This is a genomic window from Leifsonia shinshuensis, assembly GCF_022606355.1.
GTDB classification, from domain to species: Bacteria; Actinomycetota; Actinomycetes; order Actinomycetales; family Microbacteriaceae; genus Leifsonia; species Leifsonia shinshuensis_B.
The window spans coordinates 460,377-518,047 of sequence record NZ_JAHHZQ010000003.1 but is presented as its reverse complement, the minus strand read 5'-3'; the positions used below and the strand labels follow the sequence as shown (position 1 = coordinate 518,047).

Below are 57,671 nucleotides of genomic sequence, written 5' to 3'. Positions count from 1 at the left end.
TGGACTCGCGACTCTGGTCGACGGAGTCGCCGAGTTCACCCTCCCTGTCGGTCTCGCGGCCGGAGACCACACGATGACGGCGACGTTCCGGGGGAGCGAGACCGTGGAGGGCGCCAGCGCCAGCATGACCGTCGCCGTCGCGCTCCCGGCCGCGTGGAGCAAGACGACGAGCTACAAGACCGGCGACATCGTCAGCTACAACGGATCGGTGTACAAGGCCGGATGGTCCACCAAGGGAGAACAGCCCGGCTCGAGCAACACCGGAGCCTGGCAGGAACTCGCGATGACCGAGTCCGGCGCGGCCGTCTGGACGCGGTCCCGCGTCTTCAACGCCGGTGACACCGTCGTCTATCAGGGCAAGACGTTCCGCGCCGACTGGTACACCCGCAACGAGGTCCCCGGGTCCGTGACAGGACCGTGGGAGGAGATCGCCACGGCGCCCGACGGCACGGCGCTGTGGACGCCATCCCGCGTCTTCAACGCCGGCGACAGGGCGAGCTACAACGGCGTCGTCTACGTGGCCAAGTGGTACTCCCGCAACCAGGCTCCGGGGGCCGCCAACGGTCCCTGGGCGGTGGCGGGCTGACAGGCATGATGCCCCGCCTCGTCGCCTTCGACCTCGACGACACCCTCGCACCGTCGAAGTCGCCCGTCGATCCCACGATGGCGGAACTGCTCCGCCGCCTCCTCGAGCAGACGGACGTGTGCGTGATCTCGGGAGGACGATTCGAGCAGTTCCGCGACCAGCTGCTTTCACGCCTGCCGACATCCACCACGCTCGAACGTCTGCACCTCATGCCGACCTGCGGGACGCGCTACCTCCGCTGGGACCACACCCGGTGGAGGCTCCAATACGCCGAGAACCTCAGCGATGACGAGCGTGCGGAGGCGCTCGCCGCGGTCGAGGAGGAGGCCTCGAGACTGGGCCTGTGGGAGGAGAGGACCTGGGGACCCGTGATCGAAGACCGCGGATCCCAGATCACCTTCTCCGCGCTCGGCCAGTCGGCGCCGATCGAGGACAAATCCGGCTGGGACCCCGGCGGGTCGCGACGCAGCGCCCTGCGCGCGGCGGTGCAGTCCCGGCTCCCCGGTCTGGAAGTGCGGGCGGGAGGCTCGACGAGCATCGACATCACCCGGCGCGGAGTGGACAAGGCGTACGGGATGGCGAAGCTCGCAGCCCTGAGCGGCATCCCGCTCGCCGACATGCTGTTCGTCGGAGACCGGCTCGATCCTGAGGGCAACGACTATCCCGTCATCGCGCTCGGGCTTCGGACCAGGGCGGTGGCGGATTGGACGGAGACGGCGTTGCTCGTCGAACAGCTGATCACGGCTGCGTGATCGTGAAGAGACCGCGGATCCCAGGGGACTCTAGCGCCGGGCTCGGACGGTGGAGCGGTGTCGCAGGCGCTCGAGGAGCTCGGCGTCCCGGGTGCCCGGCTCGGCCGAATAGAGCACGATGCGCAGGTCGCTCCCGTCGAGGGTCAGCACGTCGCAGTCGAGGGTGATCGGGCCGAGGTCGGGGTGGACGACCGTCTTGCGCGAGGGGCTGTTCGGAGCGGCTTCGTATCGCCGCCAGAGGTCGGCGAAGCGGGGATTCGCCTCGCGCAGCGCGGCGGTGAGCTCGCGGACGGCACGGTCGTCGGGGTATCGGTCCGCGGCGCGCCGCAGATCGGCGACCATCTCGCGTTCGAAGGCGTCCGCATGCAGGGCGTCGCGCTCGACGCGCGAGCCGGTCGCCTGCTCTGCGGTGAAGTAGCGCCAGATCAGATTGCGGGCGCGCGCGTCCAGCGCCGCCGGGTCGCCGAGCAGCGCGGCCCAGAGCGGATTCCACTGCACGGTGTCCCAGGCGGCCGTGAACACGGCGAGCGGGGTGTCCGACATCCGGTCGATCATCAGCTGCACACCGCGTGGAACCGCGCGGGGGACTGAGCCGGAAGGCGGGGGCACCGCGCCCGCCAGGCGGTACAGCAACTCGCGCTCGCCCGGTGGCAGCCGCAGCGCCCGTGCGAGGGCTCCGAGAACCTGCGGCGACGGGTTCGTGGCGCGACCCTGTTCGAGCCTGACCAGGTAGTCGACCGAGATTCCGACCAGCAGGGCGAGTTCTTCGCGACGGAGACCGGGCACGCGACGGTCTCCACCGGCGGGCAGACCCGCCTCGGCCGGGGTGATGCGCTCACGCCACGCGCGCACCGCCGCGCCGAGCTCGATTCCGGTTGCCACCTCCCCAGTATCCGCCGCGTCGCAGCGGGCCGCCTGGTACTGGGAGTCCTACGGCGCGCGGGAGCCTGGGCCGTCGGCGCCCCGCCAGCCACCCTGAGGACATGACAACAACCCTCATCACCGGGGCCAACAAGGGCCTCGGCTACGAAACCGCCCGCCGTCTGCTGGCGGCCGGCCATGACGTCTGGATCGGTGCCCGTGACGTCGAGCGTGGGCGAGCTGCCGCGGCTGCACTCGGTGCGCGCGTCGTCCAGCTCGATGTCACCGAGGACGCGACCGTGGCGGCGGCCGCCGAGACGCTGCGCGCCGAGGCCGGCCGCGTCGACGTCCTGATCAACAATGCGGGCATCAGCGGCGGCCGCGTCCCGGTCGCCGAGCTCACGGCCGATCACGTCCGCACGGTCTACGAGACGAACGTGTTCGGCGTCGTCCGGGTAACCCAGGCCTTCCTGCCTCTCCTCCAGGCGGCGGAGGCTCCCGCGGTCATCGTCGTGACGAGCGGGCTCGGGTCGTTCCACCAGGTCACGGAGACCGAATGGGGCCGCTACGGCTCCATCACCTACAGCTCGTCGAAGTCCGCGGCGACGATGCTCGCCGTGCAGTACGCGCGGGCTCTCCCGGACATCCGCTTCAACGCTGTGGATCCCGGCTACACCGCGACCGACTTCAACCGGCGTCAGGGTACCCAGACCGTGGAGGAGGGCACGGACGCCGTCGTGCGGCTTGCGCTCCTCGGCGGCGCCGGACCGACCGGAACCCTCACCGATCGCGACGGCACGGTCCCCTGGTAGGCCGGAAGCGGGCGGGATCCCGGTCGAGCCGGCTGAGGGCCGGGGCGGTGAGCCCCGGCCCTGCGCGGTGGGTCAGATCGTCTCCGGATGCGTGTGCATCATCGATCGTGTCGCGATCCGGCGATGCCAGGAAGCACCCGGGTGCCTTCCTTCTGAACGGCGGTCAGAGACGACGGGTCGAGGCCGAGGGTCGCCAGGATGGTCGGCGCGACCTGGGTGGTCTCCACGGGCGTCGAGGTCACCTGCGCCGGGACGCCGGGGCCGTCGACGACCATCAGTACGTGACGGTCGCCGGTGTTCATGCCGCCGTGCTCAGCGAGCTTGGTCGGGCCCGAGTAGACGACGCCCTCCTGCACCTCACCGAAGACGTCGGGGTAGTGACCGTTGTCGACCGCGACGCCGAAGAAGCTCGCGGCGTCCTTTCCGGCCCAGACCTGGCTCAGCCCCGAGTGCTCCACGGTGACGGTGGCACCGGCGGCGTTGATGCCCTGAGCCGTGTGGCTCCAGAGGTGAGCCTTGACGAAGTCGTCGGCGGTCTGCGAGTTGTCCGACAGGTAGGACTGCCAGAGGTCGTCGTCGGTGCCGGCCACGATCAGCTTCGTGTTGCTCGGATGGGTCTGCGCCCATGCGGCATTGATCGCGTCGATGATGGGGCCGTCCTTCACCGTCACCAGCTTGGCCGGGTCCTGGGGCGACTGACCGTGCTTCGCGGTGAGCACGATCGTCGTCTTGCCGGTCAGGCCCTCCTTGTGGATGGTCGAGACCACACGGTCCAGTTGGGTGTCGACGTAGTCCAGTGCGCTGGAGAGAACCGGCCCGGGGACGAGCTTGCCGTTCACCCGCTGGTATCCGCCGGCCTGCGGTGCGCTGGTGGTGTAGGAACCGTCGGCGTTCTTGATCAGCGTGGTCGGCGTCGACTTGATCTTCTGGGCGACCGAGACGGTCTGGAAGTTCATCCCCAGGATGGCGGGAACGCCGACCTTGGTCTTACCCGAGTGGTCGAGCCCGTCGAGCTCGTTCACCACGGCTTGCACCTTGTACCCGTCGTACTGTTTGGTGGCGGCATCGATGTGCGCCCAGTCGTCGTCTTGTGGATAGGGCACGCCGTTCGGCATGACGGCTTGCGAGTCGATCTCCGGGGAGAACAGGTCGTCGATGCTCTGCCCGTTCGATCCCGGACCATTGAACGATGCGTACACCTCGTGCTTGTCCGACCACGCGGTTCGCAGACCGGCCTTGTGGATGACCTGGAAGATCGTGTTGTCCCCGAGGTAGTCCCACGGCGTGATCGGCTTGCACGTCGCCGGGTCGACCGGGAACGTCGCGGGATTCAGGGAGGACTTCGGATCGAATTTCAGGTTCATGATCGCGGCGGGGTTCTTGTCCACGCCTGCAGGGTAGAGGGAGCCGTTCTCGTCGAACGACGGGAATGCTCCGTTCGCCGCGTTGAGGAAGTCGGGAACCGCGGGGAGCGCGTCGTCGGGAGAGTCATAGATGACGTCGCCGCCGGTCGCCGCCTTGCCCGGGGTGCACGCGGATCCGGCCTCATCCACGGTGTGGCTGTATTCGACGTCGTAGAAGACGCCGGTCGTCTTGGGGTTGCCGCCGGTCATCAGCGCGGTGCCGCCCGGGTCGGAGTCGGACGGATTGGACGTCACCGCGTTGACGTACTCGCTGCCATGGTGCGTCAGTTCGGCGAGCGTCGAACCCGGGTGCTGGGAGATGTACCAGTCGAGGTCGCTCTGGTGCATGCCGTCGATGGAGATGAGCAGGACGTGCCGTGAATGCTCCCCGGCGTGGAGGGACTCCGCCGATGCGCTCGCCGCCCCGCCCCACCCTGCGAAACTCGCGGCGGCAAGGCCCGCAAGGCTCATGGCGGCGACCGCCGTACGTGCCCGTGTTCTGGATTCCATCGCATTCCTCCGTCATCAGCCCGGCGGCGGCGCATCCCGATGACACCCCGACCTGCTCGCGCATTCTCAGCGTGGGCACGGGAGGTGAATTCCGCGGGAATCGTTGATGACCTCGATGCGAATGAAACCTTCGGGAGCGTACAGGTCAGACGATGACGAGACTCAGGAGCCCGCTAAGACCACTCGATGCGCACGTCGACGCTCTTCCAGCGCTGGTACTGGATGGTCAGCGTGATGATCGAGGTGAGTGTCGACACCAGGAACGCTGAAGAGATCCGTTCGACCCAACCTTTGATCTCTACGAGCGTCGCGTCAGCGCCGCCGAAGAAGGCCAGGGCGACGCTGACCGCGAAGGTGGCGACGAATGCGACGAGCAGGAACCAGAACAGGCGATACTCGGTAACCCGTTCGAAGCGGACGAACTGCCTGAAACCGTACGTGTGAATGTTCGTCATCGTCCCCGACGCTGCCGGACTGGACGAGTTCGCCTCGAGAAGCTCGATCCGGGTGAAGACCGGCTGATTGGCCGGGGTCTTCGACTCGAGCACTGGGATGAGCGTCTTGCAGACCCCTTCGACCAGGTGCTGCATCTCCTCGTGACGAGCGTTGTCCTTGACGACACGGAAGTGGATCGCACCGACGTTCTCCAACGACGCCATTCCGTACTCGTTGTTGCCGACGTCGATCAGCACCCGGTCGGCGAGCTGCAGTCGGGTTCGTGCGTGAGGAGAGAACTTCTCCAGGAGCGACTGCGTGAGTTCCTCGTCGACCGCCTTGTCTGCGGACGGCCTCACCAGCCATCCCGTGGGTTGCAGCAACTCGATCAGCTGCTGTTTCGATTCGACGTCGACTATCGGTGCATTGATGAGCGCTCGCATCGCTTCCCTCCCGCGCCGAATCGGACTGGGATCCGACTATATACGCGAGGAACGCCTGCGCGGGCGCGCCGGGGTAACAGCCGAACCTTGCGCGGCGAGCGGCGTGCTCGCCGCGCGCGATGACAAGCGCGCCGGCAGGTCCGCGACGATCAGCCGGCCGTCCACCCAGCCGACCGGCATCGGGTCGGTGATCGAGCCGATGAACGGGGTGTCGTCGCCGGCGAGCTCGAAGGCGAGCATCGCCCATCGACCGTCCCGCTGCCGGATGAGCCGGCCGCTGTAGAGCCGGTCGTCGGTGAGCGGGTAGGCGGCGTCGATGTCGAACGGGCCGACGAGGCTCTCCGCCGGCGCCGCCCAGATTCCTCCGGTGCGGTCTCGTCGCGCGAGGCTCGCGTGTTCGGCGAGGCAGGAGAACACGAGAACGGCGTGCCCGTCGACGATTTCGGTCTGCATCACCTCGAGCTGTCCGAAACCGCGCGGGGCGGGCGCGGTCAGCGGTTCCTGCAATCGCCAGCGGTCGAGGTCGGGGGAGGTGGCGTGGCCGACGACTCCGCGAGTGAACGGGTCGGCTCCGGTCCGCGCTCGGGCGGTGATCAGCATGTGCCAGCCGTGGCCGGAGGGGTCGGCGAACACCCACGGGTCGCGGAACGCTTCGTCGTGCCACTGTTCCGACAGGGTCTCGTACCATCGCCCGTCGGCGGTCAGCACCGGATTCGCCGGCGATTTCGTCCAGCTGAGCAGGTCGGGCGAGGTGGCGACGCCGATGCTCTGGATGTTCTTCGTGCCGTCCGGGGCACGGGTGGAGCCGGTGTAGAACAGTCGCCAGCGCCCGTCTGCGCCGCGGATCGTCGAGCCTGTCCAGGTGGCCAGGTCATCGAAGGCCGGCGCGTCCGAGCGCACGAGCGCGTCTTCGATCCTTGTCCAGTCGGTCAGGTCGTCAGACACCGCGTGCCCGATCGATGCCCGGTAGTGACGCGCCTCCGGGTCCTTGAGCGCACGCGACGCGTAGAGGAAGAACAGATGGTATCGGTCGCCGTCGTCGGCGAACCAGAAGTCCCAGACCCACGAATCCGGCAAGAAGAACATGGTGACCCTTTCGTGACGACGTCGTCGTGCTTAAACGCTTGACCATCACTCTAGCGTGAGTTATCGTGAGCTGGTCAAACGCTTTAGCGGATTCAGTGATGAGTCCAGAAAGGTCATCGACGCCGATGCCACGCCCCGTCTTCTTCCGCCCTTCCGATGGTTGGGTGGGCGACATCATCCCGTTCGAGAGGGATGGCGAGTTCTACCTCTTCTACCTGCACGAGCTCCGGGAGACGCCGAAACCGGGCACTCCCTGGAACCTCGTGGTCACCGATGATTTCGTCACCTTCGACGATCGCGGTGTCTCGCTTCCCGCGGGCGGGGCGGACGAGGAGGACTTCAACGCGTACACGGGAAGTGTCGTCGACGGACCGGACGGGCTCGTCCACCTCTTCTACACCGCACAGAACCCGAACCGGCTCGGCGCCGACGGCCTCCCGCTCCAGCTGGTCGCCCACGCGACGAGCGCCGACGGAATGCGCTCCTGGGTGAAGCATCCCGAGCTGACGTTCGGGGCTCCGGCCGGGTACGAGACGGCGGACTGGCGGGATCCGTTCGTCTTCCGGGATGAGGACAAGGGCAGCTGGCGGATGCTGGTCGCCGCCCGTCACCGCGACGGGGCGGAGCGGCGCCGTGGTGTGATCGCCGAGCTGCGTTCCACGGATCTGCGGCAGTGGACGCCGGCACAGCCGTTCTGGGACCCCCGACGCTACATCACCCACGAATGCCCGGACGTGTTCCAGTGGGGCGACTGGTGGTACCTGGTCTACTCGGAGTTCTCCGAGTCGTTCACCACCCGCTACCGGATGGCGCGAACACCGGACGGCCCCTGGATCGTCCCCGACCACGACAGCATCGACGGCCGGGCCTACTACGCCGCCAAGACCGCCGAACGCGACGGCCGCCGGTTCTTCTTCGGCTGGATCGCCACCAAAGACGGGCAGACGGACGACGGCGCCTGGCAGTGGGCCGGCACCATGTCGGTGCTCGAGGCGTCGCAGCGCCCGGACGGGTCGCTCGCGTTCGGGTTGCCGCGCGAGCTCGTCGACAGTTTCGACCAGGAGCTCCCGCTGCGATTCGCCGAGCCGCTCCCGATCGGTTTCACCACCCTCGACGGGTACGCCGACACGATCTCGGTCGATGAACTCCCTGACACCTTCTATGCGCGAGCGGAGATCGACATCGCGCCGGACACCTCCGAGACCGGCCTCCTGCTGCGCGCGACCGACGATGGCGACCGTTCCTACGTGCTCCGACTCGAACCGCGTCGCGGCCGTGTCGTGTTCGATCGCTGGCCGCGGGAGAAGACCGGGGACGCCCAGTGGCATGTCTCCGGCGACGTCCCGTTCGAGATCGAGCTGGAGCGGCCCTGCACCCTGGCGCCGGGCCGCCACACCATCGAGATCGTCGCCGACGACGACATCCTCGTCGCGGTCATCGACCGTTCCGTGTCATTGAGCACCCGGATCTACGGGCACCCGGACGGGCGGCTCGGATTCTTCGCCGGAGAGGGCGGCGCGACCCTCCAGGCGCTTCACGTGTACCAGCGCGCCGAAACCCCTGCACCATGACCCGAACCGCCTAGCGATTCCAATCAAAGAAGATGGAGACACCATGAAGAAACTGCTCGGGACAGTCGCTGCCGCTGCGGCGCTCGCCCTCGCACTGGCCGGCTGCAGCTCCGGCGGCGGCGGCAACGCCGACAATGTGAACCCCAGCGGTGCGATCAAGCCTCGGCAGATCTCCTGGCTGCTGTCGCGTCCCGCCGACGGCGGCGTCATCACCACGATGAAGCAGATCGCCGCCGACTACGCGAAGACGCACCCCGGCTTCTCGCTGAACCTGATCACCACCCCCGACCGGCCGTCCTACATCCAGAAGTACGAGACCCTCGCCGCGGCCAACAAGCTGCCGGAGCTGTTCGACACGGACGCGACGCCGTTCGCGGCCAAGCTGGCCAAGCAGGGCAAGATGATCGACGCCGCGAAGCTGCTGAAGAGCCTCGGGCTGTACAACGACTACCGCCCGGCGGCGCTGAACTACCAGCGGTTCGACGACGGGTCCCTCTACACGATCCCGTTCGAGTTCCAGCTCGAGTTCTTCTGGTACAACAAGGCCCTCCTGCAGAAGGCGGGCGTGTCCGTGCCGACCTCGCTGGACGACATCCCCGCCATGTGCACCGCTCTGCGCAAGGCCGGCATCACCCCGCTCGCCCTGGACGGCCAGGACCAGTGGCCGCTGGAACGGTACATGGCGTACCACCCGTTCCGGACGGCCGGCCCGGACTACATCACGAAGCTGAAGAAGGGCGACGCCAAGCTCAGCGACTCCACGGGCACGGCGGCGGCCGACTGGCTCGACAAGCTCGGTCAGGCGAAGTGCTTCGAGGACGGCTTCTCGTCCACGGGGTACTCCGACGCACAGGCGCTGTTCACCTCGGGCAAGGCCGCGATGTACAACATCGGCACCTGGGAGCTCGCCAGCCTGGCGACCGACAAGCTCGACCCGTCGGTGCGCTCCGATGTCGACTACTTCACCCTGCCGACCACCGCCGGCTCGGTGACGACCGCGAACGAGTACGTCTCACCGTCCGGCATCGGAATGGCCGTCAACGCCAAGACCTTCGACCCGCTGGTGCGCGACTTCCTGAAGTACGCGCTCACCCGGTACCCGAAGCTCTACGCGGCGACGGGCGCCCTCTCGCCGACGACCAACGTGCAGACCACGATCCCGGGCAACGCGACGCCGCTGTACAAGAAGGCCGTCGACCAGGCGAACGACCTGGGCGACAAGATCGCGATGCCGTGGGACACCCAGCTGGACCCGACCTCCAACACCCGCCTGCAGCAGGAGTTGACCCTGCTCGTCCAGGGCAACATCAAGCCGGAGGAGTTCATCAGCACGATGGACCAGACCATCGCACAGAATGGCCCGAAGGCCTTCAAGTAACCCAGCTCCGTGAGGGCGGCGCTCCCGAGCGCTGCCCTCACGGGCCCCCTGAAAGGCGTCCCATGCTTCCCAGCCGCTCCCGGCTCTCGGTGCTGGTCTTCCTGATCCCGCCGCTGGCGCTGTACTGCATCGCCGTGCTGTTCCCGATCCTGCAGTCGCTGTTCCTCAGCTTCTTCGAGTGGGACGGCATCAGCGACCTCCAGTTCGTCGGCCTCGCCAACTACATCCACATGTTCACCGGCGACACCGTCTTCTGGCGCGCGTTCTTCAACGCACTCGGCTACCTCGTCATCTGCCTCGTCCTCCAGCTCGGCGGCGGACTCGTCGTCGCGAGCCTGCTGACCTCCCTGCGCCGGGGCCGCGAACTCGTGAAGACCATGTACCTGCTGCCGGCCGTGATCAGCACGGTGGCGATCGCCTTCCTGTTCGCCCGCATCTACTCGGCAGACCCGGTGGGTCTGCTCAACCAGATCCTGCAGTGGGTGGGGCTCGGCGACGTCGCCCGCCCGTGGCTGTCCGACGTCCACACAGTGCTCGCCGCGGTGTCGATCCCCGAGGGGTGGCGGTTCACCGGCCTCTACGTCCTGATCATCTACGCCGCGCTGATCGCCGTTCCTGCAGAGCTGGAGGAGGCCGCCCGCCTGGACGGCGCGAACGCCTGGCGCATCTTCACCAAGATCCGCTTCCCGTACATCCGCCCCGTGTGGATCACCACGGTGATCATGGCCACCACGTATGCGCTGCGCGGCTTCGACATCCCGTACCTGCTCACGAACGGGGGACCGGGGCAGTCCTCCGAGCTGCTGACCACCTACATGTACAAGACCGCGTTCACCAGCACGAACTACGGCTACGCCAGCAGCATCTCCGTCTTCATCGTCGTCGAATGCCTCGTCGCCGTCGGTCTGATCTACCTGCTCCTCCGTCGAAAGGCCGACGCATGACCACCCAGCTCACCCGTCCCGCAGCGACCCGGCCGACCCCGGTCGCACCGCGCCGCCCGGTTCGCCGCCGTCGACGGCCGAACGTCTACCGGTCGCTGAACACGCTGCTGGTCGTCGTCATCGTGATCGTACAGGTCTACCCGCTGCTGTGGCTGTTCCTGACCAGTGTGCGGACCGAGCACGACTTCACCACCGGCAACCCGTTCGCTCTGCCGAGCTCGTTCACCCTGGACAACTACGCCCGGGCGTTCGGCACGGGGAACCTGGGCTTGAACATCCTGAACAGCTTCATCGTGACGATGGGCGCGAACATCCTGATCGTCTTCCTCGGAATGATGGCCGCCTACGCGATCCAGGTCCTCGGATTCCGGCTCGGCAAGCTCGTTCGAGGGCTGTTCCTGATCGGGATCATCGTGCCTGTGCAGATCGCGCTGGTGCCGCTGTTCATCGACTACTCGTCGGTCAACCTCCTCGACACGTACCAGTCGATGATCATCCCTCTCGCCGGGTTCGCCCTGCCGATGTCCGTCTACCTCTTCTCGTCGTTCTTCGAGTACATCCCCCGCGAGACGTACGAGGCGGCCTCCCTCGACGGCGCCGGCCCGTACCGCATCTTCGGGCAGATCACCTTCCCGCTCTCGGTGAACACGATCGTCACCGTCGTGCTGGTCAACAGCATCTTCATCTGGAACGACTTCATCTTCGCCAACACCTTCGTGCTATCCGACGGGTTGAAGACCATCCCGCTGGGGCTGCAGAACTACATCGGAGCAATGGGCAAGGTGGATTGGACGGCGACCTTCGCTGCGGTCTGCGTCACCATCACGCCGTTGCTGCTGGTCTTCCTCGTCTTGAACAAGGCGATGCGCTACGGGCTGGAGAGCGGAGCGACCAAGGGATGACACCGAGCAGTCGGTAAGCTGAAAGCGGAGGGGCAATGACGTCCGAGACGAACCAGAACACCGCGCACCCGGTGACAATGCGCGACGTCGCCGAGGCTGCAGGCGTGTCGATCGCGACGGTGTCGCTGGTGGTCAACGAGAAGAAGAACGCGCGCATCGGCGATGACGCCCGCAAACGCGTCCGCGACGCGATCCGCGACCTCGGATACCGGCCGAACGCCCTCGCGAAAACCCTCGTGAGCGGACATTCCAAGTTCATCGGGCTCGTCGCCGACGCGATCGCCACGACCCCGTTCGCCGGCCAGATCATCCACGGCGCTCAGGACGAGGCGTGGAAGCACGGCTACGTCCTGCTGGTGGCCAACACCGACGGCAACGCCGACGCCGAGCGGGAGGCCGTCGGGATGATGCTCGAGCACAAGGTGCGCGGCATCCTCTACTCCACCTGGTACCACCGCGCGACCGAAGTGCCTGCGGGACTGCGCGAGACCGACTTCGTGCTCGTCGACTGCTACTCCCCGGACGACGATGCGACGGCCGTCGTCCCTGACGAAGTGCAGGGCGGCCGGACGGCGACGCAACTGCTGATCGACAGCGGGCACCGCCGTATCGCGATGATCAACACCACCACGCCCTCGCCGGCGCACGAGGGCCGCCTCCTCGGCTACCAGCAGGCGCTCGCGGCAGCAGGCATCGCGTACGATCCCGCCCTCGTGTTCGACGCGCTCCCGGAGCAAGAGGGTGGCTACGACTCGGTCGAGCAGCTGCTGGCCAGCGGAGCCACCGCGGTCTTCTGCCACAACGACCGGGTCGCGATGGGGCTCTACGACGGCCTCCGCCGCCGAGGTCTGTCCATCCCCGAGGACATGGCCGTCGTCGGCTTCGACAACCAGGAAGTCATCGCGGCCCACCTCCGTCCACCGTTGACCACGGTCGCGCTGCCGCACTACGAACTCGGCGCGAAGGGCATCCGCCTCCTGCTGGGCATCGACGAGCACCGACCGAACCAGCTCGTCACGGTCGATTGTCCTCCGGTCCTCCGCTCGTCCATCGCTGAAGCGGCGCACATCGCGTCGTGACGCGCCGCGCGGGATGATTAAACGCTTGACCAAAAATGCAGTTCTCCGCTAAAATTGGTTAAACGTTTGATCAATTCATTGGAGAACGGATCCCCATGCGTGTCAAAGAAGACCGTCGCCGCTCGGCAGCGCGGCGCCGCATCGTCGCCGCAGTCGGCGCGATCGCTATAGCCGCCGGTTTGGCTGCGATCCCGGCCACCGCGTCCAACGCTCTGAATCCTCCCGGCCAGTCGCTTCGGGCGCAGTACCATCTGACGCCTCCCGACCACTGGCTCAGCGATCCGCAGCGGCCGGTCTGGGCGAACGGGAAGTACAACCTGTACTACCTGTACAGCAATCCCAACAACAGTCCGGGCGGGTGGCGTCACGCGACGACTACCGACAACGTCGTCTTCCAGGACCAGGGCGTCGCCATCCCGCTCGGCGGCGGAGGGAACTTCCCGGTCTGGACGGGCTCGGGAGTCGTCGACACGAACAACACGGCCGGGTTCGGCGCAGGGGCGATCGTGGTCCTGGCAACGCAACCGCCCGGCGGCGACCGGTACCAGCAATCGCAGTACCTCTGGTATTCGACCGACGGCGGGACCACCTTCACCGCGTACGGCGCACCGGTGATCGCCAACCCCGACGGCAACGACTGGTTCCGAGACCCGAAGATCGTCTGGGACTCCGCCCACAACGACTGGGTCGCGGTGATCGGGCGCCAGCAGCAGCTCTGGTTCTACACGTCGCCGGATCTGAAGAACTGGACCTACAGATCCCAGTTCGCGTACACCTCCCCGAACATCGGGGGCTTCGAGTGCCCCGACATCTACCAGATCACCGCCGATGACGGTTCGAGCCACTGGGTACTCGCCGGAAGCATGCAGGGCGACTACTCCGGCCAGCCGGACACCTACGCGTATTGGACCGGGACCTGGGACGGCACCAGTTTCACCACCGACGCCCGCGACCCGCAGTGGCTCGACTACGGCTCGGACTGGTACGCCGCCGTGTCCTGGCCCGACCACGCCAATCCGGACACCAGCCGGTATGCGCTCGGCTGGATGAACAACTGGAACTACGCCCCCAACGCCGTACCGACAGACAGCAGCGACGGCTACAACGGGCAGATGTCCATCGTCCGCAAGCTCACCCTCGCGAAGGAGGGAAGCGCCTACAGCCTGATCTCCCAACCCGTTCCCGCGCTGGACGATCTCGTCACCCGAACCGTCCACCCGGCTGACGTCACCGTGAACGGGACCACGGATCTCGGCTACCACGGCTCAGCCTACGAGCTCGACGCCGACGTGTCCTGGCAGCAGCTGAACAACGTCGGCATCTCCGTGGGCCAGTCCGCCGACAAGAGCCGCCATACCAACATCGGCGTCTACAACGGCAACGTGTATGTCGATCGCTCCGCCTCGAGCCAAGCGTCGTACGACTTTGGAGCCGCTTTCCAACACGCGCAGGCGCCGATCGACCCCGCGGCCACGAACGTCCACCTGCGAATCTTCGTCGACCGGTCCAGCGTGGAAGTGTTCGTGAACAACGGCGAACGCGTGCTCTCCGACAACGTGTTCTTCCTGCCGAGCGACACGGGCATCTCCCTGTACACCGATGGCGGTTCGGCCACGTTCTCGAACCTCGCCATCAAGGAGTTCGCCGACACCGCCACCGCGGCCGCTCCGGCCACTCCGTTCGCCACGTTCGAAAGCAGTGGGTACGGAACGTGGAGCACGACGGGAACCGCCTTCGGCAGCGGCCCGGCCGCCGGCACGTTGCCGAACCAGCAGACCGTGTCCGGGTTCATCGGCAACCGCCTCGTCAACAGCTACAACGGCGGCGACGCCTCGACAGGCAACCTCACCTCGTCGACGTTCACCATCGACAAACCCTTCGTGAACTTCCTCTCCGGCGGCGGCGACCATCCGGCGCCATCCACCGTGTTCGCCGATTTCGAGGGCAGCACGTTCGGATCAGGCTGGACCGCGACGGGAGACTTCGCGGGACAGGGCCCCTCAGCCGACTCGCTCCCCGGGCAGGTCGGCTCCAAGGTCCTCGACACCTACGTCGGCGGGGGAGACGGGGCGATGGGCACGATCACCTCGCCCGCCTTCACCATCACGCGCGGCTACATCGACCTCCTCGTCGCCGGCGGGAACCACCCATGGGGGTCGGCCGGTGCCACGGCGGTGAACCTCCTCGTCGACGGGGCGGTGCACGACACCGCGACCGGGGCGAACAGTTCGACGATGACGCCGGTGAGCTGGGACGTGCACGATCTGATCGGCCACACGGCGCAGATCCAGGTCACGGACCAGACGACGACAGGGTGGGGGCATCTGATGGTCGATCAGATCCTCTTCAGCGACGTGCCGGCGGCGATCGCCGGCGAACCCGACGATCAGACCACCGTCAACCTGATCGTGGGAGGCAACGTCGTCCGCACCACGACGGGGCAGAACAGCGAGCACCTCGCCTGGTCGAGCTGGAATGTGACCGACCTCAGCGGGCAAAGCGCTCAGATCCAGATCATCGACCACAACACCGGAAGCTGGGGGCATATCGACGCCGACCAGTTCTCGCTCGCGGATACCCCGGCGGGGTGAGCGGTAGGGCGGGCGTCTGCCAGGCGTCCGCCCTACTCCTGGCGCGGTTTGCGCGGCAACAGGCGGTGGAGGGCGCCCCGCCGGGTAGCGGGCCCCAGCCAGTCCACTATCGCGTCCACCACCGCGGGATCGACGTGGTTCTCCACCTGATAGTCCGACGGCGCGGAGGGGCCGCTGCCGCGGAAGAACATGTGGTCGTCATCGGGGAAGACCCGGATGCTCACGCCTGGCCTCCCGTCGAGGCCGGCGCGCCAGCCCGCCAGATCGTCGGCCTCCGTGACCTGGTAGTCACGCCCGCCCTGCAGGATGAGGATCGGCCGGTTCAGTGCTGCTGCGGTGGCGACCTGGTCGAACTCGCGCAAGTCGAGCCAGTACGACGCGGGCCATCCGAAGAGCAGCTCGGTGGAGGGCGTCCCGGGTGAGAGCGCGGGGTCCTCTGTGCGGGCGATCGCGTCGGCGGCCCCGTCGACGGTGTCGGAGCCGCCCGCTGCCGGTTCGATGCCGGCTACGTAGTCGATGATGCGTGCTGCGGCGCGCGGCAGGGGCCCGAGGTCGACCCCGCCCGCGTCTTCGTAGCCGGCATCAGCGGAGGGGGCAAGGCCACCGTCCGGGTGGCCGCCGCCGATCCCTCGATCGCCGGGATCGTGATGCTCGCGGCCGACACGGTCCCCCTGCCGTGAAGCCGGGCTCGGTCGCCATCCGGGTGTCGACGTGAGTGATCTTGTCGAAGCGCACCACCGCGACACCGCGGCTGGCCAAGCAAGAGCGGGAAGATGCATTCTTCGACGGTGTCGGTATTGTCGGCGCGATCGCAGGACTTGTGGAGCTCGGTTTTCCCCCGGCCGCCCTGGTCGCCTACGCTGCGGGAGGGCTGGCTACGGCATACGACTGCGCCAATGGGCCGCGGCGAGCCCAGCAATGCACCGTGGACACCATCGGGCTTGCAGTTCCGGCAGGGGGCGCGGTAGGAAAGCTGTTTGTGGCGACGAGAGCAGGGGACATTATCGAGGACGGGACAAAGGCGCTCGGGGTTGCGCTGAACATTGTAGGAATCGGTGAACCGCTCCGAAATTGGGTTCGGGGGTCGAGAGATGGCCGATGATGCCCCGAAGCTTCCGAAGCCGCTGCCAGGACTCTCGGCGTACGAGATAAACGAGATCGGGATTCCCCCAACTTTTCTCGGCATCGGGATCGGGCTGCTCGCACTACCGATTCGGTTTGGCTTTCTCGGTCACGATCTGTCCCTATTCGTGGCCCTCTCCATCACCGCGTGGACGGGAATCGCGTGCGGCCTGGTAATACTCGGCTTCCGGAAGCTCAAGGAGAAGAAGGAGAGAGCCGCGGGCTATGTCACCATCGCAGGCTTCCCTGATCTGATCCGACTTGATCGAAAGACGGGTGCGGTGCTTCGGATGCCAGGTGAGCCCGAGCCGACGGGTTCGCAGATCAAAGCAATTCGGCGCCGTGCGCGTGCGGAAATGCGCGAGCGTGAGCGGTAGTCGGAGTTCGTGGACGCGCGACACGTCGCACACGATCGACTGGACAGTGGTGCTGCCAAAATGACGAAAAAGGCTACTCGCTGGCGGCGTCACGGTCTCGGCTGGGCCATTTGCATCCTGGTTGTGGGTACGGTCATCGTTGGATTGGCGGCGGCATACTTCGTCCGATCGAACCTCCCTGGCGAGCTGACACGCTCCGACGTCGTAGGGAGGTGGGTCGACTCCGATGGCGGGCCTGGCGTCGCTGTTTTCCGTGACGATGGGACTGCCGTTATCCGGGACATCCCTGGTGGCTACCCTCCAACTGGCCAAGGAAAGTGGAGTTTGTCGAATTTCCAAGGCCCGACCGTCGGTGTGGACGTGGGCAGCCGCGGGTTTGATTTCAGCTCGAAGTGGGACAACTTCCGAACTGTACTCGTCATAAACTCCGGCGACCCCGACGGCCCCACAAATGAGCACATTTTCGTCCGTGAATGACTCCTGGGCGAACCGTGCGCCCCGATTTTCCGTACGGACCATCCCAGGGAGAGTTCTGCTGAATTCCGATCCCCTCTCTACGACCTCCCGCTCGGCGAATCATGTTTGGGAGCAATACAAATGACCGACCACGCGTCGTACCTCTCCGACTTCACGCGATTCGTGTCCAGCCGGTCGACGCTACTGAGCCATCGCGATCCGGAGGTTGTGCTGGGCGCCTATTCCGATCTCATCGCCGAGATCGATAAGGGCTATGACGATGAACCGGAGGAGTACGACAACGACATGAGCATTCGCTCCCTGATCCAGGAGCTGCTCGATTGCCAGGAGCTCAGGTCGCATCCTGAATTCGCGCAATTCAGCGCGGCCGTAGCCAAGATGGACACCGAGCTGCAAGCGTTGCTCACTCCGGACGCAAAACGCCCCGCATACGGCGACGATCAGGATCAATGGTGGCGCGTTCGGCTTCCGCTTCGCGCGTCCGGCAATTTCCGGGAGTACATGACCTTGGCGTGGGGATATACCGCAGAAGACTCACATGCTCAGCCGTGACTGACCGGTTGAGTGCTATCCCGCATATGTCGGCGAGCGGCTCTGGTATGGCGATTTCGGTATCATCACCAGACGAGGGCCGTTCACGTGGGTGCTCGACGAGAGTGAGGACCCCCCGGGGATCGGCACCGGCCAGATACAGGAGTGGTTACGTGATGGCCGATGATCCGACCGGGAATCGAACGGTCCCACGTCCGTTGCCTGGGCTTTCGGCGTACGAGATCAACGACATAGCGATTCCTCCGGTTTTTATCGGTTTCGGGGTGGCGTTGCTCTCGATTCCGATCCGCTTCGGGCTCATCCATTACGACCCATCGTATTTCTGGCCGATGTTCATCACCGCGTGGACCGGGGTTGGGTTCGGCCTGGTCATGCTCGGCGTCCGGAAGCTCAAGGAGAAGAAGGAGAGAGCTGCCGGGTATGTCACCATCGAGGGTTTCCCTGATCTGATCCGACTTGATCGGAGGACTGGTGCCGTGCTCCGCCTGCCAGGTGAACCCGAGCCGACGGGTTCGCAGATCAGGGAGATACGGCGTCGTGCGCGTGTGGAGATGCGTGGGGCCAAGCGGTAGCACCCGGGTTGTTGCTGGCGCTCACGCCCGAGCTCCCGGCGGGAGTGCGCTCTCCACGTGGCGGAAGACGCTCGGCCCACTTCCCGCCGGGACTCCACTTCAGTGAGATTCCCGACTGACGTCGGGGCCGGAGGAGCCCCGCAGGAAATCAAGGTCAGCTCCGGCGTCAGCTTGGAGAACGTGGTCGACGTAGAGTCGTTCCCACCCTCGCGTCGGTGCCGCGTAGGAGTCGACCAGGTTCTTGTGCGGATTTCGAAGCGCCAACTCCTCCTCCGGCACGAGCAGGTCGATCCGACGACCTCGAACGTCGAGCCTAATCAGGTCGCCGTCCCTGACGAGGGAAAGGGGGCCACCCGCGGCGGATTCCGGCGTGACGTGGAGGACCACGGTGCCGTAGGCAGTGCCCGACATCCGCCCATCGCAGACGCGGATGATGTCGCGCACGCCCCGCTTGAGAAGCTTCTCGGGCAACGGCATGTTCGAGACTTCCGGCATTCCGGGATAGCCCTTGGGACCACATCCGCGAAGAACCATGATGCTGTCCTCGTCGATGTCGAGATCAGGATCGTCGATTCGCGCATGGAAGTCCTCGATCGAATCGAAAACGACCGCGCGCCCGGTGTGCTTCAGAAGATGAGGCGACGCCGCTGCGGATTTGATGATTGCTCCACCGGGGGCGAGGCTGCCTCGGAGGACACTGATTCCGGCCGCCGGCTGGAGGGGCGAGTCACGCGGAGTGATCACGTTAGGATCCCACACCTGCGCTGTCTCGAGATAGTCGACGTAGGGCTTTCCTGTCACCGTCAGGGCGGTGGGATCGAGCAGGTCGCGCACCTCGCGCATGACGGCCAAGAACCCGCCGGCCCGGAAGAGATCGTCCATCAGGTACTTCCCGGCGGGCTGGAGGTTCACGAGAAGCGGCACCTCGGCTCCGATCCGGTCGAAGTCGTCGAGGGTGAGATCGATGCCGAGCCGGCCGGCGATCGCCAGCAGGTGCACGACCGCGTTCGTCGATCCTCCAACCGCAGCCAGCGCGACGATCGCGTTGTGGAAGTTCGCCTCGGTGAGGAACGAGGACGGGCGGCGTTGCGCCGCGACGAGCTCGACGGCGAGCCGGCCGGTCTCGTGCGACGCCTCGAGCAGGCGTGCGTCCGGCGCCGGTGTACCGGCGAGCCCGGGGAGGACGACGCCGAGCGCTTCGGCGACGAGGGCCATCGTGGAGGCCGTGCCCATGGTGTTGCAATGCCCTTTGCTGCGGATCATGGACGACTCGGAGGTGAGGAAGTCGGTGGTGCTGAGCGTTCCGCCGCGAACCTCCTCGCTCAACCGCCAGACGTCCGTGCCGCAGCCCAGAGCGTCCCCGCGGAAGTGTCCGGAGAGCATCGGGCCGCCCGGCACGACCACGGCGGGGAGGTCGACGGAGGCGGCGGCCATGAGCAGCGAAGGGATGGTCTTGTCGCAGCCGCCGAGGAGCACGACGCCGTCGATGGGGTTGGCCCTCAGCATCTCCTCCGTGGCCATCGCGGCCATGTTGCGCCAGAGCATGGCGGTCGGTCGCACCTGGGTCTCACCGAGGGACACGACCGGCAGCACCAGCGGTATGCCTCCCGCTTCATACACACCGTTCTTGACGGACTGCGCGACCTCGTTGAGGTGGGCGTTGCACGGCGTCAGATCCGAGGCGGTGTTCGCGATCGCGATCTGCGGGCGCCCGTCGAACGCATTCGACGGCACCCCCCGCCGCATCCACGCTCGGTGGATGTAGGCGTTGCGGTCGGTCCCCGCGTACCACTCGCTGCTGCGGAGTGTCGTCATGGTCTCGTGTCCTCGCGCCCGGCTGCTGCTCACCGGACGGATGCGAAGGCGGCCGTTCGCGATGACTCGTAGGCGGCGAGGATCATCCCGAGAACTTCGATGCCCTCCTTCTCGGAGTGCAGCGGGCGTGTCGCGGCCGCGACACTGTCGGCGAAGTGCGCGATCTCGGCGACGAAGGTGTCGACGGCCTCGAAGGTGATCGTCTCGGCCGGCTGTCCGTTCAGCGCGACCGCCAGCGATGTGCCGTCCGACGACAGGGATCCCCGTTCGCCGACCACGCTGAAGCGTTCGGCGCCGGGGGCAGGCTCATACGCCCAGGACGTCGTCAGGTGCCCGACCACACCGTTGTCGAAGGTGTACAGGACCTGCGCCGAGTCCTCCCCCTCCATCCAGCGCAGCCGATGCGTGGAGAGCACGGCGACTGCGGATTCGGGGGTGGCGCCTGCCAGGTGGAGCAGGAGGTACGCCGGGTGATACCCGGTGTCGATCAGCTCGCCGCCACCCGCCGTCGAAGCGTGAGAGCGCCAGCCCATGGTCTCCGGCGTCATGTCGCTCCGGAACGAGTCGGCGGTCCTGACCTCGTAGACGTCGCCGAGGGCGCCGCTGTCGATGATCGCACGCGCGGCGGCGACGGGGGGGAGGAAGAGCTGGTTGTGCGCGCACATCAGCACGACACCTGCTTCCTCGACGGCGGAACGGACGTCGGCGGCCTCCTCGTGCGTCAGGCAGAGCGGCTTCTCGCACAGGATGTGCTTGCCCGCCTTCGCCGCCGTGATGATCGCGTCGCGGTGGAGATGGTGCGGAAGGCAGATGTCGACGGCGTCGACGTCCTCGTTCTCGAGGAGCTCCTGGATGCCGGGGTAGTGCGGCACTCCGAGCTCGGCTCCACGCCGAGCCGCGGTCTCGGCGTGGGCGTCCGCCACCGCGGTGATGGCGATCCGGTCCGCCGAGCCCGCGTAGCCCCCGATGTGGAAGCCCGCGATCCCGCCACCGCCGATCAGGCCGACGCGGATAGGAGTGGTGGATGGTGCAGTCATTGAACAGGTCCTTCGGTTACAGGTGGTGGCGGAGTCGGGCGTTCAGGTGCCGGGTCGTTCCGGTCGAGGCCGCGTCGTTCGCGGCCGAGACGACATCCGTCAGTGCGACGGCGCGGGTCAGATTGTCGGTCGCCGACGTCCCGGCCACGATGTGGTCGACCCACTGGTCGAAGGCCGACGTGGAGTCTCCGGCGATCGGCAGGGGGGTGTGCACGCCGCCAGGCTGGGTGAGGGTGACCGTCGGGTCCCCCTCGGCGAACCGGAGGGCGGCGTCCGTGCCGTGCACCTCGATCGAGAACGGGTCGGCGTGGGTGACGAAACCGGTCTCGCAGACACCGATCCTGCCGTCCTCGTAGCCGAGGGTCACGACGGCGTTGTCTTCGACCCGCCGCTGGGTGAGCCGGCCGTAGGTCGCGGACACGGTGGACACGTCGAGTCCCAGAAAGAGCTGAGTCAGGTAGACGGGGTGGCAGCCGAGATCCGTCAGCGCGCCACCGACCGCCTCCGCGGGGTCGAAGAACCGGTCGGTCAACCAGCCGTCCGTGGCGCCGTGGTGCGAGAGCCGGACCCTGGCGTAGGAGATGCGCCCGAGCACGCCGGACGCGATCGTATCGACGATGGTGGTCGTCGATCCGTCGTAGAGGCGCGGCAGCGACACCTGCACTCGGGCGCCGGTCTCGGCGCCCCGGTCCAGGATGGCGGTGCATTCGGCGACCGTCGGCGCGAGCAGCTTCTCGGCGAAGACGTGGATGCCGGCGTCGACAGCGGCGAGAGCGATCTCCGTGTGCCGGGTCGTCGCCGATGTCAGGGTGATCGCGTCCGCTAGCGCGAGTGCACGCCGCATGTCCGGTTCGAACGGCACGCCGAGGTTCCGGGCGGCCTCCGTCCCGCGTTCGATGTCGTCGTCCCAGACGGCGACCAGTCGGGTCCGCGGGTGCTCGGCGGCGTAGGCGGCGTACTCAGGGGCGTGCACGTGCCAGAAGCCCATGGCCACGACTGCGAGCCGTTCGGTCATCGTTCTCTCTCGTCCTTCTCTGTATGGTCTGTGCGGTCCAGGTTCCGGAGCCACACGAGCGCGGCCGCCGGGGTGTCGGGGAAGTCGATGGTCAGTGCGGAGGTTGTGGGATCCCAGCCGACCCGGTCGGGGTCGAGACCGTAGATCGCATCGACGCCGAGGGAGGCGGCCGCGGTGTCGAGCGGGACGACGATTCTGCTTTCGCCCTCGCGGCGCCAGACGGCGACGATCGTCTGCTCGGCGTCCGCCAGTGCGTAGGCGAACCGCTCGTCCGTCCAGTACGGAAGGCCGAGTGGCCACTGCGGCGTCAGGCGGGGGATGGCGTGCCGATACTTCTTGTAGAGGTCCAGCCCGTCCGTGACGATCCGCGCCTGCCGGTCGTCCAGCTTCGGGGAGCCGCCGCTGACCTGCGGGCGGCCGATGAGGCCGTTGATGACGCTGAGCGCAAGCAGCTCGTCCGTGAACTCCGGTTCGGGCAGGACCCAGATCCCAGCCTGCTCGGGAGGCATCGCCGTGGCCGCACCGGCGGCGATGGGGATGTACGCGAGCGGGTGCGCCTGGTCGGAGGTCGACGCGATCGGGTGACGCTGCAGCGTCGCTCCGTCGGCCCGCGCGGCACCGCTCGCACACGACTCGATGACGAGACCGGGATGCCGATCGAGGATGCCGTCGACCCACGCGAGGTAGGCACGGTTGTGCCCCAGCAGGCCGACACCCGGTTCGAGGCCGCCGTGATCGGTGCCGACACCGGCGTTGACGTTGTAGTCGAATTTGAGGTAACCCAGCCCGTAGTCCGCCACGAGCCGGTCGATGACCGCGTCCATGCGCTCCACGACCGCAGGAGAGCGGAAGTCGAGCTGGAAGCGTCCGTCCGCGTCGATGCGCCGTCCCTTGCGCTCGAAGACGGCGCCGCTGGGAAGGTCCGCCGCGAGCGGATTGTCCACCCCGATGACCTCGGGCTCGATCCACAGCCCCGCCGTCATCCCGCGATCCCTGATCCGATCGAAGACCGCGGCCAGGCCGTGCGGGAAGCGCTCGGACGACTCCTCCCAGCCGCCGACCGTCGTCCACCAGCCTGCTTCGTCGCTGTACCAGCCGGCGTCAACGCAGAACGTCTCGCAGCCGAGGCGGGCGGCGGCGTCGATGACCGGGAGGAGCTTGTCCTCGCTCGGATCGGCCTGGAGGCAGTTCATGAAGTCGTTGAACACCACCGGCAGAGTCGTCAGATCCTGGTGCTCCCGGCGGACCCGCCTGCGGTGCGAGGTCAGAGCAGCGATCGCCTCACCGATTCCGCCAGGCACGACGGCGATCGAGGCCGGAACGGAGGTGAACGTGTCACCGGGCCGCAGCTCCAGGCTCCACTGGTGCTCTTGATCGGTGGGACCGCTCGCACTGACCGAGACGGCCGAACGGTGCTCCCCGACCTCCCACTGCCAGGAGCCGTTGTGCTCGAGCTGCCAGAAGACGCAGTCGTCGTATCGGCTGCTGGTCACGGCGCCGGCAGGGAGGGACTCCGTCGTCGGCTGGGTCCCGACCGAGTAGGCCTGGATGCGCTGCTTGGAGGAGTTGTCGACGTCCCAGGGGAAGCCGACGTCGTAGAGGCCGAAGTCGGTGAGCGCGTGGTCCGTCCACTGGAACTCGCCGCAGAGGGTGTTCCGGCCGATCCACAGCCTGGTGGTCCGATCCCAGTCCGGCGACTCGAACGATTCCAGCCCGTTGAGGACGAAAGAGGAAAGGTAGTCCAGCTGGACCGGTTCGTCGGCCACGCAGCGGACGGAGCTGCTCGAGCTCAGCACGCCGATTCCGCCGGAGAGCCTCCAGGTCGTCTCGATGTCGAGTCGCCCGTGCGCGTCCGTCTGGACGATTCGAAGCGTGGTGCCGTCGGCCTCTGTCTCGATCCTGTGCGAGCGGTACCGCAGCCCGGCGGTCGTGCCGTAGTCGACGTGCCGACTTCCCTGGGGGAGCCTGTCGCCGGTGATGGACAGCTCCACAGGTCCGAGGGCGATCTGCGGACGGATGGCCGGCCGCTCACTCCCCGCCGGCGCCAGTCTGGTGACTCCGACCCGAGCGTGCTCGTCGACCTCGATGGTGGCGCTGACGAGATCGTCGCCCCACTGGATGGTCAACGGGAGCGCAGCGGGGCTCATCGGGCAGCCGCCGTCCGGGTGTCGCTCTGCGCGGAGTCCCACGGCTGCGCTTCAGACGTCAGCGACGTCCTGGCGCGTGCCGACGCCTCGACAAGCAGTCCGAGGGCGTGGTCGTGGCAGGCGTCCGCGAGGCTTGAGAAGGACGTGCCGCCACGGCAGAACTCCGACATCCGCAGCAGCAGGTCGGCGACCGCGATCTCATCGTCGTTCAGCCGCGCGCCGCGCATCGGGTTCGAGTAGAGCGTGCGCGGGCCGAGCGTGATCCGCTCGAGGTGGTAACCGTCGAGATCGCCGTCGAGGCCCGTCGCGTGACGGCGGAGGGTCTCCTCCACCGGGTCGTCGTCCTGGTCGAGATAGGCCACCGAGTCGGTTTCGAGCTCTCCGCGAGAGCCGGTGATCGAGAGACTCCTCCGCCGGATCGGCGAAACGTACTGCTCGCCGTCGAAGTCGTAGACCGCCGAGCGACCTCCCCACTCGAGGAGGGCGATCGTGCGGTCGGCCACGACCGGGAGCGCTTCGTCGAGCCTCCCGTCGCGACCGCGCACCGCGACGACGGGATCGGACACGACGGCACCGGAGACGGTCACCGGTTCGAACCCGACGCCGAGGGCCCGGCGGATCACGTTCAGCGCGTGGTAGCCGTGGGCGAACGACGCGCGCACCTGGTGCACCTCGCCGAGGAGGCCGGAACGTGCGACCGCGAGCTGCGCCGCGATCTGGGGCTGGAGGGGGTACTGCTCGGCGACCTGGACCGGCGCGGACGAGCCGAGCGATCGGTAGAGATCGCGGAGACCGTCCACCGTGTCAGCGGGCGGTGTCTCGATCAGGGCGGGGAGCCCGGAGGCGACGGCGGCCGTCGTGAGTTCCGGCGCGACGTCTCGAGGAACACAGATCACCACGAAATCGAAGCCCTCGCGGAGGAAGGCGGCGCGGTCGGTGGTGGCGGCGACGCCCCAGCGCGCGCGGGCGCTCTCGGCGGAGGACTCGCGGGCGACGAGCATCCCGCCGACCTCGAATCGCTCGGGTGCGGCGGCGGCGATGCGCAGGATGTATTGCGCGCGCCAGCTGGCTCCGATGATCCCGATCCGGACCGGTGCGCCCATCAGAGCTCCCGGCCGTTGCGTCCGCCGCCGGTGCCCGAGTAGGGCGCGCCGGGGTCCCAGCCCGCCCAGGGCGTGCCGGCGCCGTGATCGGCGAGGGGCAGCCGGACGGTGCTGCGGGCGCGGTGAGAGAGGTAGGCCGCTTCGACCGCCTCCAGAGCGCGGAGCGAGGAGTCGGGGATGGCGTAGTCGGTCGTGCCGGCCTCGATCTGGGCGGCGAGGTGCTCGAGATGACGCTGATGGCCGCTCACCGCGAACTCGTCGAGCGTCACGACTTCCCGATCGCGGTCGGGCGTGACCAGGGTGTACGCCCGCTCGTAGGCTCCGTACTCGATGAAGCCCCGGTCGCCCACGATACGCATGAGTGCGACCGTGTCCATCCGCGCCATCTCGATGTGATCGCCGGTCTCCAGGACGAGCCGTACCCCGTCGCGGGTGTGCGCCAACGTCACGGCCTCCGTCTCGACCTGCATGCCGTCGCGGAAGGTTCCGGTCGAGGTGTCGGCGGCGGACAGCACGGACTCGATCGGGTCGTCGCCGATGAGGGAGACGAAGAACTGGAGCCAGTGGATGCCCGCGTTGATGATGTCCCACTCGTTGCACTCGATCTCGACGAGCCGGAGGCGGCCGATGTCGCCGCGATGGACGCGAGAGACGATCTCGCTGGGAGCGGCCTGCGCGGCGAGACCGTGCGGCACGACGACGGGCAGGCCGTGCGCCCGGATGAGCCGAAGGATCTCGGCACCGGCCGCAGTCGTGTCGCCGAGGGGCTTCTCGACGAGGAGACCGCGCGTGGTCGGCAGCGCGAGCGCGGACTCGACGAGCGGAAGGTGCGTCGGGGCATAGGTGGACACGCACACGACATCGACTGCTTCTGCGGCGAACATCTCCTCGGCCGACGGGTACGTCCGCACACGTCCCGCGAACCGATCGTCGATCCGGGCCCGTGCCGCCTCGCCGAGATCGGCGACGGCCGTGAGGGTGAACCGCTCCGATCGCTCGAGCGCGTCGATGCTGAGCGTCCCACCCGCACCGGCTCCCACCACCACTGCGCTCAGCGGTACAGTGCCGTTTGACATCCTTGTCCTCCATTGTGTTCAGTTGAAGCTAAGACTGCGGGAAATCTATCAGATAGGTTTGCTGTGTCAAGGTCTAACCGCCTTATAGCCGACCCTCCCGCAGATGGCACGCAGTGAAACGGAGCAATGTCGATGGCGCAGAAAGCCGAGTCGAAGGGGAGCGGATCGTCGGTTCAACGAGCCGCCGACTATCTGGAGCATCTCGTCTTCGATGAATACGAGCCGGGCGACAGCCTGCCGGGCGAGGGCGATATCGCCGAGACGCTCCAGGTCAGCCGGCTCACGGTGCGCGAGGCCATGCGCGAGATCGCAGCCCGCGGGCTCGTGGACATCCACAACGGTCGCCGGCCGGTCGTGTCGTCACTCAACGGCCGAGGCGTCGGCAACTTCTTCCGCTCCGCGGTCCGCCGGGACAGCAGGGCTGCGCTCGACCTGCTCGAGATCCGGCACGCGCTGGAGGTGCAGATCGCCTCCCTCGCGGCGCAGAACGCCTCGCGCGCGCAGATCGCGCAGATGGCGGAGACGGTGGAGGCGATGGCCGACAGCGTGGGTGACGCGGAGTCCTTCAGCCGCGAGGACCTCAAGTTCCACGGTCTGCTCGCCGACGCGACCGGCAACAGGATGATGGCGCTGCTCATGCAGGAGCTCTCGGACGCGCTCAGCGCCAGCCGGCGGCTGAGCGTGTCCGGCCACGCCCGCCGTGGGCTGACGCTCGGCCCCGTGCTCGAGCAGCACCGCGCCATCCTGACCGCGATCCAGGCGGGCGACCAGCGTGCCGCCCGGGCTGCGATGCGCAAGCATCTCCGTGCGACGCGTGCTGACCTCGAGGCTTTCGGCGTGTGAGGGATGGTCGACCTCGGGGGTGAGGGTTGGCAGGAGCGATAACTATCTGATAGGTTCGCCTCAGCCATCAACCACCGACGATCTTGTGACCCGTGAGGTCACGTCGTTCATCCCGAGGTTGGTCGCATTCACAGCCACAGACAGAGAGGTCTAACTGCAATGCGCAAACGAACGAGTCGGATCCTCGCGGGCATCGGCGGTCTCGCCATCTTGCTCGGCGTCTCCGCCTGCACCTCCGGCAACGGCGGAAGCAGCGACGGCGCGACGACCGGAACCATCACCGTCTGGGATCTCCAGAACGACCCCAAATGGGTCTCGACCTTCGACGACGCCTCCGCGGCGTTCGAGAAGGAACACCCGGGTGTGAAGATCAAGCGGGTGCAGCAGCCGGCCGACACCGTTCAGGTGCGCACCCTGCTCCAAGCCGCAGCGCAGGCCAAGAAGGGCCCCGACGTCGTGATGACGCTGCCCTGGGGCGACATTCTCGCGATCAAGGACGCCCTCGCTCCCATCCAGAGCTACATCAGCGCGGACACCCGCAAGTCGCTCTCGGGCTGGGAGGGGACGGAGTTCGACGGCAACACCTACGGCGTCCCGATCGGCCTCCAGGGTGTCGGCATCGCCTTCAACAAGCAGATCTTCACCGCGGCCGGGCTCGACCCCGACAACCCCCCGCAGACCCTCGACGAGCTGATCTCGGCCTGCGGCGCCATCAAGAAGGCGGGATACATCCCGCTTGCCGGCGGGAACAAGGAGGGCTACCTCACCGGCTGGATCTATTCGGCGCTGTGGCCGGGAGTCGCCGATGAGTCGGCGGTCAAGAAGTCTCTGAACTACACGCAGCCTCTGAACGCGAAGCCGGTGACCACAGCAGTCGAGGCCGGCATGAAGCTCCTGCAGGACGGCTGCTTCAGTTCCGAGATGCCCTCGACCCCGTTCTATCCGGACGGCTTCCAGCCCTTCACCGACGGCAAGGCGGGCATGACCTTCGCGATCTACAGCCAGGTGCAGCCGTTCGGTGCCACCAAGGACGCGCAGACCCCCGGGATCGGTGCGGACAACGTCGGCTACCTCCCGACGCTGAAGGTGGACCGGTCGCCGACGTTCGTCCCCGCAGGCCCCCAGAATGTCTGGGCCGTCACCAGCTTCTCGCCGATGAAGAAGCTCTCCGCCGAGTTCGCGCAGGAGCTCGAGAGCGCGAAGTACCAGCAGCAGCGTTTCGACGACCTGGGCCTCTTCCCCAACAACTCCGGCGTGAGCTGGGACAAGTACGAGAAGGCCAACCCCGGGGCGGCGTCGATCGTCGCCGCGCTGAAGAAGCTGCCGACGAGTCTCATGGCCCACAGCATGCAGGACTCGAAGACGAACGACATCTTCCAGACGCAGATCGAGCTCGCGATGCTCGGCAAGACCACGGTCAAGGAAGCGCTCGACGCCGCTGAGAAGTCGCGGGTCGATCAGCGAGAGACCCTGTTCCCGACGAAGTGACGAACATGACGACTGAGGTGGATCGCCGTCGCGGCGCCCGGAGCTGGATCCGGAACATCCCAACGCTCCTGCTGTTCCTGGGGCCGACGATGGCGATCCTCCTCGTCATCCGCATCTACCCGATCTTCGAGGGTGTCTTCCTGGCGATGACACGCTGGAACGGCATCGCCGATCCGGTCTTCACCGGGTTCGACAACTTCACGAAGATGTTCTCGGACGACGTCTTCCTCGCGGCGCTCGGAAACAGCCTGAAACTGCTGGCGCTCGTTCCGATCTGGGTGCTCGGTCCGTTGCTGCTCGCCGCCGTCATCCATGACCGGATCCCGCTCGGCGGCGCGTTCAAGATCGCCTACATCCTCCCGGTACTGGTGTCACCGGCCGTCATCGGCACCCTGTTCGTCGTGATCCTCGGGCCGGACGGCCCCCTCAACGCGATGCTGCGCCAAGCCGGGCTGGGCGCTTTCGCCCAGCAATGGACGGTGAACACCGACATCATCATGTGGGTCGTCGGGGCACTGCTCGTCTGGTCCAGCTTCGGGATGGGCGTCCTGTTCTACTCGGCCGCGCTCGGCGGCATCGAGGCGTCGCTCTACGAGGCGGCGGAGCTCGACGGGGCAGGGTGGTGGAGTCGCTTCTTCCACGTGACGATGCCGGGTGTCCGCCACATCATCGAATTCTGGACGATCATGGTCCTGATCTCGGTCTTCTCCGGCTCCGTCCAGATCATCTACGCCTTCTCGCAGGGCGGCCCGGGGAACTCGTCGACGACGCTCGACCTCCTCGTCTACAACACAGCGTTCAAATACGGGAATCCCGGCTATGCCGCCGCCATCGGAATGGTCATCTTCATCGTGATGGCCGTGCTGCTCGGCGGTTACTTCCTGTACCAGTCCCGGGCTGCGAAACGGGAGCGCCGACTCGAGGGAGCCCGATGATGACGATCGTCTCCGAACCGACCATCACCGAGACCCGGACAGGGCGTCCCGTGGGCGCGACCCGCAAACGCCGGCGCCGACCACCGCGCATCGGCAGAGTGTTCGCCTTCCTCGGCCTCCTGGTCCTGGGCGTGAGCACGATCTATCCGTTCGTCTTCCTCATCGAGACGGCGTTCAAGACCCGCGGCGCCTACCTCGCTGACCGGCTGTCGTTCCCGATCCCGCCGACGCTGGACAACTTCCAAGCGGTGTTCACCTCGGGCAACATCGGGCTCTACGTGCTCAACTCCGTCATCGTGGTCGTGCTCGGCACGGCGATCACGGTCGTCCTCGGGAGCATGGCCGGCTTCGCGTTCTCGCTCATTCCATTCCCGTTCAGTCAGACGCTGCTGCGGGTCGTGATGGCGATCATGATCCTGCCCGTCACCGTGCTGATCATCCCTATCTTCAAGGTCGTCCTCGACATCGGGTTGATCGACACGCACGCCGGGCTCGTGCTGGTCTACGTCGGCCTCAGCCTCCCGTTCGCGACGTTCATGATGTCGTCGTACTTCACCGCGCTGCCGTCGGAGATCATCGATGCAGCACGGATCGACGGGTGCAACACCTGGCGACTCTTCTGGAGCATCGCGATCCCGGTGGCGAAGCCGGCGTTCCTCACGCTGTCGAGCTTCACGTTCCTCAACCTGTGGAACGATCTGCTGTTCGCCCTGCTCATCCTGCAATCGCCCGACAAGCGGACGCTGCCCGTGGCGATCTCCCTCCTGCGCGGCAGCGTGGAGCGTCCGGACCTCATCCAGGACACGGTCGTAGCCGCGGGAGTGCTCGTCTCCGCTGTCGTCCCCTTCGTGCTCTTCGTGCTCTTCAACCGGAGCATCACTTCGGGTCTGACCGCGGGCGCACTGAAGTAGCGCCCGGTGGACCGCCGGGGAACTCGGGCTTGCCGTCAGCTTGCCTATCAGATAGCTTAACCTCCAAGTCAACCGTGCTGCACAAAGGAGTGGTATGCGAACAGCAATCAAGGTCGCGGCGGCGATAGCCGTCGGGGCGCTCGCGATCATGGTCGGAGCGACTCCGGCGGCAGCGACATCACCCGGATTCGTCAAGGAACTCTCGGTCGGCGTCAGCCCGGCATGGGTGAAGCTCTCGCCCGATGGCGCGCGCGCCTACGTGGCGGACCAGGGTGACGGCACGATCAAGGTCATCGACACCGCCACCCAAACAGTATCTGATAGCTGGACGCTCGGCGGGCGCCCCATCGGGCTCGCGATCTCGCCGGATGGGCAGACGCTGTACACCTCCGACTTCAACGCGAACGCGATCCGCAAGATCTCCACAGCGACCGGCACGGTGGTCGGGAGCGTCACCGTCGGTACCAACCCCTTCGGCCTGGCGATCTCCGAAGACGGGGCGACACTCTACGCGGCGGACTACGGCTCGTCGAGCGTCTCTGTGGTAGACACGGCATCGCTCAGCGTCACGCACACCGTCGGCGTCGGCAGCAACCCGATGGGGCTCGCCCTGAGCCCGGGAGGTGCGCGCCTGTGGGTCGCGAATCCCGGCTCCAGCAACGTGAGCGTCATCGACCCGTCGAACGCCAGCGTCGTGGCGACGCTCTCGGTCGGGGCGAATCCCGCCGACGTGGCGTTCCTCCCGAACGGAAGCCGCGCGTACGTCACCAACGCCGGCGCCAATACGGTCGCCGTGGTCGAGACCACGACCGGCGTGACGACGGCGACCATCGCGCTCGACGGCACTCCGTCGGGTGTGAAGGCGACGCCCGACGGCTCCACGATGGTCGTCACGAAGACGAGCGGCGGCGTCTCGCTCATCGACGTCGCGACCGGGCAGGCCACCTCGGTGTCCGGCCCATGGGGTGCATTCATGGTCGACATCACGGGCGACGGACGGTACGCGTACGTGACGGATCGCGACCGCAACGCCGTGAACATCCTGGACCTGAAGCCCGTGCCCGCACCACCTGCAGCCCCGCAGGCCTCGGCAGGAGACGGCAGTGCCACGGTCGCGCTGGCCGACGGCGCCGAGGTCGGCGACTACACGATCACCGCCAAGCCGGGCGCACAGACCTGCACCATCCACCAGCCGTCCACCGAGTGCTCCATCACCGGCCTCACCAACGGGCAGCCGTACGTCTTCGTCGCCCTAGAGACCGGCGGCACCGTCACTTCCGCCGAATCGGCGCCGGTGACTCCGCGTTCGGCCATCCCGGCGACTGCGTTGCGGATCATCGGCCACCACGAGGTCGCGCGGGGCGATGCGGTCCGCGTCGAAGGCACAGGCTACGCCCCGGGGGAGTCCGTCGCGGTTTCTTCGGCCGGTGGGCCGCTCGCCGCGACGACGATCGCCGACCGGTTCGGCGACATCGCCCTCGCGGTGCCGGTGCCGGATGGGGCGGCGCTCGGCACGCTGACCCTCACAGCATCGGGCGCGTCGCACCAGGCGACGGCTGCCGTCACGATCGTGGCCCCTGCGGTCGTGTCCGTCGCTGCTCTCATACCGAAGACCCCCGCGGCGCAGACGCCGGTCAAAGTCGTCGACATCACGAACGACTCCCCGCAGGCGAAGTTCGCCGCCCGCGCTCTCGAGGGCATCATCAACCGGGACGGCGCGAAGGTCTACCTGTACGAGACGTCGATCGAGCACAACTGGGTCACAGACAGCGGCGACTTCTCCGGCCGCGGGCACATCGACCTCCCGGGGACAGCAGCGACCGATCCCGGTCTCGTCGCCCTCCTGACGGCGTACCCGACAGCAGCGCACAGCATCGCGCTCTACGACACCGAACGGGAGTGGACCTTCGACATCGCGATGACGGCCGCCGGGATCCACGACGCGCTCCCCATCGACGCGTCCCTGGTCCCCGTGGTGCAGGGTGTGCTCGGCACGGCCACGCCTACGACCGACTACTCGTTCATCGGCCAGAGCCGCGAGGCCGCCTACCGTTGGGCGATCGACGAACAGCTCCCGGCGACCGACCGATCCGCAGCCTTCTACCTCGGGCTCCGCAGCGACTGGCAGACCCTCCCGTGGCGTCTCTACGATTACGCGACCGCCACGCGGGGATTCGTCTTCAACCTCGACTGGACCGTGCCCGCGCAACAGGCTCTCGCGACCGAGATCATGAAGCGGTACCCGGCCAAGACTCCGGTGATGGGCTACAGCGCCAACTGCGGCGATTGCGGTGCGAGCATGGCCTTCACCAACGGCCTCTACTGGTATGCGGCGGACCTTTTCGGCAATGCGTCGCTCTGGTCGAGCTTCCCGTCGACGAGCAGCGTGAGCCAACGCGCTCCGCAGGCCACCGCGGCGACCGCGGACACGATCTACGTCACGTTCAACGCGTCCGACGGCGACAACCTGTCGTACAACCAGAACGTCACCCCGCGCGACCTGAAGGATCCGAGCGCGGCCACCCTCCCCTACGGGTACAGCATCAGCCCGCTGCTTCTGCAGCTGGCCTCGCCGATGGCATCCTGGCTCTACGCGAACACACCGGCCAGCGCCGAACTGGTCGGCGGCCCGGACGGGCTCGGATATCCGGGAGCCGACACCCCCGATCCCGTGTGGTCGGGGTGGCTGCAGGACAACGCGACGACGATGTCGAACGCGGGGATCACGTCGGCGACGCTGTGGGACATGGGAGACGTGAACTCGACGCGGACCGCGCAGTACGTTGCCGCTGCGCCCGGGATCACCGGGACGTTCCTGGGCTACTACGGCGGTCAGGGTGACATCAAACAGTTCGGTGCCACCCAGATCGCTCAGGACTCGCGCGCGACCACGGCGGGGGTCTCCCAGATCGAGGCGGACCTGCGTGCGCAGACGCCCGATGCGTCCAAGCCGCGGTTCATCACGTACCAGACCTACAGCGGCCCCACCACACCGACCGACGTGGCCGCCATGATCGCGCGCCTCGCCACGGACTTCCCCGGACGCTTCGTGTTCCTGGCGCCGAAGGACTACGTCGCCACGTATCTCGCCTATGCCGATCCGGCTCCCGCCGCCCCTGCCGCCTCGAGGGCGCCGAGCGTGAGCGGCGAGGCGGCGGTCGGGAAGACGCTGAGCGCCGACTCCGGAGAATGGTCTCCGCCGGTCACCGTCGCCTACCAGTGGGTGAGAGACGGGGAGCCGATCGCGGGCGCTACCGGGTCGACCTACCGTGTCGCCCCAGCCGACATCGGGTCCACCATCGCGGTCTCCGTGACGGCGACGACCGGGGCCGGCGGTTCCGCCCGGGCCACGAGTACCGGCGTGTTCGTCCGCTATGCCTCCACGCTCACCGTCACTCCGAACCGTTATCTCGGCCTGAGCACGCAGAGCTGGTCGGTGACGGTCGCCGTCTCGTCCCGAGCGTCCATCGCCCCGGGTGGAACCGTCACAGTATTGGTGGGCTCGAAGGCCTACAGCGCCACTCTCGTGAACGGTCGCGCCGTGATCCCACTCGCGAAGCAGGCGGCCGGCATCCGCCCGATCTCGGCTGCCTACACCGGCAGCGACACGACGCGACCGTCCTACGGGATGACCGCTTTCGCTGTGATCGGCTGACAGGGAGGTCACTGTGCTCGAGGTGGGCGACCAGAGGCGTTTACGCGCAGTCTTCATCGGCGACAGCATCACCGATGCGGGCTACTCCAGCGGAGTGGAGCCGGACCTCGGCGCCGGCTACGTGCGCATGATCCGCGACCGCGACAGGGACCTCGGCTCTCGGCTGGATGTCTCCAATGCCGGAGTGAGCGGCGACAGGGTGGTCGATCTGCGAGCCCGTTGGTCGTGCGACGTCGTCGCCTCTCGCCCGGATGTCCTCACCGTGCTGGTCGGCATCAACGACACCTGGCGCCGGTACGACAGTGACGATCCGACATCGTCGGCCGAGTTCGCCCGGGGGTACGAGGAGATCCTCGGCTCGGCGACGGCCGCCGGCGTCGGCCGCATCCTCGTGGCCACCCCGTTCCTCGTGCCGGTCGCGCCGGATCAGCGCAGATGGCGCTCTGAAGACCTGGACGAGAAGATCGCCGTCGTGGTCGAGCTCGCGGAGCGCTTCGGTTCGCCGCTGATCCCGCTGCACTCCGTCTTCGACGCGGCGGCCGCCGAGGTCGGAGCGACCGCCCTGGCAGAGGACGGGGTGCATCCCACGCCTCGCGGCCATGCGCTCATCGCGGAAGCCTGGTGGCGAGCCTTCGAAGTCAGTACGTCGCCCTTCCCCGACTGATCTCGTAGACCGCCTCTCGCAGTACGACTACTGTGAGCGCGTCGGCGCGAGAATGGAGCCACGAGGGCTCGAAGGGGGGGCGGCAGTGTCGAAGCGGAGCGAACTCGCCGGCTCGTTGGCGCAGGTTGCGTTATCCGCATTGGGCGGCCCCGCGCTGTTCGCTCGTACGGCGCTCTCCGAAGGGGCCAAGTACACCCAAGCCTACTTCGAGGAGAGGGAGCAGGCTCGCGAGGTCCGGAAGCGAGTGGCCGCCGCTCTGGACGCGTGGGCGGGAGGCGAGAAGATCTCCCACGACGAGCTCGCAGCCGGGCTGAGCATGGCGGAGGACATGGTGCGCGAGTTCGGGCTCGACTTCGGCGCGATCGCCGACCTCGACTTCGACGCGGACCGCGTGTCGAGCGCTGTACTCGAAGCCGCGAAGCCGGCGGACCGGTATTGGGAGATCGATAGTGTCCAGGTGCTGGCGACTCGAGCGGTGCAGGAGACCTACGATGTCTTGATCGCACAGTTGCGCGCGAAGAACGAGACCTCGATCTCGTTGTTCCTGTCGCTGCAGAAGCGATTCGACGAACTGGCGAATGCGCAAGCCACGCGCGGGGACATCATCCGGTACCTCCGGGGTCGGATCGCCGACTGGGATACTTCATACTGGCGAGCAGACCTGAGGGCATCGGCGATCGAGCGGGCCTTGCGGTTCGACGAAACACCTCGAAGGTCGACGGACGACAAGTCGCCGGGCATGCACCGGCGAGCCGAAGACATCTCCCGCGAATCGATGTTGGTGATCCTGGGGGAGCCCGGCTCGGGCAAGACCTGGTATCTGCGGATGTTGGCCAGACGAGCGGCACAGGAAGCGCTCGACGAGCTGGAACGCGGGGGAAGCACCACCGGGATTGAAATACCGCTTCTCACGACGTGGCAGCGCTGGGCGGACACCCCGGGAGACACGACGGAGTCGCTCGTCGCTTCGTCGTTCGCCTCCGGACTCGGCTTCACTCCGCTGGCTGATCGAGATATGCGCGAGCGCCTGGAGGTGTCGCTGCTTGCTTCGCTGTCGCGAGTGGTCGTCATGGTCGACTCGCTGGATGAAGCAGCGGACGTCAAGGATCAAGCTGCGCGGCTACAAGAACTCTCCGGTCTGCCGCTTCGCTGGAGGGTCGTGATCTCGAGCCGCCCCGCGGCGTGGGCGCACGCCGCGAAGCGCGCGCTGGTCAGGCGATCGCCACGGGAGATCACACTGCGGGGGCTTCGCTACCCCACGGACGTGATCTCTTTCATCCGCGCCTGGTTCGCAGAACCCGACGAGGAGTGGCGTGCCGACGCTCTTCTGCGGGAACTGGCGCGGCGCCGAGACCTCGTCGGGGACGTGGTGCTCCCTCTCTTCCTGACTTTCTACTGCCTGCTGGCGCAGGGTGCCGATAGAGGTGCTCCCGCTCTCCCTCAGAGCGCGCGCGACCTGTATCGGCGTCTGGCCGCGAGACTGTTGCTGGGCTCGTGGAGCGGCGATGCGCCGGGTCCGGACGGGCAACCCGACATCGCATACTGCGAGGAACTCTTGAGGGGCTGGGCCTGGTCCACTTTTCGGGCGCAGACACGAGACGCGGGGGGACGCCCGCGTGACGACTCGTTCGTACAGGGTGTGGTGATCCGACCAGCCGAGCGGCGAGCGATCGACCAACCAGGAGCACAAGGGAGTCTTGTTCGAGGAGCTCCTCCGTGGGGCCGGCGGGGACGACATCCGTGCCGCGCTCGAGCGGCCGGAGGGCTACCTGTTGACACTGGCCGCGCTGTCCGAGCCGGGCGACTGGACTCCGGAACATCAGTCGCTGATCAACCACGCCCGAATCACGTTTGGCGTTGTCCGGCCTCAGGCCGCCCTGCTTTCGGCGCGATGGGCTCTGTCGAACTACCTGGTCCTGCTCTCGTTCGTGAACAAGGCGGTCCGAGCCACAATCGACAGCCGCTCCGAAACCGACCGGCTCACCGATACCGTCGCGGCGCTGACGCAGGACCCGGTCGTGCGCAGAGAAGCAGCGGACCTGCTGATCGACGCGCTGAGCCATCCGGGACCATGGCAGGACCCACGCGGTCTCGCCAAGGCGGTTCGCGCGCTGCCCGCTACAAAAGGGGAGCGAGGAAGGTTGAGAGCCGAGTTGCTGGCCGGGGCCACGTCCGCGGACGATCCCGAGATCGTCCGCGCCCACGCCGAGGCGATGGCGGGACTTCTCCACGAAGCGGACGAGTACGGTGAATTCTCACTCGAGCTCGATGCGGCGCTCGCCGGTGTCCGCGATCCGATCGTCCGTCAGATTCTGTCGGGGCTTCGTCACGAGTGCGCTTCGAAGGCCCAATCGATCGAGTGATTCTGGTCGAGCGCCGGGCCGGGCACTTTGGCAAGTTTTGGCATTTTGGCGCGTTTTGGCAGTTGACGGTCCGCTGCGGCTCTACTTACCGTGGTGCCAAGACGTTTTGCCAAAACGTCTTGGCATAAGTATCCTCAATCACGCAGCCATCCGCTGCACAGCAGATTCGGAGTAACGATGCTTCGTAAGAAGTTCGCGGCCGCCGCAGCAGTCGGCACCGCGGTCGCGCTCACCCTCGCCGGGTGCGGCGTCGGCGGCGGGGACGGTTCCTCGTCGGACAAATCCATCACCGTGCTGGTCGAGGCCGGAGGCCACGCCGAGCTCCAGCCGATCGCCGATCTCTACAAGAAGGACACCGGCACGAAGGTGACTTTCGTCGAGCTGCCCTATGACGGGCTCTACAACCGCCTCAACAGCGAGTTCACCTCCGGAACCGTCTCGTTCGACGTCGCAGCGCTCGACTCCATCTGGCTCCCGGCCTTCAAGGACGCCGTCACGCCGCTGGACACGCTCTTCACCTCCGACGTGAAGAACGATCTCTTCCCCGCCCTCGTCCAGGAGGCGAACGTCGGCGGCGCCTACGTCGGCATGCCCGTCTGGACCAACTCGGAGATCCTGTACTACCGCACCGACCTCTTCGGCGACGCGGCGAACAAGGCCGCCTTCAAGGCGAAGTACGGCTACGACCTCGTACCGCCGACCACGTGGCAGCAGTACCAGGACGCGGCCGAGTTCTTCACCCAGCCGGACAAGGGGTTGTACGGGACCGACGTGAAGGGCGCGGTCGAGACCGAGTACCTCGCGACGCTGTCGCAGACCGGCGAGAAGACGATGGTGCTCAACAACTCGGGCAGCCAGATCTCCCTCGGCGACGAGAACAGCCTGAAGGCCCTCGACTTCTACACCGGCCTGCAGAAGTACGCCCCCGCGGGCGCTGCCCAGCTGGACTGGGCCGGAGCGCAGAACCTGTTCAATCAGGGCAAGACGGCGATGATGCGGTTCTGGGCGCACGCCTACCGCCAGATCCCGAAGGACGCCTCCGTCTCCGGCAAAGTCGGCGTCGCGCCGATGATCGCGGGGCCCGGGGGAGTGGCCGGAGTGCCCGGCGCCTGGTACCTGTCGGTCGCGAAGGCCAGTAAGAAGCAGCAGCAGGGTCTCGACTTCGTGAAGTTCGCCTACGAGCACAACGAGCTGAGTGCGAAGACGTCGCTCGGACTGGTCGCCCGCAAGTCCGCCTTCGAGAAGTACCAGGACCAGCCCGGTTTCGAGAACTACAAGCCGCTGGTGGAGACGCTGGACGCCCAGGCCACCATCCCGCGGCCGGCCACGCCCAAGTGGCAGCAGATCGTCGACACCGTGCTGGTCCCGATGATCCAGAAGTCGTTGCAGCCCGGAGCCGACAAGCAGGCGCTGCTGAACGCGGCAAAGGAGCAGGTCCAATCGCTGGTCAAGTGATGGAGCAGCGGGTGGACGGCCGTACCGGCCGCCCACCCCGCTCTCCTCGAAAACGTTCCATTCGCACCGCCGACCGGCGGTTCGCAGCGCTGCTGATGCTGCCGGCCGGGCTCTTCCTCGCCATCTTCATCGGTTGGCCGCTCCTCCAGTTCGTCGGCGACAGCTTCTTCACGATCAGCCCGATCGCAGGAGGACCGCGCCAGTTCGTCGGATTCGCCAACTATGTCACGGCCTTCACCAGCTCCGACTTCGGCAACGCCGCCTGGCGGACCATCGTCTACACCGTGATCGTCGTGACTTTCGAGTTCGTGCTCGGCCTGCTGGTCGCGCTCCTGTTCACGTCGCTCGGCAACTCGTCCCGCGTCTTCCGCACGATCTTCCTGTACCCGCTGATGATCGCCCCGATCGTCGCGGGCCTCCTGTGGCGATTCCTGCTCATCGACAACTTCGGAATCGTCAACGAGCTGCTGAAGTCGGTCGGGCTCATCCAGTCCAGCGATCAGATCCAGTGGCTGAGCGACCCGAACATCGCCTTGTTCTCCGTCGCGATCCCGGACATCTGGCTCACCACGTCGTTCATCACCCTCGTCCTCTTCGCCGGCCTGCAGAACATCCCCGGCGATGTGATCGAGGCGGCGCGTCTCGACGGCGCCCGATACACGACGATCCTGTTCCGCATCGTCATCCCGCTCCTGCGCCCGGTGATCGCGGTCGCACTGATCGTGCGCGGTATCGACGCGGCCCGCGCCTTCGACGTCATCGTCATCCAGACCAACGGAGGACCGCAGCAGAGCACAGAGACGCTCTCGCTGCTGATCTACCGCACGATGGTGCGCTTCGGCGACCCGGGGCTCGCCAGCGCGATGGGAACCGTCTATCTGATCGCGATGCTCGCCGTCGCCCTCGTCGCGATCCTCACCATCTGGCGGCCGGGAAGCGAGTCGGAACGATGAACGGACTGGAAGCGCGGCGACTGAGCTCCCGCGCACTGCTGTGGATCATTCTGGTCGCCGTCGTCCTGCTGTACGGCTTCCCGTTCCTGTACATGCTGTTCACCTCGTTCAAGACGCCGCTGGAGACGATCTCCGTCCCGCCCAAACTGCTGCCGACGGTGTGGACGGTGGACAACTACGTCTCGGCGCTGACGCGCGACGGCGTCCTCGCCTCGTTCATCAACAGCATCATCACCGCGGTCCTCAGCACACTGATCTCGCTCGTGCTCGCGATCCCGGCGGCCTACGCGGTCACCCGCTTCCGCACGCGCACCGGCCGGATCTTCATCGTCCTCGCGCTGGTCGCCCGCATGGTCCCGCCGATCGTCATCGGTGTGCCGATGATCTCGATCTTCCGAAATCTCGGCATCTCGGACACGTCGCTGGCCCTCGCCATCGCGCACACGACGATCTCGTTGCCGCTGTCGATCTGGCTGATGTCGAGCTTCTTCGAGGCGGTGCCGGTCGAGCTCGAGGAGGCGGCGAAGATCGACGGGAACAGCCGGCTGGGCGCCCTGTGGCGGGTGGTCATCCCGGTCACCGCGGGCGGCGTCGCCGTGACGGCGATCTTCGCGTTCCTCGCGAGCTGGAACGAGTTCCTGTTCGCGCTGCTGCTCACCGCGGTCCGATCGCAGACCACGCCGATCGTCATCGCGAACTTCCAGACGCAGTTCGGGCTCGACTGGGGCTCGATGACGGCGCTCGCCGTGGTCTACTCGATCCCCGTCATCCTGCTTACGCTTCTGCTGCAGCGGCACATCGTGGCCGGCCTCACCCTCGGCGCGGTGAAGGGGTGACCCGCCGGATGCGGCAGGACCGCCGCGCGCCGTTCTCGAGAAAGGAAGCACCGTGGCTGTGAAGAGCGCCGGAATCCGGGATGTCGCCGAGTTGGCGGGCGTGTCGGTGACGACCGTGTCGCACGTGCTGAACAACACGCCGCACACGCGTGTGGCCGAGGAGACCCGGGCTCGCGTGCACAACGCGGCCAAGACGCTCGGCTACGGACCGAACCGGGCGGCGCAAGCGCTCCGCACCAACCGGACCGGCCTCATCGGGCTGCTGAGCGAAGAGATCGCGACGACGCCGCACGCCGGCCGGATCATCCTCGGCGCACAGAACGCCGCACGGGAGCACGACCTCACTCTGGTGATCATCAACACCGAGCGGCAGGCCGGCAACGGCACACATCAGGGCGACGTCCAGGCGCTGATCGACCGGCAGGTCGACGCGGTCCTGTACGCGACGATGTACCACCGCAGCGTCTCCCTCCCCCCGAACCTGGGCGAGGTCCCCGCCGTGCTGATCGACTCGACGGACCGGGCCGGCATCGTGCCGGCTGTCGTGCCGGACGAGGTGGGCGGCGCGGTGTCGGCCGTGAGTCACCTGGTCGAGGCCGGCCACACCCGCATCGGCTTCCTCAACAACGATGACGACGTCCCCGCCACCCACGGCCGCTTCGCCGGGTACCGGCAGGTGCTGGAGACGAACCGGATCCCGTTCGACGAGGCGCTCGTGGCCGCCGCGCCCTCCGAGACGCTGCCCGGTTACGGGCTCGCCCGGCGGATGCTGGACAGCGCCGACCGGCCGACGGCCCTGTTCTGCTACAACGACCGCATGGCGATGGGTGCCTACCGCGCGGCGATGGAGCTCGGTCTGAGCATCCCGGACGACCTCTCCATCGTCGGATTCGACAACCAGGAGCTGATCGCGGCCAATCTCTTCCCCGGGCTCACCACCGTCGCCCTCCCGCACTACGAGATGGGGCAGTGGGCGGTGGAGACCCTGGTCCAGCTGCTGCACGGCGAGGCCGTCTACGAGCTCCTGGCCGACAAACCGACGCTTCTCGACTGCCCACTCGTTGTCCGCGACTCCGTCGCTGCACCACGAAACCACTGAAAGGCACCAACCGATGCTTCGTCTCGCCGCGTCCTGGGTATGGGACTTCTGGATCGCCGACGACGGCGACCGATACCACCTCTTCTTCCTGAAGGCGCCCCGTGCCCTCCTTGACCCCGACCGGCGCCACTGGCGGGCGACCGTCGGGCACGCGACCTCGATCGACCTCACGAACTGGACCGAGCACGCCGACGCAGTCCTCCCCGACGATTCGCCCGCGTTCGACGATCTGGCGACGTGGACCGGCTCCGTGGTCCGCGGCGACGACGGGACGTGGCGGATGTTCTACACGGCTGTGAGCCGCGCCGAGGCCGGGATCAAGCAGCGCATCAGCTCCGTGGTCTCCGACGACCTGTTCACCTGGCACCGGGAACCGGACCGCCAGGTGCTCGAACCGGACCCGCGGTGGTACGAGACAGCGGACACCCGGCAGTGGCCGGACCAGGCCTGGCGCGACCCGTGGGTCTTCCGTGCCGACGGGAGGTGGCACATGCTCATCACCGCCCGCGCCGACCACGGAGCCGCCGACGACCGCGGCGTGATCGGCTACGCGACCTCCGACGACCTGACCACCTGGACGGTTCGACCACCGCTGTCGGAGCCGGGCGCCGGATTCGGCCACCTCGAAGTCGTGCAGACCGTCACCGTCGATGGCAGGGCGGTCGGCCTGTTCTCCTGCCTTGCGCCCGAACTGGCCGCCGGGCGGCGCGCGCAGGATCCCACCGGAGGGGTGTGGGCGTTCCCCGCTGAATCCCTCGCCGGGCCCTTCGCGACCGATCAGTCGTACCGGATCACGGACGAACGGCTCTACGTCGGCCGGTTGGTGCAGGATCGTGCGGGCGACTGGCAGCTGCTGGCGTTCCGCAACGACGACAGCAACGGTGGCTGGGTGGGGGAGATCACCGACCCGCAACCCGTCGGCTGGGTGAACGGGCGACTGGCGCTGCGAACGGTCAGCGACGTCATGCAGAGCACGGGCGCGACCTCGTGAGGGCGACGACGACGGGGAGTGCGGTGACCGGACCCAACCACTACGACGTGACCGAGTGGCCCGGCGGCGACCCCGAGACGGACATCGGCGCCGTGATCAACGAGATCATCGCCGACGTCAAGCGGCGCCAGACGGCGAGTGTCGGGGGATCGGGTGGCAAGCCGGGCGCCGTGATCCACATCCCGCCGGGCGACTACCACCTGCGCACCCAGGTGCTGATCGACGTCAGCTTCCTCCGGATCGAGGGCAGCGGGCACGGCTTCACCTCCTCCAGCATCCGGTTCAATGTCCCGGAGGAGGAGTGGCCTGCCCTGCACGAGCTCTGGCCCGGCGGGAGCCGCATCCTCGTCGAGATCCCCGACGCGGCCTTCCTGGTCGAACGGGAGGGCAGCCCGCGGATCAGTTCGGTGGAGTTCTCGAACTTCTGCATCGACGGTCTCCACTTCGTCGCAGACGGTTCCGACCTGCACCCCGAGAACACCTACGTGAACGGCAAGACCGGCATCCGGGTCGTGAGCGCCAACGACTCGTTCCGGGTCAGCGACATGGGGTTCGTCTACCTCGAGCACGGGGTGGAGATCCACAACGCCGACGCGCTCTCCATCCACCACAACTTCATCGCCGAGTGCGGGAGCTGTGTCGAGCTCCGCGGGTGGGGCCAAGCGTCGAAGGTCACCGACAACCTCATCGGAGCGGGGCCTGCGGGGTGCTCGATCTTCGCCGAGAACCACGGTGGTCTGCTGATCACCGCCAACAACGTGTTCCCCCGCGGAAGGAGCAGCGTCGAACTGCACGGTGTCACCCGCTCCAGCGTCACGAACAACCGCCTCCACTCCTTCTACCCCGGCATGGTCGTGCTCACGGACGGGAGTTCGGAGAACCTCGTGGCGTCGAATCACCTGCTCCGCGACCACGAGCCGTGGGCGCCCTTCCAGGGCGTCGGCAACGGGCGCGACGACGAGTACGGGGTGCTCCGGATCAGCGGCGACGGCAACTCCGTCATCGGCAACCACTTCTCCGAGGTCGTCGACGCGCAGACGATCGAGCCGCGCGGCGCGACCCCGGTGATCATCCGGCTGGTCGAGGGTTCAGGCAACTTCGTGTCCACGAACCACACGGTCGGCTCCGACGTGCACGCGACGACGGGCGATTCGGCGTTCGCGGCCCAGGTGGACGCGCTGCTGACGACGTCGACCTCCGGGGCGCTTGCAGTCACGACCGTTCTCGTCGACCCGGCGTCCCAGGGCAACACCGTGCTCGACTCCGGCACCGAGGAGCAGGTGGTCATCGACACCGCGGAGAACGCGTTCCGCGCCACGCCGAGCCTCCCCTCGCGGAGCACCCTGTGACCGCGGAGCGGAGCGTCCTCGTCGTCGGCGAGGCCCTGACCGACATCATCGATCGAGGCGGAGTGGTCGAGGAGGTGCCGGGTGGTTCGCCGGCGAACGTCGCGCTCGGTCTCGGCCGTCTCGGCACCCCAACCGCGCTGCTGACGGCGCTCGGGCGTGATGCGCGCGGTCGCGCGATCGCGGACCGGTTGGATACGGCCGACGTCGCGGTGCTGGAGCAGAGCTGGTCGCTGGAGGAGACCTCCACCGCAGCGGCCACGCTGAACCCGGACGGTTCCGCCGAGTACCGGTTCCGCATCCTCTGGAGGCTGCCGGACACTGTGGAGGTCTCGGCGGCGTCGCACCTCCACGTCGGGTCGATCGCCACCTTCCTGGCGCCGGGCGCCGACCAGGTCACCGCCGTCGTCGAGTCCCGCGGCGCCGGGACGACCGTGTCCTACGACCCGAACATCCGGCGCGATCTGGTCGGAGACCCGGTCGCCGCCCGCTCCCGGTTCGAGCAGCTCTGCCGGTCGTGCGACATCGTCAAGCTGAGCGACGAGGACGCGGAGTTCCTCTTTCCCGAACTGACACCGGAGGGCGCGGCCCAGCTCATCGGCGACGTGGTGCCGATCGTCGTGGTCACCCGGGGCGCGGAGGGCTCGCTGCTGCGGCACGGCGGGGTGACCACGCCCGTCCCGGTGACGATGACGACCGTCGCCGACACCGTCGGAGCCGGTGACAGCTACATGGCGGCCCTGCTCTGGGCCCTGCTGCGTGAACCTGCGTGGCCGGCCGTCGAGCCCGACGCCGTGCTCCGCGCCGCGACGATCGCATCGCGGGCGGCGTCGATCACGGTTTCACGTGTCGGGGCGGAGCCGCCGACGACCGCGGCGCTCCTCCGCTGACCGCGGCTGCGATCCGGCGGCGATCCTCCCGTTCTCGACGACGGAGTTTGCGTCAACGCGTTTGACGCTTCTAGCGTGGCGTCAATCGTTTGAAGTCAAACGATTGACGCCACGAGGGAGACACCATGCTGACGATGAAGGACATCGCATCGCACGTGGGCGTCTCCGTGTCCAGCGTCAGCCTCGTCCTCAGCGGGCGCGGCGAGGGACGGGTCAACGCCGCTGTCGCCAAGCGCATCCGGGACGTCGCCGACGAGCTCGGCTACGTACCCAATCAGCTGGCCCGCTCGCTCAAGACGAAGCAGAGCCGCACGATCGGCGTCGTCTCCGATCGAGTCGCGACGGTCCCCTTCTCCGGCCACATGCTCGCCGGCGCCCAGCAGGCCGCCTGGGAGAGCGGATTCATGCTGATGCTCATCGACACCTACGGCAACGACGAGGTACAGACGCCTGCGGTCCAGTCCCTGCTCCAGCGCAACATCGAGGGCCTGATCGTCGCGACCAACTTCCACAAGGTCGTCGAGGTGCCGCTCGTCCCGCCCACGATGCCCGTCGTCATCCTGGACGGGAGGCCGGGCGACGACTCGCACCCGACCGTCGACTATGTGGTGCCCGATGAGGAGCTCGGCGCCTACTCGTCCACCCGCATGCTCGTCGACGCGGGACACACGCGCATCGGCTTCTGCGATGTCGCCGCGTACCCGATCGCCTCCGCGCTCCGCGAGCGCGGCTACCGCAGGGCCCTCGAGGACCAGGGAATCCCCGTCGACCCCTCGTTGACGGTCGTGGCCGAGGACGCGGCGACGCGCTACGCGGAGGGCCCGGCACGACGGCTCCTCGATCGGCCGGACCGCCCCAGCGCCGTGTTCTGCTTCAGCGACCAGACCGCGATGGGCTTCTACAACGTCGCCCGCCGACTCGGGCTCTCCGTTCCGGAGGACCTCTCGATCGCGGGCTTCGACAACCAGGAGTTCGTGGCGGAGGCGCTCGACCCCGGCCTCACGACCGTGCAGCTCCCGCACCGCGAGATGGGCGAGTGGGCGGTCCGCCGCCTCGTCGGCCGTCTCGACGGCTCCCTGGACACCGCGGACCGCGAGGGCTGCCTCATGCCCTGCTCGCCGGTCGTGCGCAACTCGATCGGACCGCCGTCGCGCGGCTGAGCCGCAGAACCGACCCGACCCGACCCGACCATCCCGAACCACCCACCGGAGGAACCGGGGCGCGAGCCTGCCCTCGCGCCGTCGATCCTCGTCCACCAGCACCATCCGATGCAAAGGAGCACGCAATGACATCGATCCGGAAGCCGGGCGCCCGCAGAGTCGCCCGTCTCGCAGCCGCAGCGGCGGCGATGGCGGTCGCGACCGCCGCTCTCGTCGCCTGCAGTGGCGGCGGAGGCGGCGACGCCGGCAAGACATTCACGATCCTGCAGTACGAGGACCCGAAGACCGCCCAGGGCCAGGGCTGGCAGCTCGCGCTGGAGCTGTTCAAGAAGAAGCACCCGGGCGTGAAGGTCGACTTCCAGACGACCAGCTTCGACGCGGTCCGCAAGAACGCGAAGCTCACCCTGGGCGGCAACACCGTGCCGGACGTCGTCGAGTTCAACAAGGGCAACGCCGATGGAGGACAGCTGGCCAGCCAGGGCCTGCTGACGCCCCTGAACGACCAGGTGGCGAAGTACGGCTGGGACAAGAAGGTCACCGGAGGCATGCAGTCGTTCGCCAAGTACGACGAGCACGGCAAGGCCGGCTCCGGCGACTGGTACGGCATCCCGAACATCGGTGAGTACGTCACCTTCTATTACAACAAGGACCTGTTCGCGAAGGCCGGCATCACGGCCGAGCCGACGACCATGGACGAGTTCGTCTCGGCCATGCAGAAGCTCCAGGCGGCCGGGATCACGCCCGTGTCGTCCTCCGCCTCGACGAACCAGGGGTTCAACCAGATGTGGGTCTGGTACTCGCTGGTGTCCGCCTACGCGGACCGTCAGCAGATCGACGACTTCATGTTCCTCAAGGGCAAGGTCGACTTCTCGTCGGATCCCTGGAAGAAGGGCACGCAGCAGTTCCAGGACTGGATCGACAAGGGCTACCTCGGCTCCGACCTCGCCGGCCTCACCTACGAGCAGGCGAACGTCAACTTCCTCAGCGGGAAGACGGGCATGCTGATCTGGAACAACGGCGTCTTCTCCCGCGTGAAAGACCAGAAGGACTTCCAGTGGGGGTACTTCACGCTGCCGGGCGCGAACCTGTCGATGGGCTCCTCCGGGCACCTGTGGGGCGTCCCGGCCAAGGCGAAGAACAAGGATCTGGCGTACGACTGGATCGACACGACCCTGAGCCCCGAGGTGCAGAACAGGATCGGCGAGCTCGGCGGACTCCCGCTGGCCGGCGACTCGTCGAAGATCACCGACCCGGTCACGCGGGCCTACACCGAGCGGTTCGACGAGATCGTCAAGGCGGACACCCTCACGTTCTACCCGGACTACCCGGTTCCCGGATTCCTGGACTTCATCCAGACCAACATGGCCGCGATGTCGAACAGGAACGAGACGGCCGACGAGTACCTCGCCAAGCTGCAGAAGTTCTACGACGACGGCAAGAAGGCGACCGACCAGGGCTGACCGGTCGGCGGGAGGCGTCACCCGGCGCCTCCCGCGTCCGGTCCCGTACGACCCGGAGACCACGCACATGACGACTGCCGCACCCCCCGCCCGTCCTGCCCGCCGCGCTCGGACACGAACCACCGGCTACTGGCCCTATCTGATCCCGATGATCGCCGGCACGATCCTGATCGTGCTGCTGCCGTTCGCGGTGAACGTGTTCATCAGCCTCTTCCGCTGGAAGGGCGGCATCGCCCCGATGCGCTGGAACGGCCTCCAGAACTACATCGACCTGATCCACGACGCCCAGTTCTGGCTCGCCTTCACGAACACGATCTTCATGATCGTCGGCATCGTGGTCGTCCCGACCCTGCTCGGGCTGCTGCTCGCTGCGATGCTGTTCGACTACATCGGCCGCGAGTTCGGAGGCAAGGCGGCCGCCTTCCTGCGGGCGACCTACTACCTGCCCCAGATCCTGCCGATCGCCGTCGCCGGGTTCATCTGGAGCTGGGTCCTCGCCACGCAGAACGGCTTGCTCAACAGCATCCTCGAGACCGTCGGGGTGAGCGCTCCGCCGGACTGGCTCGGGGATCCGGACATCGCGATCTACGCGGTGATGCTCATGCTCATCTGGTTGCAGCTCGGCTATCCCGTCGTGATCTTCATGGCGGCGCTCCAGCGAGTGGACCCCGAGCTGTACGAGGCGGCGGCGCTCGACGGGGCCGGCTGGTGGCGACGGTTCCGCGCCATCACCGTCCCGCAGATCCGCCCCGAGGTGTTCGTCGTGGTCATCACCGCGACGGTCGGTGCACTGAAGGTGTTCGCCCCCGTGCTCATCCTGACCGGCGGCGGCCCGGAGGGCTCCACCGTCGTGCCGTCGTACTACTCCTACCGGAACTTCTTCGAGCTCTCCAGGGTCGGCTACGGGTCCGCGATCGCGACCGCCATGTCGATCGTGATCTTCCTCGTCGCGGGCGTCATGCTCTGGCTCCAGCGACGGAACGCACGAGAGGAGGCGGCCGCATGACCGCGACCGCGGCGCCATCCGACCGGACGGTGAGCCCCCGGAATATGCATGGTGGCCGGCCTGCCGGCAGGAGACGACGACGGGGCCGCCCGGTGCGCTGGGTCATCCTGGCCGCGGCCGTGGCCGTCGCCCTCGTCATGCTGGCCCCGCTCGCGCTGCTCGTCCTCAACGCCTTCAAGACCGGCGGCGACTATTCGGCGCACGGCCCGCTGGCCCTCCCGACCACGTGGAGCCTCCAGTCGTTCCAGGACTATCTCGACCGGGTCGACTTCCTGAGGGCGCTCTGGAACTCGGTCGTCATCTCGACCCTGGTCGCGCTCCTCGGCACCGTCGTCTCACTGCTGAGCGCCTACGCGATCGGGATCGGAAGGGTGCGGGGGAGCACAGCCCTGCTGGCGGTCTTCCTGCTGGCGACCATGCTTCCCCAGGAGGCGCTGATCTATCCGCTGTTCTACGGCGCGCAGGCGACGGGAACGTTCAACACGGTGTGGAGCGTGATCATCGTCTTCACGGTGCTGCAGGCCGCCTTCGGCACGTACCTGCTCTCCAGCGTGATCTCCACTCTTCCGCCCTCCCTGCTCGAGGCGGCCGCACTCGACGGGGCGGGTCGCTGGCGCATCCTCTGGTCCGTGGTGTACCCGGTCATGCGGCCGACGCTCTCCGTGCTGATGGTGTTCTTCTTCGTCTGGACGTGGAACGAGTTCTACATCCCGCTGATCCTGCTCTCGGACCAGTCGGTGCAGACCGTCCCGATCGCCCTGGCCACGCTGCAGGGGCAGAACTCCATCGACGTCACCTCGCTGAACGCCGGCTCGCTGCTCTCGCTGCTGCCGACCCTCGTGTTCTTCATCATCTTCCAGCGCACCCTGAGCCGCGGCGTGACCGTCGGCTCGGTCAAGTGACCCACCACCAGAAACCAAGGAGAAACGTGCTTCCCACCCTGACCGACCTGGTCGCCGCTGCCGGCGTGAGCTCCCGGTCCATCAACGCCGAGAACCCCACCGGAGAGCCCGGCCGCGCCGCCGCGGCGAGCTCGCACCTCGGGCCGGGCCGGAAGGGCAGCGCGTATCTGCCTCTGCCCGAGGGCGGCAGCTTGACGCTGGCGGACATCGAGGGCCCCGGTGTCATCCGCCACATCTGGATCACCGTGCCGGACCGCACGGACGGCGGGCCGTTCGTCCTGCGCGACGTGGTGCTGCGCATGTACTGGGACGGCGAGCGGGAGCCGTCCGTGGAGGCGCCGCTCGGCGACTTCTTCTGCAACGGCTTCGCGGCGCGGGCCCTCGTGACGTCGGAGCCGATCGTGGTCGCTCCCACGGGAGGCATGAACTCGTACATCCCGATGCCCTTCCGGCGCGGCGCCCGCATCGTCCTCGACAGCGAGCACGGCGCGGCCATCGATCACGTCTTCTTCCAGATCGACTACACCGTCGGCGACGCCGTGCCCGACGGGACGCCGTACTTCCACGCGCAGTGGCGTCGATCGAACGCCAGCACGAAGCCCGGCGAGGACCACGTCATCCTGGACGGCGTGACCGGCCGCGGGCGCTACCTTGGGACATACATCGGCCTGGCCGCACTGTCCCGCTACTGGTGGGGCGAGGGCGAGGTGAAGTACTTCGTCGACGGCGACACCGACCTCCCCACCCTGTGCAGCACCGGCCTCGAAGACTACGCGGGCGGAGCCTGGGCCTTCCAGGACGACCTCCGGAAGGACCCGGAGCCGGTGCCGCTCATGTTCAGTGCTCCCTACTGCGGTTACCCGTTCTTCAGCACCCGGGACGAGACGCGGGCCGCCACCTTCATCCAATCGACGGCGCCCATGCACGCGGTCTACCGCTGGCACCTGCCGGACCCGGTCTGGTTCGAACGCGACTTCCGCGCCACCGTGCAGCAGATCGGCGTCTGGGACAAGGGCCTCTTCGAGCGCACCGACGACATCTTCTCGGTCGCGTACTGGTATCAGTCGGAACCGCACGCTGCCTTCCCGCCGCTTCCGGACGCTCGTGCCCGTACGCCCCGCTAGGGTGATGCGGAGCGGCGGCCCGCGGCGGGAGAATCCTCGACGGGGCACGGCGGGATCACCCGCGTTCCCGCGCCAGATCGGGGTACTCTCACGCCGTGGCAGGATGCGCCTGCCGGGCGGAGGACGATATGACCACGACGACGGCGGCACCCGGTGCGACGAAGGCACGGTCGCACGGCCAATACATCAGGCCGTCGCGGCTGTTGAAGAACGCCGATCCGGCGCGTCTGCATCCTGCGGTTCTCGCGCAGGCGGAGCACCGCGCGGCGAGCCTGCAGCTGCGCATCGCGGACGGGATCACAGCCTTCGCCGGCTCCATGGCGTTCGTGTACATCCACATCGCCCTGTTCACGGTCTGGATGCTGTGGCTGGAGAAGAACCCGTGGCCGACGCTGACGCTCATCGTGTCGCTGGAGGCGATCTTCCTGTCGACGTTCGTCATGATCGGGCAGAACCGGCAGGCCGCCTTCCAGCAGGCCAAGGCCGATCGCGACTACAACGACCAGGAGCAACTGCTCGTCGAGAACACGGAGCTCACGAAGACGATCCGTGATCTCTCCGAGCAGATCCGCGAACTGACGTCCCAGATCCACGCGCACGTCGTGCCGCCCGCGACGGAGGCCCAGACGCCGCCGACCGCGTCCGCCTGACGACATCGGGAGAGGGTCCCTCCTCCGCGGCCTCAGTCGAGCCGCCCGCCGGGCTCCCGTGCCGGCATCGCCCACGAAGGGAAGACGCCGGCACGAGGAGCGCCGCCTACAGCCCGCGCACGCTCGCCTCGTCGACGAACGACCAGGCGCTGCTCGCGGGAGTCACCGTGAACCGCACGTAGCGGCCCGTTCCCGACAGCGAGTACGCCGCGTACGTGTACCGCTGGTCGGCGTCGCTGACGTTCGGCGCCGGCATCGTCACCAGGGGCGTGTAGGTCGAGCCGGTCGTCGACACCGAGACCTGGATGCTCGACGGCAGGAAGATGTACAGCGACTTCGTCTGCAGCCAGGACGTCGACACCTGGGTGATCGTCTTCGTCGCCCCCAGGTCGATCGTGAAGCTGTACGGGCTTCCGGTGTTGCGTCCCTGCCAGGCCGCGTCGGCGTAGCTCGTGGAGGCCGTGACCCCGTTCGTCAGCTCGGTCCCGCCCGTGTCCGGGTAGCTCGGGTCCGCCGCCGCCGACGCCGTGTACGCCTTGCCCACCGAGATCAGCGGGTTCGGGGTCGGTGCGGCCGAGGTGGTCGCGCTCGCCGTGGAGCTCTGCGCCGACAGGTTTCCGGCGGCGTCGAAGGCCGCCAGCGTGTAGCTGTACGCCGTCGACGGGGTGAGGCCAGCGTCGGTGAAAGTCGTGACCGCGCCCTGGATCACCTTGACGAGGGAGCCGCCACGGTACAGGCGGTAGCCGGCGACGCCGATGTTGTCCGTCGACGCGGTCCAGTTCAGGGTGATGGAGCTCACCCCGCCTGCGGTCGCGGTCAGGCCGGTCGGCGTGGTCGGGGCCGACGTCTCCACGGTGCCCGTCGAGAGGTAGTTCCGGTACGTCGTGTCGTAGACCGCCGGCACGACGAGCGGGCTCTGGTAGTGGTCGTACGAGAACGACAGCGTCTTGCTGACGTACGGTGCCACCGCGTTCAGGTCCGAGACCAGCTGACCGATCGACATGGGCGTGAAGTCGGGGTTGAACGTCTCGCTGTCGGCCCAGAGCTTCGTCGCCGGTCGCCCGCTGGAGATCGCGCTCGCCGTGGCCGCGAACCAGGTCGGCAGCTGGGCGTTGGTCGCGTGTCCCGCGCCGATCCCGTCCTGCAGCGCGATCACGTCGATCGGCGCCGAGGCGAGGATGCTCGACCACATCGTGGTCCACTGGCTGCTGGTCTGGCCGCCCGAGGTGTTGAAGAACGGGCTGATGATCACCGGCTTGCCCGGTGTGAGGGCGTGCAGGTGGTTGGCGATCGTCGTGTAGAAGGTCGCCATCGCGCTCCACGAGGCGGTCGACGTGAAGTTCCAGTTGTCGACCTCGAACGGGAGGTACCAGCCAGCGAACGACGTGTGCGTGCCGTACTTGGCGGTGAGGTCGTCGGCGAGCGCATTGGCCTTCGTGGCCTCGCTGTTCAGCCAGGTGGTGTTGTTCGCGTAGGTGTTCCACCAGTCGTCGTTGGTCTGCAGGCCGAGGTATTCGGAGACGCCGGCACTGTCGGCCGCGGTGAGCACGCGCGAGACGACATCGGTCGAGGTGCTCTGCGTGTACCCGCTGAGGCCGCTCGGGTAGACGGTCGTCGACGCCTTGGTGTCGGCCGTCCACTGCAGCACCTGGCTCGTGATGCACGCGTTGGTGAGGGTGGTGAACTCGGAGGTGAGCTGGGTGGAGGTCCAGCCGTCGACGAGGGCCGGCTGGATGAAGCTGCCGTCGATGCGCGGGGTGGTGGTGCAGGTCGGTGTGGCGACGGCTTCGGTCGCGGGGATGGCGAGCGCGGCCGCGAGGGCCGCTCCCACGACCGCGGCGGCGATGCGACGCCAGGTGCGATGACTCATGCCTACTCCTTCGTTGTGCGATGACGTCTCGGCGGCAGCGCCGAGGCAGTTAATGGAGTACACCATTTAAGGAGTGAGAGGCAACGACTTTCTTTAAATTGCGGGGATGTGCTGGTAATGGTGATGACCATTACCGCTGTTGCAGTGTCAGTCCGATCTCGAAGCTGCGCTGCCACGGCAGCCTGACCTCGGCGAGCTCCCACTCCTCGCCCGCCGGCAGGATCCCCGCCAGGTACGCCCGCAGCTCCCGGGTGATCCGTGCGGTGGCGGCCTCCTGGCTCGCGGCGTCGACGGGACCGATGCGTCCGCCGAACTCGGCCTCGTGCATCGCGAGGCGCGTCCCGCTCTGATAGGCGCGGTCGTCGAGGATGCGGGTGAGCAGCGCCTCCCGCAGCGCGGACTCGTCGGCGGTGCCGAGCGCCCGGCCGGCCCAGAGCGCGGTCGCCTGGGCGACGGCTCCGCCGATCGAGTTGCCGGCGGTGTTCCAGCCGCCGTACGACGACAACCGGAGCAGGAGGCCTTCCTCCGCCAGCCGGTCGACCAGTTCGGGGTCGCCACCGTTGCTGAACCGCACGTCGGCGAGCGCGACGATCGCGCCCTCCGCGAGAGCGGCGCGGACGGCGGAGACGGTGGCCTCGGTCGCCGCGGGGTCTGAGGCCGGGCGCGCGGCGAAGTAGTCGCCGCGGGCGGGGTCGGGGGCGTGCGCGACGACCACGAGCTCCGCTGGCTCGCCGGGGTCCGCCACCCGGCCGCCTGAGGCGACGATCTGGCGGCGGAGGCTGTCGCGCAGGGGAGCGTTCTCGAAGTTCGGCACGCGGTCGAGCCCGTCGGGTTCGCCGCAGTCGATCCGCCAGACAGGGACGCCGACGGCCGCGGCGAGGGCGCGTGCGACGAGCACGGCGCCCACTTCGTCGGCTCCCGGGTACATCAGCACCTCGCCGCCGCGGGGCAGGGCGCGGGCCCAGTGCCGAAGCCACACCTGCTCGGCGGAGCCGGCCGAGTGGGGGGCCGTGTCGTCGGCCGTCAGCGTCAGCGTCTCCACTGTCCCCTCCTCGTGCAGCGTGAGCGCCGCCAGGTTGACCGTGTGATTGCGCAGCCGGCGTCGCTCGAAGTCGCTGCGGACCTCGGCGGGCACCTCGGTCGCCGGCGGACGGGCCGCTGACTCGCCCTCCCGCACGTCCGCCTCCAGCGCCCGGTGGAGGGCGCCGCCGAGGGCGTGCAGCTCGCGGCCGTAGGAGCTCCAGTACTCGGGCTCCTCGACGGGGGAGTACGAATCGCTGGCGCGCATGATGAGGGACGCCGCCGTGATCCGCAGCTCGGGCGACGCGGCCTTCAGCTCGCGCAGCAGGTCGAGGCGCTCGAGGGCGGTGGTCGTGCTGTCGGAGGTGATCCTGGCGGGGATGATCCCGCCGTGGACGAGTGTGTCCACGCACGCGACCAGCCGGGAGGTGCCGCCCGCGGCGACGAGCTCGCGGAGCCAGCCGTGCAGCGCCGCCACATCGGCGGGCCGGCGGAACACCGGCATCGCCTCCGCCGGCGGCAGCAGGAGCTCGGCCCCCGCGATCGCCGCCACCTGGCGGGGGAGGTCGACATTGACCGGGCGTTCGTCGAGGGGGACGAGGGCGATGCGCATGGCTCTCCTGGGATCGGCGCGGGGTGTGGCCGCCGCGGTGGTGCCGGACGCGCGGGTCAGCGCGACCGGTGGATCTTGAACTCGTAGTGGTACCGGTCGCCCCGGTACGTCGACTCGGCGTACTCGACCGCACGGTCCTGGGCGTCGTAGCTGGTGCGCGAGACGAAGAACGCCGGCGAGAACGGCGGGGCGTCCAGCAGTTCCGCCTGCTCGGGCTCCAGGACGCTGGCGTGGACGCTCTGCTCCGCCCACTCGATGCGCATTCCGTACTCGGTCTCGAGGATGCGGTACAGCGACTCCCCGCCGACGTTGTCGATCAGTCCGGGGAAGAGCCGCGGGTTGAGGTACGAATCCTCCAGCGCCATCGGCTCGCCGTCGGCCGTGCGTGCGCGCCGGATGTGGAAGACGTCGTCGGAGGGGCTGACCCGCAGCTTCGCTCCGAGCCGGGCGCCGGCCGGGATCGTCTCGGTCACCAGGACCGAGGAGCCGGGCTCCAGGCCGCGGGTGCGCATGTCCTCGCTGAACGAGGTGAGCTCGACCGACTTGGTGATCCGCGGAGCGGCGACGAAGGTGCCCGCGCCTTGCACGCGGTAGACCAGCCCCTCGTGCTCCAGGCGGTCGAGGGCGCGTCGCACGGTCAGCCGGCTGACCTCGAACTCCACGGCGAGGTCGCGCTCCGTCGGCAGCTTCGAGTGCGGCTCCAGCCCCTGGTCGATCACGTCGACGAGGTGCCGGCGCAGGCGCTCGGACTTGGTGTGCTGCTCCGCCATGACGCTCCTCAGGGTTCGGTGGACGCGGCTGTTCGCGATTGGTGATGCCCATTGTAGGGATAGTGGAGCCCGAGGGCACAACTTTCGAGCAAGTTTTGTCTATTTGTTGACACGCCTCGAACAAATGGAGTACACCAATTGAAAAGCAATTCCATTCCTACCCCTCACACCCGTAAGGAAACCCATGGAATCCAGGATGTTCCGGCGACGGACCGTGCTCCGCGCCGTAGCGCTGACCAGCGTCGCCGTCGCCGCTGCCGCCCTCACCGGCTGTTCCGGAGCCGGAGACTCCGGCCCCACGAAGATCACGTTCTCGTACCTCTGGGGAGGCGAGGAGGCCAAGGCGCTGGAGAAGGTCATCGCCGACTTCAACGCCAGCCAGAAAGACATCAAGGTGGTCGGCGTCTCCAGCCCCGACATGCAGAAGCAGCTCACCTCGATGTCGTCGAGCAACGGCAGCTTCGACATCTCCGACAACTTCGGCAACGCCGTCGGGTCGTGGGCCTCGAAGGGCATCCTCGCCCCGCTCGACGACTACCTCAAGACCGAGAAGGTCGACCTGGGCGCCTTCGCCCCGGCCTCCCTCGACCAGATGAAGTACGAGGGCAAGACCTACGCCCTGCCGATCGCCGTGCACACGCAGCAGCTGATGTACAACAAGGACCTCCTCAACAAGGCCGGCGTGCAGCCGCCGAAGACCATGGACGAGCTCGCCGCCGCGATCAAGAAGCTCACCGTCACCGACGCCAGCGGCGCGATCACCCAGATCGGCCTCGGCAACCCGTCGACCTCGACGCTGTTCACGACCCTGGGCTACGCCTTCGGCGGCACCTGGGACGGCAAGAACGGCAAGACCCCCACGCCGGCCGACCCCAAGAACGTCGAGGCGCTCGACTGGTACACCAAGACCCTGACCGACACCTACGGCGCGGACAAGATCGCGTCGTTCACGTCGGGCCTCGGCCAGTACATGTCGGCGCAGGACCCGTTCTACACGGGCAAGGAGGCCATGGTCATCGACGGCGAGTGGCAGGCCGTCAACATCCCCAAGGTCGCGCCGAACCTCAACTGGGGCGTCGTGGACATCCCGGCCGCGAGCAGCGATCTCGCCGGCTCGACCCAGGTGACGACGAGCACGCTGTTCATCCCCAACAACTCCAAGCACAAGGCGGAGGCCGCCAAGTTCCTCGCCTACATCGTCGGTGACAAGCCGATGACCGACTTCACGCTGGCGCTCGGGAACCTCCCGTCGAAGACCTCGCTGCTGTCCGATTCTGCGTACAACGCGATCCCGCACTTCGATGCGTGGCTCAACGCCCTGAAGAGCCCGAACGCCAAGTCGCTCTCCAGCCAGCCGTACAGCGCGCAGTACTCGACGGATCTGGGAACCGCCTTCGACGACGTGGTGCGCGGAGTCGCCACGCCAGAGAAGGCCATGCAGTCGGTGGCGGACAAGGCCAAGTCCTACTGATGACGACGACCGCCAAGCGCGGTGCGCGACGCCAGACCCTGCTGGGTCTGGCGTTCGCGTCGCCGTTCATCGTGGGCGCGGCGGTGTTCATCGTGTGGCCGGTGCTCGCCTCCGCCGGGTACAGCTTCACGGATTTCAACCTCTTCCAGGCGCCGAAGTGGGTGGGCCTCGACAACTACGCCCACATGCTCCAGGACTCCACCTTCTGGAAGGCGCTCTGGAACACGCTGTTCCTGACCGTGACGGGCGTGCCGCTGACGATCATCATCTCGATCCTCGGGGCGCACTTCCTCAACCTCCCGGTGCGCGGGCAGCCGCTCTACCGGGCACTGGTCTACCTGCCGACCATCGTCCCCGTCGTCGTCGGCGGCTACCTCTGGCGGTGGCTGCTGAACACCCAGTACGGCTTCGTCGACTACTTCCTGGGGCTGCTGCACCTGCCGCAGCCCGAGTGGCTGGAGCAGCCCGACTGGGGCAAGCCGGCGATCCTGCTGATGTGCCTCTGGACGATCGGCGGCACGATGATCATCTACCTCGCCGCCATCAAGGA

The 57,671-nt window shown here is 67.5% G+C and carries 48 protein-coding genes and 1 pseudogene (2 of these 49 cut by a window edge); 35 read left to right on the top strand and 14 right to left on the bottom strand.

What is annotated here, in order from left to right; all coding sequences use genetic code 11:
* A protein-coding gene (locus tag KNO15_RS13900; protein WP_241704339.1) for a polysaccharide lyase family 8 super-sandwich domain-containing protein crosses the window boundary here: on the top strand, positions 1-586 show its 3' portion. It extends 3,905 nt beyond the left edge of the window; only the last 586 of its 4,491 coding nucleotides appear in the window; its start codon lies off the left edge, out of view; its stop codon occupies positions 584-586.
* Between the two features lie 8 nt (positions 587-594).
* The gene (locus tag KNO15_RS13895; RefSeq protein WP_241704680.1) at positions 595-1,338 is read left to right on the top strand and encodes an HAD-IIB family hydrolase; all 744 of its coding nucleotides are present in this window, start codon (positions 595-597) and stop codon (positions 1,336-1,338) included.
* A 30-nt stretch (positions 1,339-1,368) separates the two neighbouring features.
* On the opposite strand, the gene KNO15_RS13890 is transcribed toward KNO15_RS13895, so the two are convergent.
* On the bottom strand, positions 1,369-2,220 hold the full coding sequence (locus tag KNO15_RS13890; RefSeq protein WP_241704337.1) for a helix-turn-helix domain-containing protein: 852 nt from the start codon (positions 2,218-2,220) through the stop codon (positions 1,369-1,371).
* 101 nt (positions 2,221-2,321) lie between these two features.
* Here KNO15_RS13890 and KNO15_RS13885 point away from each other — a divergent pair, with 101 nt between their 5' ends.
* On the top strand, positions 2,322-3,011 hold the full coding sequence (locus KNO15_RS13885) for an SDR family NAD(P)-dependent oxidoreductase (protein WP_241704336.1): 690 nt from the start codon (positions 2,322-2,324) through the stop codon (positions 3,009-3,011).
* 98 nt (positions 3,012-3,109) lie between these two features.
* On the opposite strand, the gene KNO15_RS13880 is transcribed toward KNO15_RS13885, so the two are convergent.
* The 3 genes from KNO15_RS13880 to KNO15_RS13870 form a co-directional block, all read right to left on the bottom strand.
* A complete protein-coding gene (locus KNO15_RS13880) occupies positions 3,110-4,924 on the bottom strand; it encodes an alkaline phosphatase family protein (RefSeq protein ID WP_241704334.1) in 1,815 nt (604 codons plus the stop codon).
* A 173-nt stretch (positions 4,925-5,097) separates the two neighbouring features.
* A complete protein-coding gene (locus tag KNO15_RS13875) occupies positions 5,098-5,802 on the bottom strand; it encodes a hypothetical protein (protein WP_241704332.1) in 705 nt (234 codons plus the stop codon).
* A 36-nt stretch (positions 5,803-5,838) separates the two neighbouring features.
* A complete protein-coding gene (locus KNO15_RS13870) occupies positions 5,839-6,888 on the bottom strand; it encodes a glycoside hydrolase family 68 protein (RefSeq protein ID WP_241704330.1) in 1,050 nt (349 codons plus the stop codon).
* 125 nt (positions 6,889-7,013) lie between these two features.
* On the opposite strand from KNO15_RS13870, the gene KNO15_RS13865 reads away from it, so the two are divergent.
* From KNO15_RS13865 to KNO15_RS13840, 6 genes are all read left to right on the top strand, one after another.
* Positions 7,014-8,459, top strand: coding sequence for a GH32 C-terminal domain-containing protein (locus KNO15_RS13865; RefSeq protein WP_241704329.1), 1,446 nt, complete (start codon positions 7,014-7,016; stop codon positions 8,457-8,459).
* Positions 8,460-8,502: 43 nt separating this feature from the next.
* Positions 8,503-9,837 carry an ABC transporter substrate-binding protein gene (locus KNO15_RS13860; protein ID WP_241704328.1) on the top strand — a complete coding sequence of 445 codons (1,335 nt, stop codon included), beginning with the start codon at positions 8,503-8,505 and terminating at the stop codon, positions 9,835-9,837.
* A 62-nt stretch (positions 9,838-9,899) separates the two neighbouring features.
* The gene (locus KNO15_RS13855) at positions 9,900-10,781 is read left to right on the top strand and encodes a carbohydrate ABC transporter permease (RefSeq protein ID WP_241704327.1); all 882 of its coding nucleotides are present in this window, start codon (positions 9,900-9,902) and stop codon (positions 10,779-10,781) included.
* Positions 10,778-11,683, top strand: a complete 906-nt coding sequence (locus tag KNO15_RS13850) for a carbohydrate ABC transporter permease (RefSeq protein ID WP_241704326.1) — start codon at positions 10,778-10,780, stop codon at positions 11,681-11,683. The genes KNO15_RS13855 and KNO15_RS13850 overlap by 4 nt, the downstream gene beginning before the upstream one ends.
* 35 nt (positions 11,684-11,718) lie before the next feature.
* On the top strand, positions 11,719-12,762 hold the full coding sequence (locus KNO15_RS13845) for a LacI family DNA-binding transcriptional regulator (protein WP_241704325.1): 1,044 nt from the start codon (positions 11,719-11,721) through the stop codon (positions 12,760-12,762).
* Positions 12,763-12,857: 95 nt separating this feature from the next.
* Entirely contained in the window at positions 12,858-15,353 is a 2,496-nt protein-coding gene (locus KNO15_RS13840; protein ID WP_241704324.1) for a glycoside hydrolase family 32 protein, read from the top strand.
* Positions 15,354-15,385: 32 nt separating this feature from the next.
* Here KNO15_RS13840 and KNO15_RS13835 read toward each other — a convergent pair whose 3' ends face one another.
* Entirely contained in the window at positions 15,386-16,099 is a 714-nt protein-coding gene (locus KNO15_RS13835) for an alpha/beta hydrolase family protein (RefSeq protein ID WP_241704323.1), read from the bottom strand.
* Positions 16,100-16,444: 345 nt separating this feature from the next.
* Here KNO15_RS13835 and KNO15_RS13830 point away from each other — a divergent pair, with 345 nt between their 5' ends.
* The 3 genes from KNO15_RS13830 to KNO15_RS13820 all read left to right on the top strand — a co-directional run bounded on the left by KNO15_RS13830 (position 16,445) and on the right by KNO15_RS13820 (position 18,453).
* Positions 16,445-16,852, top strand: coding sequence for a hypothetical protein (locus KNO15_RS13830; protein ID WP_241704321.1), 408 nt, complete (start codon positions 16,445-16,447; stop codon positions 16,850-16,852).
* Between the two features lie 597 nt (positions 16,853-17,449).
* Positions 17,450-17,881, top strand: coding sequence for a hypothetical protein (locus tag KNO15_RS13825; RefSeq protein ID WP_241704320.1), 432 nt, complete (start codon positions 17,450-17,452; stop codon positions 17,879-17,881).
* A 155-nt stretch (positions 17,882-18,036) separates the two neighbouring features.
* Complete coding sequence (locus tag KNO15_RS13820; RefSeq protein WP_241704319.1) at positions 18,037-18,453, top strand: hypothetical protein; 417 nt, start codon at positions 18,037-18,039, stop codon at positions 18,451-18,453.
* Positions 18,454-18,552: 99 nt separating this feature from the next.
* On the opposite strand, the gene KNO15_RS13815 is transcribed toward KNO15_RS13820, so the two are convergent.
* From KNO15_RS13815 to KNO15_RS13790, 6 genes are read right to left on the bottom strand one after another with little or no spacing between them, the layout of a single operon-like run.
* Positions 18,553-20,268, bottom strand: coding sequence for an IlvD/Edd family dehydratase (locus KNO15_RS13815; RefSeq protein WP_241704318.1), 1,716 nt, complete (start codon positions 20,266-20,268; stop codon positions 18,553-18,555).
* Positions 20,269-20,297: 29 nt separating this feature from the next.
* Positions 20,298-21,305: a Gfo/Idh/MocA family protein gene (locus KNO15_RS13810; protein ID WP_241704316.1), complete on the bottom strand. Its 1,008-nt coding sequence runs from the start codon at positions 21,303-21,305 to the stop codon at positions 20,298-20,300.
* 16 nt (positions 21,306-21,321) lie between these two features.
* Complete coding sequence (locus tag KNO15_RS13805; RefSeq protein WP_241704315.1) at positions 21,322-22,320, bottom strand: Gfo/Idh/MocA family protein; 999 nt, start codon at positions 22,318-22,320, stop codon at positions 21,322-21,324.
* A complete protein-coding gene (locus tag KNO15_RS13800) occupies positions 22,317-24,467 on the bottom strand; it encodes an alpha-galactosidase (protein WP_241704314.1) in 2,151 nt (716 codons plus the stop codon). The genes KNO15_RS13805 and KNO15_RS13800 overlap by 4 nt, the downstream gene beginning before the upstream one ends.
* Entirely contained in the window at positions 24,464-25,570 is a 1,107-nt protein-coding gene (locus KNO15_RS13795) for a Gfo/Idh/MocA family protein (RefSeq protein ID WP_241704313.1), read from the bottom strand. The genes KNO15_RS13800 and KNO15_RS13795 overlap by 4 nt, the downstream gene beginning before the upstream one ends.
* A complete protein-coding gene (locus KNO15_RS13790; RefSeq protein ID WP_241704311.1) occupies positions 25,570-26,646 on the bottom strand; it encodes a Gfo/Idh/MocA family protein in 1,077 nt (358 codons plus the stop codon). Before KNO15_RS13790 ends, KNO15_RS13795 begins: the two co-directional genes overlap by 1 nt.
* Before the next feature lie 132 nt (positions 26,647-26,778).
* Here KNO15_RS13790 and KNO15_RS13785 point away from each other — a divergent pair, with 132 nt between their 5' ends.
* From KNO15_RS13785 to KNO15_RS13690, 21 genes and pseudogenes are all read left to right on the top strand, one after another.
* Positions 26,779-27,489: a FadR/GntR family transcriptional regulator gene (locus KNO15_RS13785; RefSeq protein WP_241704309.1), complete on the top strand. Its 711-nt coding sequence runs from the start codon at positions 26,779-26,781 to the stop codon at positions 27,487-27,489.
* 159 nt (positions 27,490-27,648) lie between these two features.
* Positions 27,649-28,977, top strand: coding sequence for an ABC transporter substrate-binding protein (locus KNO15_RS13780; protein WP_241704307.1), 1,329 nt, complete (start codon positions 27,649-27,651; stop codon positions 28,975-28,977).
* 5 nt (positions 28,978-28,982) lie between these two features.
* Complete coding sequence (locus KNO15_RS13775; protein WP_241704306.1) at positions 28,983-29,912, top strand: carbohydrate ABC transporter permease; 930 nt, start codon at positions 28,983-28,985, stop codon at positions 29,910-29,912.
* Positions 29,909-30,823 carry a carbohydrate ABC transporter permease gene (locus KNO15_RS13770; RefSeq protein WP_241704305.1) on the top strand — a complete coding sequence of 305 codons (915 nt, stop codon included), beginning with the start codon at positions 29,909-29,911 and terminating at the stop codon, positions 30,821-30,823. The genes KNO15_RS13775 and KNO15_RS13770 overlap by 4 nt, the downstream gene beginning before the upstream one ends.
* A 94-nt stretch (positions 30,824-30,917) precedes the next feature.
* A complete protein-coding gene (locus KNO15_RS13765; RefSeq protein WP_241704304.1) occupies positions 30,918-34,478 on the top strand; it encodes a glutaminyl-peptide cyclotransferase in 3,561 nt (1,186 codons plus the stop codon).
* A gap of 22 nt (positions 34,479-34,500) precedes the next feature.
* Positions 34,501-35,142: an SGNH/GDSL hydrolase family protein gene (locus KNO15_RS13760; protein ID WP_241704303.1), complete on the top strand. Its 642-nt coding sequence runs from the start codon at positions 34,501-34,503 to the stop codon at positions 35,140-35,142.
* Positions 35,078-36,427, top strand: a pseudogene (locus KNO15_RS23510) (AAA family ATPase); the annotation flags it as partial. The gene KNO15_RS13760 and the pseudogene KNO15_RS23510, both read left to right, overlap by 65 nt.
* A 412-nt stretch (positions 36,428-36,839) precedes the next feature.
* Entirely contained in the window at positions 36,840-37,505 is a 666-nt protein-coding gene (locus KNO15_RS13755; protein WP_241704302.1) for a hypothetical protein, read from the top strand.
* Positions 37,506-37,682: 177 nt separating this feature from the next.
* Positions 37,683-38,960, top strand: coding sequence for an extracellular solute-binding protein (locus KNO15_RS13750; protein WP_241704301.1), 1,278 nt, complete (start codon positions 37,683-37,685; stop codon positions 38,958-38,960).
* Between the two features lie 59 nt (positions 38,961-39,019).
* Positions 39,020-39,913: a carbohydrate ABC transporter permease gene (locus KNO15_RS13745; protein WP_241704679.1), complete on the top strand. Its 894-nt coding sequence runs from the start codon at positions 39,020-39,022 to the stop codon at positions 39,911-39,913.
* Positions 39,910-40,749 (top strand): carbohydrate ABC transporter permease, encoded by an 840-nt coding sequence (locus KNO15_RS13740; RefSeq protein ID WP_241704300.1) that lies wholly within the window; start codon positions 39,910-39,912, stop codon positions 40,747-40,749. The genes KNO15_RS13745 and KNO15_RS13740 overlap by 4 nt, the downstream gene beginning before the upstream one ends.
* 52 nt (positions 40,750-40,801) lie before the next feature.
* Complete coding sequence (locus tag KNO15_RS13735; protein ID WP_241704299.1) at positions 40,802-41,848, top strand: LacI family DNA-binding transcriptional regulator; 1,047 nt, start codon at positions 40,802-40,804, stop codon at positions 41,846-41,848.
* A 13-nt stretch (positions 41,849-41,861) separates the two neighbouring features.
* On the top strand, positions 41,862-42,839 hold the full coding sequence (locus KNO15_RS13730) for a glycosyl hydrolase family 32 (protein WP_241704298.1): 978 nt from the start codon (positions 41,862-41,864) through the stop codon (positions 42,837-42,839).
* Between the two features lie 23 nt (positions 42,840-42,862).
* The gene (locus KNO15_RS13725) at positions 42,863-44,188 is read left to right on the top strand and encodes a NosD domain-containing protein (RefSeq protein ID WP_241704297.1); all 1,326 of its coding nucleotides are present in this window, start codon (positions 42,863-42,865) and stop codon (positions 44,186-44,188) included.
* Positions 44,185-45,075: a carbohydrate kinase family protein gene (locus tag KNO15_RS13720; protein WP_241704296.1), complete on the top strand. Its 891-nt coding sequence runs from the start codon at positions 44,185-44,187 to the stop codon at positions 45,073-45,075. Before KNO15_RS13725 ends, KNO15_RS13720 begins: the two co-directional genes overlap by 4 nt.
* Before the next feature lie 134 nt (positions 45,076-45,209).
* Complete coding sequence (locus KNO15_RS13715; protein ID WP_241704295.1) at positions 45,210-46,235, top strand: LacI family DNA-binding transcriptional regulator; 1,026 nt, start codon at positions 45,210-45,212, stop codon at positions 46,233-46,235.
* A 125-nt stretch (positions 46,236-46,360) separates the two neighbouring features.
* The gene (locus tag KNO15_RS13710) at positions 46,361-47,695 is read left to right on the top strand and encodes an ABC transporter substrate-binding protein (protein ID WP_241704294.1); all 1,335 of its coding nucleotides are present in this window, start codon (positions 46,361-46,363) and stop codon (positions 47,693-47,695) included.
* Between the two features lie 148 nt (positions 47,696-47,843).
* A complete protein-coding gene (locus KNO15_RS13705) occupies positions 47,844-48,701 on the top strand; it encodes a carbohydrate ABC transporter permease (RefSeq protein ID WP_241704678.1) in 858 nt (285 codons plus the stop codon).
* Positions 48,698-49,603 (top strand): carbohydrate ABC transporter permease, encoded by a 906-nt coding sequence (locus KNO15_RS13700; protein WP_374113169.1) that lies wholly within the window; start codon positions 48,698-48,700, stop codon positions 49,601-49,603. The genes KNO15_RS13705 and KNO15_RS13700 overlap by 4 nt, the downstream gene beginning before the upstream one ends.
* Before the next feature lie 26 nt (positions 49,604-49,629).
* Positions 49,630-50,727: a glycoside hydrolase family 172 protein gene (locus KNO15_RS13695; RefSeq protein WP_241704292.1), complete on the top strand. Its 1,098-nt coding sequence runs from the start codon at positions 49,630-49,632 to the stop codon at positions 50,725-50,727.
* A gap of 128 nt (positions 50,728-50,855) precedes the next feature.
* Positions 50,856-51,377 (top strand): DUF1003 domain-containing protein, encoded by a 522-nt coding sequence (locus KNO15_RS13690; protein ID WP_241704291.1) that lies wholly within the window; start codon positions 50,856-50,858, stop codon positions 51,375-51,377.
* A 106-nt stretch (positions 51,378-51,483) separates the two neighbouring features.
* On the opposite strand, the gene KNO15_RS13685 is transcribed toward KNO15_RS13690, so the two are convergent.
* From KNO15_RS13685 to KNO15_RS13675, 3 genes are all read right to left on the bottom strand, one after another.
* Entirely contained in the window at positions 51,484-53,247 is a 1,764-nt protein-coding gene (locus KNO15_RS13685; protein WP_241704290.1) for a DUF4434 domain-containing protein, read from the bottom strand.
* 130 nt (positions 53,248-53,377) lie between these two features.
* Positions 53,378-54,880 carry a DUF4127 family protein gene (locus tag KNO15_RS13680; RefSeq protein ID WP_241704289.1) on the bottom strand — a complete coding sequence of 501 codons (1,503 nt, stop codon included), beginning with the start codon at positions 54,878-54,880 and terminating at the stop codon, positions 53,378-53,380.
* 56 nt (positions 54,881-54,936) lie between these two features.
* Positions 54,937-55,650 (bottom strand): GntR family transcriptional regulator, encoded by a 714-nt coding sequence (locus tag KNO15_RS13675; RefSeq protein WP_241704288.1) that lies wholly within the window; start codon positions 55,648-55,650, stop codon positions 54,937-54,939.
* 184 nt (positions 55,651-55,834) lie between these two features.
* On the opposite strand from KNO15_RS13675, the gene KNO15_RS13670 reads away from it, so the two are divergent.
* Entirely contained in the window at positions 55,835-57,121 is a 1,287-nt protein-coding gene (locus KNO15_RS13670) for an ABC transporter substrate-binding protein (RefSeq protein WP_241704287.1), read from the top strand.
* Positions 57,121-57,671 carry the 5' portion of a carbohydrate ABC transporter permease gene (locus KNO15_RS13665; protein WP_241704286.1) on the top strand. The gene runs 370 nt beyond the window's last position, so 551 of the gene's 921 nt are visible here — the first part of the coding sequence; its start codon is at positions 57,121-57,123; its stop codon lies off the right edge, out of view. Before KNO15_RS13670 ends, KNO15_RS13665 begins: the two co-directional genes overlap by 1 nt.

Coding starts and splice junctions, on each gene's coding strand:
- KNO15_RS13895 (WP_241704680.1), top strand. CDS start 595: ATGCCCCGCCTCGTCGCCTTCGACCTCGACGACACCCTCGCACCGTCG.
- KNO15_RS13885 (WP_241704336.1), top strand. CDS start 2,322: ATGACAACAACCCTCATCACCGGGGCCAACAAGGGCCTCGGCTACGAA.
- KNO15_RS13880 (WP_241704334.1), bottom strand. CDS start 4,924: ATGGAATCCAGAACACGGGCACGTACGGCGGTCGCCGCCATGAGCCTT.
- KNO15_RS13875 (WP_241704332.1), bottom strand. CDS start 5,802: ATGCGAGCGCTCATCAATGCACCGATAGTCGACGTCGAATCGAAACAG.
- KNO15_RS13870 (WP_241704330.1), bottom strand. CDS start 6,888: ATGTTCTTCTTGCCGGATTCGTGGGTCTGGGACTTCTGGTTCGCCGAC.
- KNO15_RS13865 (WP_241704329.1), top strand. CDS start 7,014: ATGCCACGCCCCGTCTTCTTCCGCCCTTCCGATGGTTGGGTGGGCGAC.
- KNO15_RS13860 (WP_241704328.1), top strand. CDS start 8,503: ATGAAGAAACTGCTCGGGACAGTCGCTGCCGCTGCGGCGCTCGCCCTC.
- KNO15_RS13855 (WP_241704327.1), top strand. CDS start 9,900: ATGCTTCCCAGCCGCTCCCGGCTCTCGGTGCTGGTCTTCCTGATCCCG.
- KNO15_RS13850 (WP_241704326.1), top strand. CDS start 10,778: ATGACCACCCAGCTCACCCGTCCCGCAGCGACCCGGCCGACCCCGGTC.
- KNO15_RS13845 (WP_241704325.1), top strand. CDS start 11,719: ATGACGTCCGAGACGAACCAGAACACCGCGCACCCGGTGACAATGCGC.
- KNO15_RS13840 (WP_241704324.1), top strand. CDS start 12,858: ATGCGTGTCAAAGAAGACCGTCGCCGCTCGGCAGCGCGGCGCCGCATC.
- KNO15_RS13830 (WP_241704321.1), top strand. CDS start 16,445: ATGGCCGATGATGCCCCGAAGCTTCCGAAGCCGCTGCCAGGACTCTCG.
- KNO15_RS13825 (WP_241704320.1), top strand. CDS start 17,450: ATGACCGACCACGCGTCGTACCTCTCCGACTTCACGCGATTCGTGTCC.
- KNO15_RS13820 (WP_241704319.1), top strand. CDS start 18,037: ATGGCCGATGATCCGACCGGGAATCGAACGGTCCCACGTCCGTTGCCT.
- KNO15_RS13815 (WP_241704318.1), bottom strand. CDS start 20,268: ATGACGACACTCCGCAGCAGCGAGTGGTACGCGGGGACCGACCGCAAC.
- KNO15_RS13810 (WP_241704316.1), bottom strand. CDS start 21,305: ATGACTGCACCATCCACCACTCCTATCCGCGTCGGCCTGATCGGCGGT.
- KNO15_RS13805 (WP_241704315.1), bottom strand. CDS start 22,320: ATGACCGAACGGCTCGCAGTCGTGGCCATGGGCTTCTGGCACGTGCAC.
- KNO15_RS13800 (WP_241704314.1), bottom strand. CDS start 24,467: ATGAGCCCCGCTGCGCTCCCGTTGACCATCCAGTGGGGCGACGATCTC.
- KNO15_RS13795 (WP_241704313.1), bottom strand. CDS start 25,570: ATGGGCGCACCGGTCCGGATCGGGATCATCGGAGCCAGCTGGCGCGCG.
- KNO15_RS13790 (WP_241704311.1), bottom strand. CDS start 26,646: ATGTCAAACGGCACTGTACCGCTGAGCGCAGTGGTGGTGGGAGCCGGT.
- KNO15_RS13785 (WP_241704309.1), top strand. CDS start 26,779: ATGGCGCAGAAAGCCGAGTCGAAGGGGAGCGGATCGTCGGTTCAACGA.
- KNO15_RS13780 (WP_241704307.1), top strand. CDS start 27,649: ATGCGCAAACGAACGAGTCGGATCCTCGCGGGCATCGGCGGTCTCGCC.
- KNO15_RS13775 (WP_241704306.1), top strand. CDS start 28,983: ATGACGACTGAGGTGGATCGCCGTCGCGGCGCCCGGAGCTGGATCCGG.
- KNO15_RS13770 (WP_241704305.1), top strand. CDS start 29,909: ATGATGACGATCGTCTCCGAACCGACCATCACCGAGACCCGGACAGGG.
- KNO15_RS13765 (WP_241704304.1), top strand. CDS start 30,918: ATGCGAACAGCAATCAAGGTCGCGGCGGCGATAGCCGTCGGGGCGCTC.
- KNO15_RS13750 (WP_241704301.1), top strand. CDS start 37,683: ATGCTTCGTAAGAAGTTCGCGGCCGCCGCAGCAGTCGGCACCGCGGTC.
- KNO15_RS13740 (WP_241704300.1), top strand. CDS start 39,910: ATGAACGGACTGGAAGCGCGGCGACTGAGCTCCCGCGCACTGCTGTGG.
- KNO15_RS13730 (WP_241704298.1), top strand. CDS start 41,862: ATGCTTCGTCTCGCCGCGTCCTGGGTATGGGACTTCTGGATCGCCGAC.
- KNO15_RS13715 (WP_241704295.1), top strand. CDS start 45,210: ATGAAGGACATCGCATCGCACGTGGGCGTCTCCGTGTCCAGCGTCAGC.
- KNO15_RS13710 (WP_241704294.1), top strand. CDS start 46,361: ATGACATCGATCCGGAAGCCGGGCGCCCGCAGAGTCGCCCGTCTCGCA.
- KNO15_RS13705 (WP_241704678.1), top strand. CDS start 47,844: ATGATCGCCGGCACGATCCTGATCGTGCTGCTGCCGTTCGCGGTGAAC.
- KNO15_RS13700 (WP_374113169.1), top strand. CDS start 48,698: ATGACCGCGACCGCGGCGCCATCCGACCGGACGGTGAGCCCCCGGAAT.
- KNO15_RS13690 (WP_241704291.1), top strand. CDS start 50,856: ATGACCACGACGACGGCGGCACCCGGTGCGACGAAGGCACGGTCGCAC.
- KNO15_RS13685 (WP_241704290.1), bottom strand. CDS start 53,247: ATGAGTCATCGCACCTGGCGTCGCATCGCCGCCGCGGTCGTGGGAGCG.
- KNO15_RS13680 (WP_241704289.1), bottom strand. CDS start 54,880: ATGCGCATCGCCCTCGTCCCCCTCGACGAACGCCCGGTCAATGTCGAC.
- KNO15_RS13675 (WP_241704288.1), bottom strand. CDS start 55,650: ATGGCGGAGCAGCACACCAAGTCCGAGCGCCTGCGCCGGCACCTCGTC.
- KNO15_RS13670 (WP_241704287.1), top strand. CDS start 55,835: ATGGAATCCAGGATGTTCCGGCGACGGACCGTGCTCCGCGCCGTAGCG.